The following is a 57671-nucleotide window of genomic DNA, read 5'->3' as shown; positions in this document are numbered from 1 at the left end:
AAGCACGGCGTCCAACTGATTGGGATCCAGCACCTGCTCTAACGCCAACAACGCGCCAGCGCCACAATCCATCAACAGCTGATAATCGCCACTGGTGATCAAGTAGCTGCTCGTCCCCACCCCATGGTCGGGATAACCGCCTAAATAACCCAGAATTGTTAATTTCAAGCTCTTCAGTCCTTTCAATCAAGTAAGCGCTATACTAAGAAGATGGAGGTGGCCATTTCATGACCCAAACAATGCAACTCGTTCTCGGTAGTCAAACTTACATGCAACAATTCGCCAAACAGGCAGCCACGCCAACTAGGCTGCTCAAAGATGTGGAAAAAGACCGCGATTTTGCCCTGCTGGACCTCAAAGGCGCAATTCCCTTTGTTTCGCCAGTGCGCGGCACCGTCCTCGCTCATTATGGCACAGTTCCGGCGTATGGGTATATTGCGCTGATGTACTTCAAACTTGGTAAAGATGAGGCCGGCGTGTTCGTGAGCCAAATGACTGCATTCACTGCCCAGGCCGATCGGCTCGAAGGTTGCGACGCCATGGTCCTGATGAAAACCGACAACCCGCATCTGGAATATCTGCTGTTGTCCGCATGGAATCGCAAACTTGACGTCTACACCGCGCAAAATACGCCGCTGTATGCGCCAGTGCGGACTTTCGCTCAGCGTGCGCAAGCAGGTTTTGGCTATCACCGGGCCATTTATACCATCGTTGATCCCGATCACCCGACCAAAGCGCTCACGGCCGAAGCGACCAGTGCTGACTAGCTGCGGCGCACTAAGCGGGCAGTGAGCGCCCCGAAGCCGGCGTACACCAAGGCGTAAATCAAGACAATGATGACCACCAAACTGTAACCGGGATTATCCAAGTACAAACTAAAGAAATGAATGATCAGCCAGGCATTGAACGTCCCCACCAACAGCGGTAAGCCAAAAATCAACGTGGTCTGCCAGTTGATAATCTGGTGCATCCCCCGCGTTGGCATCCCCAGCGCCCGAATAATCTGCCGGCTTTGCCGCTCTTGAAAGGCAATGATGAGCTGCTTCATCAACAAAATGCTGGCCGTGGCAATCATAAAAATGAGCCCCAGCAGTATGACGACGAACAAGCCTAATCCAAATAGCATATTCATTTGCGCCAAAAGCGGCCCTTTCAGCCGCAACGCACTACGCGAATAACTGCCTGCATGCTCAGTGCGACTGAGCTGCAGGCTTTTTTCGCCTGTCAGTGCTTTGGAACTACCACTGAGAAAATCATAGGTGCTGGTGTTAGACGCCTTTTTCACGAAGGCCGCGACCTTTGCCCCCGACTTGAGCTGATAGCCGGTCATTGGATCGCGCGGCGCCGCCAGCACCTGATAATCATCATCGGTGACAATCAACGCCCGGTCAAAGTAGCCATCGACCCCAAGTGGGAACTGATTGCTGACGGATTGCAGTTGAAACTTTTGGCCGGTTCGCGGCAGCGTGATCGACCACTGGCGCCTTTGATTCAGCCAAGTGTGTTGATAGAGCGAACGACCATATACCGCCATCACGGCCTGGCCCGGTTTTAACGTCAGCTTGGCCAGGCCTTTTTGCACCTTGGCGATGCGCTGATAGTCACTTAAGGCAATGACATTATAAAAAGTTTCGTCACCGTCTCCAGGCTGGCCATGTTGCGTGTGCAGCCGGCCCGCAGCGAGTTTTGTTGGCAGCACCACGGTTTGCTTGATCCAGTCAGGATTGAGGTCATGGTAGGTGGTTTTCAACCCATAGGGACTCGCCACCAGATCCATGCTGATGCTTTGATTGACCCCAGCCTGCCCAAACTGGTAAAAAATCGCCCCACTTCCCAGCACGGTGATGGTGCCAGTGGCGAGCAACGTGGTCAAAAACAGCGAATGCACATTGCGCTGCAGGCGCTCGTTCAAATTAGTTAACGTCAGCAAGCGCACGGCATGATGGCGGAAAAAAAGCAGCCGCACGAGCCGACTGGTTAATGTCGGCAGTGAATACCGGAACACCAAATACAGCCCGACCAGCCCCACCGCCAGCACCGCCCATAGCACCATGTAACCATGGCCGAAGCGGCTCTGCGACACGGCATACGCCAGATGGACGAGGTTGTATGCACCTAGGTAACTGCCAATCAAGAGCACCCAGCCCACCGTGGCCCACACCATGCGCCACCCAGTGACCCGCGTCGGCAGACCTTGGGCTGGCAATTGGTAACGTCGACCAATCGGAATATGGGCCACATAAATGCCGTTGATCACGCCAATCACCGCGTAGACCAAGGTGAACACCGCCACCAGCTCCAGCATCGCATGCGGCTGCCACAACAGCCCCACCGTCACGGGTAGCGCCATTAACCGCAGCAGCATCATCGCCAAGAACTTGGACAACAGCAATCCCAGCGCAAAACCGATCACCAGCGTTTGCGCGCCTAGCAGCATCGACTCGTAAAACAGCGTCAGCCCGATCCGACCCGCCGGCATGCCCAAAAGCCGGTAAACCGAAATTGAGCGCGCCCGCCGCTCAATGAGCAAAGTATTCATATAGAGTAAAAAGATAATGGTGAACAGCAGGGCCACCACTAACAACACCAGCAACACTGACGGCGCCGCCGCACTGACCTCGGTATACCGATCGGCCGCCGCGAATAAGGCGTCATCTTCAATCAACGCCAAAACGGCATACAAAAGTGCGACCATCACCGCCGCCATGGCGACGTAAAGCCGATTGATGGTGGCATACCGGTGAAAATCAGAGCGTATCAGACGGCCCACGGCGCTTGCCTCCCCCATTAATCGTCGCTTCCATGTCGATAATACTGTCGAAGAACTGTTGCCGTGGTCCGCGCCGGGTGACTTCCGCAAAGTAGCTCCCATCACGAATAAAAATGATGCGATTGCAGAAACTGGCGGTGAAGGCGTCATGGGTCACCATCATAATGGTGACATCCTCTTCGAGATTGAGCTTCGTCAGATACTGCAACAGCTCCGTGGCTGCCATCGAATCCAAACTCCCAGTGGGTTCATCCGCCAAAATCAACGCCGGATTGCTAATCATGGCGCGTGCTGCCGCCACCCGCTGGCGCTGGCCTAAACTCAACTGCTCCGGATAACGGGTCAGCATCGACTCGAGCCCGAGCAAGTGGGCAAAGCGGGCCAGCCGCGCGTCCAAATCATCTGGCACCGGCGGCACAAAGGTCAGCGGTAGCGTAATATTATCCGCCACGGTTAAATCTGGAATCAGATTGAATTCCTGAAAAATAAAGCCGAGTTGCTCGCGCCGATAGCGGGCCGATTCCGATTCGGAAAATTGACTCAGGCTTTGCCCGGCCACGATGACTTCCCCGCTGGTGGGCGTATCGATCGTGGCAATGGTATTGAGTAAGGTGGACTTGCCGGCACCGCTGGGACCCATAATGCCCACAAATTCGCCAGCGTCGATGTGAAAACTCAAGTCATTCAACGCTGTGACGCGATTTAACCGATGTCCGTAGATTTTTGTCAGGTGTGCCACGTCGACCACTCGCATGCTGAAAGCCTCCTGTTTCAAGTTGGTTTTATCATAACAGATTTTATTAGCAGTGGCTTTGACCTTGCGATACTGTAAGACCCGTTAAACTCGGTCCCAGGTCGCTTGTACCACCACGGCGAAACCGCTACTATACAACTATAAGGAACGGAGATGGAAACCTTGTTCAAGATTATGATTGTTGAAGACGACCGCACCATTGCCAACCTGATTGCCCAAGCCCTCAACAAGTGGCAATTTCAAGCCAGTGTGATTGAGGATTTTAGCCGCGTGGCTGACCAGTTTGCTGCAGATCAACCCGATCTTGTGCTGCTGGACATCAACTTACCCGTTCGCGATGGCTACTACTGGGTGCAAAAAATCCGCGACGTCAGCCAAGTGCCCGTGATCTTCATTTCCAGCCGCAACACCAATATGGACATGGTGATGGCGATGAACTTAGGTGCCGATGACTTCGTCGAAAAGCCTTTTGCCATGGAAGTGCTGATTGCCAAAATCAATGCCTTGCTGCGCCGGACTTACCATTACCAGGACAATGGCAGCGAAGCCTTAGAGCATGCCGGCCTGACCTTGGATCTCAAAACCGGCATGGCGCAAGTGGCTGGTCAAGAAATCAACCTGTCCAAAAACGAATACAAGCTACTGCAGATTCTCATGCGCGCGCATGGCGAAATTGTGAGTCGTTCGCATTTGCTGAAGGACTTGTGGCAAGACGAACGCTTCGTGGATGACAACACCCTAACCGTCAACATCAACCGTCTGCGCAAAAAAATCGCCGAAGCCGGCCTGCCGGATTACATCCAAACCAAGGTCGGTCAAGGCTACATTGTGCCTTAAAGGAGGGCCACATGACGTTTTGGGAGTACTTGCGCGATCGCCGCGCCGCCATTGTCTTTTTTTGCCTCGGCCTCGCCTTGTTTGATTTCGGGCTATGGCTGGATCCGCGGCACCTGGTGCATCCGGGAACCTTAGTCTACATCAGTCTGCTGGTGGCCTTGTTTGGCGCGGTGGTGTTAGGGTGGCAATATCGGCGCACCAAGGCCTGGGTCAATCAATTCAAGGCCCGCACTGAGGCTGGCGAAGACGCCTTAACTTGGCGCCTGCCAGAAGCCCACCATTATGAGCAACAAGCCATCGTGGCGGCGTATAACCACGTCTTGCGCGAACATCAAAAGACACAGTCGCAACTCATCGCCCAGCAGCAAGATCAAAAGGCGTTCATTGACTCCTGGGTCCATGAAATCAAGGTGCCGCTGGCGGCGACCACGCTGCTGCGGGATAGTCTCGATGGCAAAGCCCCTGAGCAGCCACTCGATGACATGGCGCTACAGCTGGACAAAATCAACTTTTACGTTGAGCAAGTGCTGTACTATTCTCGCCTGGACAGTTTTTCCAAGGATTACTTACTCCGGGAATACGACCTGACCAAAATTGTCGATGCCGTGGTCGTTGATCAGCGCAACAGCTTTATCGCCGGCCAACTCCGCTTTCAATTGCAAGGCGGACCGCTGACCGTGGTGACCGATGAAAAATGGCTGCGGTTCATTTTGACCCAGATTATCACCAATGCCATCAAATACACCAAACCTGGCGGCACCATCACAGCCGCGCTAGCCGACACGCCAACCGAAGCCACCCTCACGCTGACTGACACCGGCATTGGCATTCCTGCTGATGAGCAGCATCGCGTGTTTGAAAAAGGCTTCACCGGCACCAACGGCCGCAACGCCAACCAAAAATCCACCGGTCTCGGCCTGTATTTGGCGGCGCAGCTCAGTCAAAAGCTCGGCCATCACCTCACCTTAACCAGCACGGTTGACCAAGGCACCAGCGTGGTGGTGCACTTCCCGCATTTGTCTTACTACGGCGAGTCAGGCAACACACTGACCAAACCGATCGTTGAAGAATAAATCGCACAAAGGGGCGCTAGCTGTTCGCAGCTAGCGCCCCTTTGCTTCCTTTAGCGGACCAAGTTGGCCCAAATTTTCACTTCGCCGCTCGCCAAACTGGCTGGCACATCAATGATGCGCTGGTTGGCACTGCCGCGAAACTGCAGCGTCAAATCCTTTTCGGCTTCCAGGAACCGGCCATCCACCAAAATATCCAGCAGGTTGAGTAATTCTAGTTTATCCGGTGATTCCTGCATCAATTCGTCCCATTTGTAGCCGGTCCAGCTCCAGATATCCTTGGTATGGCCGAATTCGCGCCGCACGCGCCGGCACAGCTGGAGGCAAGTTTGCGTATTCAAAAACGGTTCCCCACCGAGCAGCGTGAGCCCTTGCACATAGGACTGGCTAAGATCTTCGATAATCCGGTCTTCCAGCTCCTGAGTGTAGGGCGTGCCATAGTGAAAGTTCTGGGCCACTTTGTTGTAGCAGCCGGGACAATTGAACTTACAACCAGACACATAAATACTGCAGCGCACACCTTCACCGTCAACAAAAGTGAACGGCTTGTAGTCAGCGACATAGCCTTGCGACAAATCAGAAGCCAGCCATTCCATGGGCTTAGGGTTATTGGGTAAGGTCTTTTTTGGCAACTTGCTCACTCCATTTCACGCTCCATCGTACCATATCTGGTAGTTCAAAGCATCAAAAAAGCGACCACCGCCTGTATCTTGTGGTCGCTGATGGTTATAACCCTTTCGCGCCAATGTCATCGCGCACCGCCAGTGGCCCTTGCAGTGGCGCCATGCGGGTATAAGCCGCGCGCTGCGCCGCTGCCAAATCACTGCCACTACCAATCACGGTGAAAATGCGGCCGCCATGGCTCACTAACGCCTCGCCTTGCTTCGCCACCCCAGCCGGAATCCAGTAGTCACACTGGGCAGCGGTTGGCACCACTAGCGGCAAAGCTGGTCCACTTTGCGGATAAGCGGGATTGACTGCCACCACCCCGCAATAAGTTTGGCCATTGAGGGTCAAAGCCGGCGCTTGCCCGGCGAGTAAGTCCTGGGTGAGCTGGTAGAAATCATTGGTCACCTGCGGCAAAAGCACCTGTGTTTCCGGATCCCCAAAGCGCAGGTTGTACTCCAGAATTTTCGGTCCGTGCTGCGTGAACATCAGCCCCACATACAACACCCCAGTGCCGGTCAGGCCGTCTGCGACCATCCCCGCCAGCGTTTGATCCACCAGCGCCGCCGCTTGGGCCTGCTGGACCTTCGAGAACTGCGGCGCGGGGCTAATGGCGCCCATCCCCCCAGTGTTCGGGCCAGTGTCGCCAGCAAAGCGGCGCTTGTGATCCTGGGCCAGCGGAAACAGCACGCGCTTGGTGCCATTGAACATCGCCAGCACTGACGCTTCCTGGCCGCTCAAATATTCTTCGAGCAGCACCGGCGCCTGGGTATCCGCTGCGTATAAAGCGGCCAGGGTAGCCGTGACGGTTTCGGGACTGGTGGCAATGGTCACGCCTTTGCCGGCAGCGAGCCCATCCACCTTGATCACCAGCGGCAAGCTCATGACCGCGGCGGCAGCGGTGGCTTCAGCCTGGCTATGGGCAACTTTAACCGCCGCCGTCGGTAAATGATGGGCCGCCATGAAGGCTTTGGCGAACTGCTTACTGCTCTCCAGCTGGGCCACTTTTTGCGTCGGCCCAAACACTGGCCGGCCCGCGGCCTGAAAGGCATCGACCAACCCAGCGGCAAGCGGCTGCTCAGGGCCGACAAACGTCAAGTCCACGTCGGCGGCAAACGCGACCAGCGCTGCGGTCTGATCTTCCGTAATCGCCACCGGTGTCAGCCCCAGCAGCGGCATCCCCGCGTTACCCGGCGCCACAAACACCGCACTGACTTGAGGCGAAGCCAAAAAGGCTTGTCCCAGCGCACTTTCCCGTGCACCACTGCCAATAATTAAGACTTTTGCCATGATGCGCCTCCTCTGTCCTAGTGCCGGAAGTGCCGCACGCCGGTGGTGACCATCGCAATGCCGTACTTATCAGCCATGGCAATTGAATCTTGATCGCGAATCGAGCCACCAGGCTGAATAATCGCTTTGATATCATGTTGCGCGGCATATTCCACACAGTCATCCATCGGGAAAAAGGCATCCGAAGCCATCACGGCGCCAGCGAAATTAGCGTTTTGCTGGGCCTGTTTCAGCGCGATTGCCACGGAACCGATGCGGTTCATTTGCCCCGCCCCAATGCCTAAGGTTTGGCCCTGCTTGGCAATCACAATGGCATTACTCTTCACATGTTTGACCACTTGCTGGGCAAACAGCATGGCATCGATTTGCTCAGTGGTGGGTTGGGTCTGGGTGACCACCGTCAAATCTGCCGCCGTTTCAATGGCGGTGTCGGTGGTTTGCCGCAGCACCCCGCCTAGTACCGCGACGGTTTCGACCCGTGGCTTGCTCTGGGCCGGCGCCAAGGTGACCGTCAACAGCCGCAGATTTTTCTTCTTGGCGAGCACCGCATAGGCATCGTCATCAAAACTCGGGGCCATAATGATCTCTAGGAACAGCTTGTGCATTTTTTCGGCGGTCGCCAGATCGACTGGGCGATTGAGCGCAATGATGCCGCCAAAAATTGACATCGGATCGGCCGCGTAGGCCTTATCCCACGCTTCCTCAATGGTGGCCCCTTGCCCGATACCGCAGGGGTTCATGTGCTTCACTGCCACGACTGTTGGCTGCTGATATTCATTCACCATCGCCAGCGTGGCATCGGCATCGCGAATGTTGTTGAAGGACAGGGCCTTACCGTGAAGCTGCCGGGCGTGGGCCAACGATTCCGCTGGGGCATCCGGGGCCACGTAAAAAGCGGCGTCTTGGTGGCTGTTTTCACCATAACGCAGACTTTGCTGCTTGGTGAAGGTTGGCGTGAAGGTCGCCGGGAATGGCTCTGGATCAAGATAGGCGGCGATTTGAGCATCGTAAGCCGCGGTTGTTTGGAACACTTTGGCCGCCAGGCGCGCACGCAGCGCCGCATCGTCTTCATCCAAGCCGGACAGCACCTGAGCATAATCGGCTGGGTCCACCACGGCCCACACCGCAGCCGCGTTTTTCGCCGCCGCGCGCAAGGCACTAGGCCCACCGATGTCGATTTGCTCAATGGCTTCGGCGCGAGTGGTCTCAGGTTTGGCAATGGTAGCCGCGAAAGGATATAAGTTCACCACCACCACTTCAATTGGGGTGATGTCATGAGCGGTCAAAGCCGCCATGTGCGACGCCACATCACGCTTAGCCAAGATGCCAGCATGAATTTTGGGATGCAGGGTCTTCACCCGCCCATCTAGCATTTCTGGAAAGCCGGTCACCGTTTCCACCCCAGTCACCGGCAGCCCAGCCGCCTCCAAGGCGCGCTTGGTGCCCCCTGTCGACACCAGTTCAAAATCGCGGGCCACTAGCCCTTGCGCTAATTCCACCAAGCCAGTTTTATCGAACACACTAAGCAATGCACGTTTCACGTTAAATCGCTCCTTCTTTGATGAGAGTATCAATGGTTTGCGGTAAGAGGCGGTGTTCCACGTCATGAATCGCGGTTGCCACTTGCGCGAGCGGCTCACCGGCAGCAATCCTCACCGGCTCCTGGGCAATAATCTGCCCCGAATCGATGCCCGCATCGACATAATGCACCGTGACGCCGGTGATTTTCACGCCGTAAGCATAGGCATCTTCAATGCCAGTGCGGCCAGGAAAGCTTGGCAACAAGGCCGGATGTAAGTTGATGATGCGATTGGGAAAAGCCGCCAGCAGCGTCTTGCCAATAATGCGCATGTACCCGGCGAGGACCAACAAATCAGCTGGCGGCAGTTGCTCAATCACCGCTTGTTCAACTGCTGCTTTCGGGGTCCCGCCGTATTCTGCCATGATGACGGGAATCTGCCAGCGCGCCGCCCGCGCCAGTACTGGGGCCTTAGGCTGATCGCACACCACGGCGACAATCTGGGCCAACTGAGAATGGGCAAAATGCGCAGCTAAGGCCTCAAAGTTGGTGCCACTGCCAGAGGCAAAAACAATCAAGCGTTTCATTGTTCCTCCCATTCCACGGCGGAGGTGGTGCGAGGCACCACTTGACCGATAACTTTGGCATGCGGCACCGCTTGTAGCACCGCCGCGCGGTGCTCAGGCGCCACTGCCAGGACCATGCCGATGCCAAGGTTGAAGGTTTGCCGCATGGCGGCATCCGATAAGGCCCCTGCTTGCTGAATGCGGATGAAGAGCTCCGGCCAAGGCCAAGGCGTCAGCCGCGCGGCCAAATCGTCAGGCAGCATCCGGGGCACATTATCCGTGAAGCCGCCGCCAGTGATGTGGGCGGCGCCATGGATCAAGTTCGCCTCAATCAGTGGCCACACGGTATCAACATAAATCCGGGTCGGCGTTAGTAACGCCGCGCGGATCTCCGTACCATCACTCAAGGGCATGGTGCCAAGGTTGGTTTCCGCCAAGAGCTTGCGCACCAGCGAAAAGCCGTTGCTGTGGACCCCGCTGCTCGGCAAGCCAATCAGCACATCCCCAGCCGCTACGTGCCTAGGCAAGAGCTGCTGGCGACTGGCCAGCCCCACTGCAAACCCGGCCAAGTCGTAATGATGCTGCGGATACATGCCAGGCATCTCAGCGGTTTCGCCGCCAATCAGGGCCATGTGAGCGAGGCTGCAGCCATAGGCAATGCCTTTGATCACCGTTTCGGCCCGCTCGACTTGCAACTCATCGGTGGCCATGTAATCTAGGAAAAAGAGTGGCTTGGCGCCATCGGCAATCAGATCATTAGCCACCATGGCGACTAAGTCGATCCCAATGGTGTCATGTTGATCACACTGCAGCGCTAGGAGCAACTTGGTGCCGACGCCATCCGTGGCGGCGACCAGCACAGGCTCCGGCACTTGCGGCAAGGCATAAGCCGCGGCAAAACTGCCAAGCCCGGTGAGCACATTAGCATCCTGGGTGGCCGCCACCACGGTTTTGATGTTGGTCACTAAGGCGTTGCCCGCCTCAATATCGACACCGGCGGCTTTATAATCCATAGCCATTACGCATTCACCTCACTTAGATCCATCGACAAGCAAGCCAGCTCCTCATGCAAATTGGCCGCATAATCATCCAGCGGGGTTGGGTACTGGCCGGTGAAGTACGCCACGCACAAACCGCGATGCGGCGCTGTGGTTTGCAGGCCCACACTGTCTTCCAAGCCCTGCACCGATAAAAAGCCTAAACTGTCCACCCCGAGAATGCGTTTCATCTCCGCCACACTGTGGTTAGCAGCGAATAATTCTTTGGTGGTCTGAATATCGATGCCGTAAAAGCATGGGAAGCGCAACGGCGGGCTGGCAATGCGCAGGTGCACGCTTTTCGCGCCAGCCTCCTTCAGCAGTTGCACGATTTGTTTCGCTGTGGTGCCGCGAACAATGGAATCGTCTACCAGCACTACGCGTTTTCCGGCCACCGTGGCTTTCAGCACGCTGAGTTTCATGCGGACACTGCGCTCACGCAGCGCCTGGGTGGGTTGAATGAACGTCCGCGCCACGTACTGACTTTTGACCAGTCCCAGCTCATAAGGAATACCGCTAGCTTGCGCGTAACCCAAGGCCGCCGAAAGCGACGAGTTCGGCACGCCAACGACAATATCGGCTTCGGCCGGTTGCTCCTTGGCCAGCTGCCGCCCCATGGCCACGCGGGCCTGGTGCACATTGACCCCGTGAATTTCGGAATCCGGCCGGGCGAAATAAACATATTCCATGGCACACACCGCCAGCTGGGTCTTGTCCGTGTAAGCCTGACTTTCGAGGCCTTGGTCGGTGATGCTGATGAGTTCCCCTGGCGCGATGTCTTTGATCAGCTCCGCCCCGACTGCGGTTAGCGCCGCCGTTTCACTGCACACCACATAACCGCCACTAGGCAACTGCCCCACCACCAGCGGCCGAAAGCCCTGGGGATCGCAGGCCGCGTACAAACCGTGTTCCGTGAGCAAGGCAAAGGCAAAGCCGCCATGGACCTGGGTCAAAGCGTCTTTCAACTGCTCCACAAAGGTCGGCTGAGGGCTGCGGCGGAGCAGGTGCATCAAGACTTCGGTGTCGCTAGTCGATTGAAATATCGCGCCACTAGCTTCAAGCTTGGCCCGCAAACTCATGGCGTTGGTCAGGTTGCCATTATGGGCCAAGGCGACCGCACCATCGGCAAACCGAAACAGCAGCGGTTGGATATTCTCCAAAATCCGCCCCCCGGCAGTGGAATAACGCACATGCCCCAGCGCGGCTGGGCCGCGCAAGGCTTGCAAGTCCTCGGGATGAGCAAAGACTTGAGACACCAAGCCAAAGCCATAATGCCGCCGTAGTCCCGCCGGCGTGCGGCCGACAATGCCGGCCCCTTCTTGCCCGCGATGTTGCAGGGTATGCAGCCCCAGATGGGTCAGCTCAACGGCATGAGGATCCCCCCAGACGCCAAACACGCCGCATTCTTCATTGAGACTCTTTATTTCAGCTGCCATGCCAGGGCCTCCTTGTTAAGTTGCTTTAGGGTCGCGACATTGGCGGCCATCGCTTGTCCGGCTGCCTGCACCGTCAGCTCACCTGGCTGGGTGCGACCCAGCCGCGTCGCCAAAGGCCCAGCTAATGCTTCAAAGGCGGCGATATTTGCCGCCGGTACGCTGACCACGAAACGGCCTTGGCTTTCACTGAACCACCATGCCGGTGCCCAGGCCGCCGCCACCGCAGCGCCAATATTGCGGCCAAAGCTCATTTCTGCTAAGGCCGTCAGCAAACCGCCGTCACTCACATCATGCGCCGCGGAGACGAGGTGCTGGCGAATAGCCTGCAGCACCAAGGCTTGGTTTTCTTGCTCCTGCGCCAAGTCCAGTGGCCGCAAACGCCCGCTGACCTCGCCTTGCGTCATTTGCTGAAGCAGGCTACCGTTGAAATCGGCCTGGGTCTGGCCAATCACATAAACGGACTCGCCGGCGGCTTTGAAGCTTGGACTCATGATGGCGGTTAAATCTTCAATCAAGCCCACCATGCCGATCATCGGTGACGGCGCAATCGCTTCGCCGTCGGTTTCGTTGTACAGCGACACATTCCCGGAAATCACCGGGGTGTTCAGCGCCTTGGTCGCCGCGACAATACCCTTGGCGGATTCTGCCAGGCTGTAGAACTGCTCAGGCTTGGTCGGGTCGCCGTAATTCAGACAGTCGGTAATGCCAAGCGGCTCAGCGCCAGTGGCCACCAGATTACGCGCTGCTTCAGCTACTGTGATGGCGCCGCCAATTTCGGGGTCCAAGGCCAGGTACCGACCATTCGAATCGGTGGTCAGCGCCAGCGCTCGGTGCGTGCCGCGCACGCGAATCACGGCAGCGCCCCCACCAGGCCCGACGATGGTGTTGGTTTGGACCTGGGCATCATAGCGGCGGAAAATCGCGGTTTTATCGGCGACGTTCGGATCTTGCAGCACCGCCTCAAGTGTCTTTTTCAGATCAATCGCGCCAGGCTCAAAATCAGCCGCAGGTTGCGCCAACCGGGCGGGCTTAACGCCGACTTGGTGATACACCGGCGCATCATCCGTCAGCAGGCTGACTGGCACATCGCAAACCACTTGGCCATGCTGCAACAGCTTGTATTGATGGTCGAAGCTGACGCGGCCAATCACCACCGCGTCGAGGTCATACTGTTTGAACACCTTAATGATTTCGGCTTCATGCCCGGTGCGCACACACAGCATCATTCGCTCTTGCGACTCCGAAAGCATAATTTCAAACGGGGTCATGTTTGGCTCGCGCTGGGGAATGAGATCCAAGTCCAGCGTCATGCCACTGTTGGCTTTGCCGGCCATTTCCACGGTGGAGGACACCAAGCCGGCGGCGCCCATGTCCTGCATCCCCACCAAAGCCGCTTGGTGGTCGCGGGTCACTTCAAGGCAGGCGTCGACCAACAGTTTTTCCATGAAGGGATCGCCGACTTGAACCGCCGAGCGATTTGCATCTTCTGCCGTCGAGAAATCACCAGAGGCAAAACTGGCGCCGTTGATGCCATCGCGGCCAGTTTTCGCGCCGACATAAATCAACGCATTGCCTGCCCCAGCGGCCTTGCCGCGCTGAATGGCGCTTTCGTCCATCACGCCGACACACATCGCATTGACCAGCGGATTATTTTGGTAAGTCGGCGCAAAGCGGGTTTCGCCACCTACCGTGGGAATGCCGATGGCGTTGCCATAGTCACCGATGCCGGCGACCACCTGATCGATCAGCTGCTTGGTGTGGGCATCTTTGGGATAGCCAAAGGCCAAGGCATCCAAAATCGCCACCGGCTTAGCGCCAATCGAGAAAATATCGCGAATGATGCCGCCAACTCCAGTCGCTGCGCCTTGATACGGTTCCACGGCGCTGGGATGGTTATGGCTTTCGGCTTTGAACACCACGGCCTTGCCTTCCCCGATGGCAATCACGCCGGCGCCTTCGCCTGGCCCCATCAGTACGCGATCATTTTTGGTCCAAAAGGTTTTCAGCACTGGCTTGCTGTATTTGTAAGCACAGTGCTCACTCCACATACCACTGGCGAGGCCGATTTCCGTGTAATTCGGCAGGCGCCCGAGTTTCTCAGCAAAGCGGTCATATTCAGATTCCGTCAAGCCCCATTCCAGATACGGCTTGGTCGTTTTGATAACCGTTGGGGTGGGTTCAGTTTGCATGGATGGCGGCTCCTTTCGTGGCTTGGATCAGGGATTGAAAAACGCCCAACCCGTCGACGCTACCCAGCAGTGCCTCAGCGGCCCGCTCCGGGTGCGGCATCATGCCGAGCACATTGCCTGCTTCATTGGTCAGCCCGGCAATGTCATTCAAACTGCCATTGGGATTGTGCAGATAGCGAAACACCACTTGGCCATTGACTTCCAGTTGCGCCAAGGTCGCCGGGTCGGCATAGTAGTTGCCTTCCCCATGCGCGATGGGCAGCGTGATGATTTGGTCCTGAGCATAGGCCTGAGAGAAGGCGGTTTGATGATTGGCCACCAACAGCGGCTCTGGTTCGCAAATGAATTGCAGACTCGTGTTCCATTGCAGAGTCCCCGGCAACAGTCCGGCTTCCGTCAAAATCTGAAACCCATTGCAGATACCGAGCACATACCCGCCCGCCGCGGCGAAAGCCTTGAGCGCTGTCATCACCGGCGCGAACTTGGCGATGGCCCCGGAGCGCAGGTAATCGCCGTAAGAAAAGCCGCCTGGCACCAGGACCACATCATAACCGGTTAGGTCGGTGGCTTGAGAGGACACTTTCACCGCAGTTTGCCCCAGTACCGTCCCGACGGCGTGCAGTAAATCGTCATCACAGTTCGAACCGGGAAAACTCAGCACTGCCGCCTTCATTGCGCCGCCTCCAGTGCCTTCACCGTGAAGTGGTAGGCTTCCGTGTTGACATTGGCCAGCATTGCATCGCAGATTCGATCCACTTGCGCCTCGGCAGCGGCTTGATCTGGTGCGGTCAAGGTGAGCTCGAAGTATTTGCCAACCGATACCGTGGCGACATTGTCATCCCCGATGCGGGCCAAGGTGTTTTTGATCACTTCCGCTTTGGGATCTAGGACGGAGGGTTTGTAACTAACATAAATTTCTGCTTTAAACATGAGCGGCTCCTTTCAGGCGATCCAAGACCGTTTGATACACCGGGGTCAGTGGCCCCTGCTCCTTGCGAAAAACATCTTTATCCAGCGACTCGCCAGTGGCTTCATCCACCAGCCGCATGTTATCCGGGGACAGTTCATCGGCTAGCACCAAGGTGCCGTCAGCCAGCCACCCAAACTCCAACTTGAAGTCCACCAGCTTGATGCCGATAGCGCTAAACTGCGCCTGCAGCACCAGGTTGACCTGATCGGAAAGCGCATGTATGGCCTTTAGGGTGGCGGGCTTGGCCCACCCTAGAGCGATAATCTGCTCGTCATTGGCAAAAGGGTCGTCTAGCGCATCAGATTTGTAGTAGAACTCGTGGACAGCAGGCTGCAAGGGCAACAAAGGTTCGGTTCGGAACTTACGCTGAAAACTACCCGAGGCAAAGTTGCGCACCACTGCTTCCAGCGGAACCATCTCGCACCGTTTGCACAGCATGGTTTGGTCATCTGGGGTGCTCAGGTAATGGGTCGGAATGCCGGCCGCTGCCACAGCCTTGAACAAAAGGGTTGAAATCTGTAAGTTCAGCGCCCCTTTACCGCTGATCTGCACTTTCTTTTTGCCATTTAATGCAGTGGCTTGATCCTTATACGTGACCCAGAGCACGGCTGGATCATCAGTGGCAAACACGTCTTTGGCTTTCCCGCTGTACAGCAATTCAGTTTTCTTCAAGATGTTCCTCCTCTAAAGCAACGGATGCTAAACGTTCTTCCAACGTGCCCCCTAACACAGTCAAATGGCCCATTTTGCGACCAGGGCGACTTTCGGCCTTACCGTAATCATGCAGATGCCACTCAGGATGTTGCGGCCACAGCCGGCGCGCCTGCGCCAAGTCATCACCCAGTAAATTCCGCATCACCGCCGGGGCAGTTAAGGTGATTGGTGGAATGGCCAAGCCGCAAATGCTCAGGATATGAGCCTGAAACTGAGAAAAATTCGTGGCCTCAATCGAGTAGTGGCCAGAATTATGCGGTCTGGGCGCCAGTTCATTGACAAGGATCTCGGTTTCACTTTCGAACATTTCGACCCCCAGCACCCCGCGCAAATCCAACGCAGTCGCAATTTTAGTGGCCATTTCCACCACGCGGTGCTCCTCTAACCGACTCAAATGCGGCGCCGGCGCCAAGGTCGTATGCAGGATATGGTCCTGATGATGATTTTCCACAATTGGGAAACAGCGCACGGCATCGTTGCCGTCCCGGGTCACCATCACGGCCAACTCACGCGAAAAGGCCACTCGCGCCTCGAGAATACAAGGCCCTTGCGCAACCAACGCGCGAGCGGCAGGTAAATCCTTTTCATTATTAATATCTTGCTGACCATGCCCGTCATAGCCGCCAGTGGTGGTTTTCAAAATCGCTGGCACCCCAATTTCGTGCACGGCCGGAATCAAGGCTTCCTCATCTGGCACTGCGGCAAAATTCGCCGTTGGCACGCCGGTGGTTTTGAGAAACGTCTTCTCCGTGATGCGGTCGCGGGTAATCGCCAGCAGCCGCGTCCCTTGCGGCAAGGCCGCATATTGCTCCGCGGCTTCAAGTGCGGTTAAATCCACATTCTCGAATTCATAAGTCAACACGTCGCTCCGCTGGGCCAATTCGTCCAGCGCGGCGATATCATCGTAGGCTGCCTGTAGCTGAAAATCCGCCACCTGGCCGGCTGGCGCATGCGGGGTGGGATCCAGCACGCCCACCGTGTAGCCCATGGCTTTGGCCGCCAGCGCCATCATGCGCCCGAGCTGGCCGCCACCGACAATACCAATCGTAGCCGGCGGTAAAATCACCTTAGTCATCGAGCCGAGCCTCGCTTTCTTGGGCCGCCAACGTTTGCGCCTGCCGAAAGGCGGTCAGACGTTTAGCCACACTTTGATCACGCACGCTTAAAATCGCTGCTGCAATCAGCGCCGCATTCTTCGCCCCGGCCTCACCAATCGCCATAGTGGCCACCGGTACGCCAGCTGGCATCTGCACGATGGACAGGAGTGAGTCGACGCCATTCAATGTTCGGGTTTTGATCGGAACCCCAATCACGGGCAAAGTGGTATTCGCCGCCAGCATGCCTGGCAAATGCGCTGCACCACCGGCACCAGCAATGATGACATCAATTCCTGCCCCGCGTGCGCTTTTGGCAAACGCGCCTAAGGTGTCTGGCATGCGATGTGCTGATATCACGTGCTTTTCAAAGGAGATACCCAACTGGGATAACAACGCCGTGGCCTGCTTCATGGTCGGCCAATCCGAAGTTGATCCCATCACGACTGCGACGGTCAAGATGGTCACCTGCTTTCTTTGATTGGTTTGAGTTTATCATGGTTAATTGAGAATCTCAACGAAAATACAAATTATTTTAATTGTAATTCGATTTATTGTTCGTGTTTTAGCCAAAGTAAAAGCACAAAAAATAGGCTTTCAGCGTCGGTTTAGCGCTAAAAGCCTGTCAAGACAGGGTTCTATTTACTTTTCCGGATGCCGTTGTTCAAAATTGGCCACCGCACCAATCAAGTTGGCCGCTTCCGCATAATGGCAAATCTTAATCACCGGATGCTGCGAAGCAATCTCGATGGCCTTGAACACATTGACCATGTGCCGCTCAATCCCTGGCAGGAGCTCTGGATTACGCGACACGCCGCCGCCCAACAGGAACAGCTCGGGATCATAGCTGTATTGCAGGTTGAAGATCACCTGCGCCAGCGCTTCATAGAAGCCTTCCACTTCCTCGTGGGCCACGCGGTCGCCATTGGCCGCCCGCTGGAACATTTCCTCGCCGGTGATTTTCTCCCCGGTGCGCTTAGCATACGCTTCAGCGCTGTGGACCACGGTGGCCTGCTCAGACACTGAGCGGCCATTTTGCAGCATGAAGCCGAATTCGCCGCCGAGCAAATGGGCGCCATGTTCGACTTTTCCGTCGGCAATCAACGCCCCGCCGACGCCAGTGCCTAGCACCAACATGGCCACGCGGTTTTTGCCCACTGCGGCCCCACTTTTCACTTCGGCTAAAGCCGCACAGTTGGCATCATTTTCAAAGGCCATCGGTAGGCCAAAACGCTGCTCCAATTCTGGCTGAATCGGGAAGTTGTGAATGTAAGGCAAAGCACTGGCGCCTTCAATCACGCCAGTGGCCTGATTAACCGCCCCTGGGGAGGAAATCGCCACCCCTTTGAGATTGTGACCGGCTTTCATCTTGGCCACTGCTGCTGTCAGGCAGTCATAAAAGCCGCCTAAGTCCTTAGGGGTCGGTTCAGCGAACCGATCTTGCAGTTGTTCACCGTCCCACCGGGCAAACTTGATTGAGGTCCCACCAATATCGATTACAGCTAGTTCCATCTGCTCCATCTCCCGTTACACATTTGTATATACAAATACAGTCTAGCCGTTGGTGACAGCGCTGTCAACGAAAGCTCGCCTTCACCCCAAAAAACGACTCAGCCTTGGCGTTATCACCAAGGATGAGTCATTTTCGTCGAATTAAGCTTTTTCCCCAACCCCAAACGCTAGCCGCAGCGTTTGCATTGGATTGATCCCGCTAATCGTGTAGTAAGCACTGAGCTCCCGCCATTTGACGGTATTGCCGCGGCCCGCGGCAGTGGTATCGATCACAATGGCGCCGCGTTGCGCCAGCGGCAGCGTATTGTTGTGAATAAAATTATCAATGTTTTGCGCGAGCACCTTGACGTAATCAACCCCATCAGCGGTTTTGACCGTGATGGCATAATGCCCTTGGTGCCAAGTCAACGTGCTCAGGTCTGCTTGCTGCTGCAGGTAGGCGGTGATGTCATTGGCCAATCGCACTGCAGTCCCCACCAGCGGCTGGTAAGCTAATGCGGCATCCGCCTGATCGGCTGCCGCGGTACTGGTCGGCGTATGCTTTTGCAGGATCAACGGCGCCAGCGCCGCTTTTTGCTGGGCGGTTGTGAAACTCAGCAAGTAGTCACTCACGTTACCGCTGGCCTTTACTTGGAGCGTCTCCTCATCAGAAAACGGCGTGAAATGAGGAAACTTCACGCCTGGTAGCTTTTTTTCGGTTTGCCGCGCCAGGGTCTTGAGCTGGGTCGGCGAAGTGCCAGGAATTGGTTTCGGTTTGGCCGTTTGACTGGAAGCGGCAGCTTGCGGCTTGGGCGTCGCGGCACTAGCCTGCTTGCCGCAGCCAGCGGCAAACAGGAGCAAGACACAAGCGGCTAGTAATGGTTTTCTCCTCATATTCACACCTCTTTCTAATTGTAGTATAGCGGATGTGATAGCGCTTGCCTACGCTTAGTGAGAAATATTTTCGTTTCAAACCGCCGCCTTTGGGCTTGGCACCAGTCGCCTACTCGGCATTAAAGGCTTGCTTTAATTGTCCATAATTCAGGTCTGCCGTGTTCGGCACAATGATATCGGCTGCGCGCAGCACCCAATCATCACCAATCCCCACCGCAAACTGGCCGGCCGCCTTGATCGCCGCCACCCCTGCCGGCGCATCCTCAAAGCCAATCACCTCATCCGCGTCCAAACCCAGTAGCGCCTGTGCCGCCTGATAAATGTCCGGCGCCGGTTTGCCCTGCTGCACCTTGGTCGGGTCCGCCACGCCGGCGAAGAAATCGGCAATGCCAAGTTGGTCTAAAATTAGTGGCGCATTTTGCGAGGAAGAAGCGACTGCCATCATGACCCCATCGGCTTGAGCTGCGGCGAGCAGGTCGGCAATCCCCGGGAGCAACGCTTGCGGCGTCAGGCGTTTCACCAACGCTTGGTAATGGCGATTCTTGTCTGCCATCAAACTCGCTTTTTCTGCCGCACTGAATTGTTCCAATTCATGACCATACTGTAGCAGTAGGTTCAGCGAATCTAGCCGCGACCGTCCGCGCAAATCCGCATCGGCGGCGGCTGGCAAGTCGATGTTCAGCCGCTCAGCCAGCTCGCGCCACGCCAGAAGATGATACTGCGCCGTATCCGCCAACACACCATCCAAATCGAACAGTAATCCTTTAAGCATCCGCTTCCTCCTTAACTAAATGCTGCATAACGCCACTCACCATCACATCTAGCGGCGCACCTGCCAGCAAACTGACCTGAACCGAGGCACCCACCGCCACGGCCAACAGCCGACCGCGGTAATTCAGCTGGAACCGATAAGCCTGCCAGCCCGGCGGCAAAAACGGGTCAAACCGCAGCTGATTGTGGTCATACCGCATCCCCGCGAAACCTTGGACAATTGTCAGCCAGGCCCCGGTCATGGCCGTGATATGCAGGCCATCGGCAGTGTCGGCATTGTAATTGTCCAGATCCAATCTAGCCGTGCGCTGGTAAAGTTCAATCGCTTTCGCTGGCTGCCCCAGCTCTGCCGCCAAAATCGCATGCACTGCCGGTGACAGGGAACTTTCATGGACTGTTAGGGGTTCATAAAAATCAAAATTGCGTTGTTTTTGGGCAAAAGTGAATTCATCATTCAAAAAATACAGCCCTTGCAGCACATCCGCCTGTTTGATAAACGGGCTGCGCAAAATCCGATCCCAGGACCAATGCTGATTAATGGGCCGCTCTGCCGTGGGGATTGTACTGGCCGGCCGCAAATCCTTATCTAAGAAGGTGTCGTGTTGCACGAAAATCCCGAGGGCCTCATCTGCCGGATAGTACATGTGCTCAATGATGGCTTGCCACTGGGCTTGCTCGGCCGTCGTCACCTCTAGGCTGGCAGTTACCGCGCGGTCCGCTTGCGGCAGCCGCGTCAAGGTGTACTCAAGCGTCCACGCCGCCATCCGGTTGGTGTACCAGTTGTTATTGACATTATTTTCGTATTCATTCGGCCCGGTGACCCCATGAATCATGTATTGCCCGTGGCGCTGAGAAAAATGTACCCGGTCCGCCCAGAAGCGGCTAATTCCCACCAATACCGCAATGCCCTTTTGATTCACATAACTTTCATCCCCGGTGTAGCGCGTATATTGCGCAATAGCAAAGGCGATGGCGGCGTTGCGGTGGATTTCCTCAAAAGTGATTTCCCATTCATTGTGACTTTCCAGACCGTTAAAGGTCACCATCGGATACAACGCGCCTTTTAACCCTTGCTGCTGGGCATTGTGGTAAGCCCCAGGCAATTGATCATACCGATATTGCAACAGCGCCCGCGCCGCAGCCGGAGGGGCAATGCCTAGGTACATTGGCAAGACGTAGGCTTCCGTATCCCAGTACGTCGCCCCACCATACTTTTCGCCGCTAAAGCCTTTCGGGCCAACATTCAGCCGCGGATCTGAGCCATCATAGGTCATCAAGAGCTGGGCCAGATTGAAGCGAATGCCTTGCTGGGCAGCGACATCGCCGGTGATGACGACATCACATTGCGCCCAGCGCTGGGCCCACAGCTGGGTCTGCGTAACCAACGCTTCGGCAAAGCTTTGCTGCTGCAGCTGGGCCATCAACGCTTGCGCCGCCGCTGGCTGATGGCTTGGGGCGATATCACGGCTGGTTAGCACGATGACGTCTTTTTCTAGCACTGCTTGCTGACCGGCCGCTAAGCGCAAATGGCCAGTGGCAACCACCTGGCCCGGACTAGCCGCCACCTTAGCCGCCAGTGGTTGGCCGTTAAGCCGCAGCGCCTGCTGCAAAAACACGGTGAACTGCGGCACTTCATAGGGATTGGGTTTCGTCACCATCTGAAGCGAGTTGGCCGCGGCGTCTGCCTGCACCGGGACCCAAAACCGCTCGTCATAGTTGCTGTCTTCATTGACCACATTGCCGTCCAGCTTAGCAGCGTACTCGATTTGAGCTTGGCCCTGCAACACCTGAATCGCCACTTCGATGAACGCCGCCTGCTTCATCTGGAGCGCTAGGAACCGGCGGAAGGTAAACTGCACCTGAGCCTGACCCACCTCATAGGTGAAGGAGCGCGTCAGCAAGCCTTGGTGCAAATCTAGGCTTAACGAAAAATCGCGATACCGTCCCTTCGCCAAATCCACCCGCTCCCCATTCACTGTGAACTGCAGGTCAATGAAACTCGGCGCATTGATGGCCTTACCAAAATACGGCGGGTACCCATTTTTCCACCACCCGACCCGCGTCTGATCGGGAAACCAGACGCCACCTAGATAAGTGCCGAGCAGCGTGTCGCCGGAATAGTCTTCCTCAAAGTTCCCACGCATTCCCATGTAGCCATTGCCCATCGCCGTCAAACTCTCTTGCAGCCGCTTGTGCGCCGGTGCCAAGGCATGGGTGCCAATCACCCATGGGTCAAGGTCAAACAGCCTGTTCATCGCTCCACCCTCGCTTTCACGTCTCTTACCAGTTGCCTCTACAATTGACCGATAACAAAGCCCTTTGGCGCCAAGATGCCATCCTGGTATCGTTGGCTGAGTCCAGCAGCCGCCACTACCGCGACCGGCCTGGGCGTGGTATTGAAATAACCCACGATTTGCTCCAGACCTGACCGAGTGACGCGGATCAAACCTGGCGCAGTCACCATCAGTTGAACCTCACCTGTATCCAAAGTCCCCGCGTGCTGCCGCCGATAACGCACCACGGCCTGTACCTTTTGCCACCAAACACTGCCGAGCTGCAGCCAAGCCATTGGCCGCCGATTATCGGGATCTGGCCCACCAGTCATCCCCATTTCCGTACCGTAATACAGCCCTGGCATCCCCGGCTGCAGGAACATAAACGCCAGTGTCTGCAAGGCCAAGGCTTGGTCGCCATCAGCCAGCGTGAGCAGCCGCGGGGTATCATGCGAATCTAGCAAATTCAGCATGGCTTGATTGATCGGGGTGCGATACCACATGCGCTGATCGGCCAGCTGCGCCACCAGCGCCGGCGCAGCTAGCTCGCCGGTCAGAAAATGGGCCAAAATGGTTTCGGTAGCAGGATAATTCATCACCCCATCAAACTGATCGCCATTCAGCCACGGCTGACTGGAATGCCAGACCTCCCCCAGAATCAAGCAATCGGGTTTGACGGCATGCACCGCTACCCGGAATCGCCGCCAAAAATGATGATCCACCTCATTGGCCACATCCAGCCGCCAGGCATCGATGTCAAACTGCTTGAGCCAATAGGTCGCGACTCCAAGCAGATACGCCTGCACCTCAGGATTGGCGGTGTTTAATTTGGGCATGCTGGCTTCAAAGGCAAAGGTGTCATATTGCGGCACCGGCGAGATGACATCACTGTGCAGATGAAACCACCCGGCAAACCGCGATTGGCGGCCGTGTTTGACCACATCCTGCCACTGCGGGCTTTGCGCCCCGAGGTGATTAAACACCCCATCCAGCATCACCTTCATCCCGCGTTGATGGGCTGCGTTCACCACCTGCGCGAACAAAGCCTTATCGCCAAAAGCGGGGTCAATCGCGTAGTGGTCAACCGTATCGTATTTATGATTGGACGGCGCAGTAAACAGCGGACAAAAGTAAAGACCATTGACGCCAAGCGCCTCCAGATCCGCCAAGTGATCGAGCACCCCTTGCAAATCGCCACCGAAAAAATCCGTCCGGCTCGGGTGCGCGTCAGGTGCCCAAGCGCGCGTACCAGCGGGATCATTGCTCACTTCTCCGTTGGCAAACCGCTCCGGAAAAACCTCATACCACACGGTGCTTGCCGCCCACGCTGGCGGGCAAGCAGCATCGATGACATGCAAATAAGGTAGCCGAAAGCCATCCCGCCGGCGATTGACCGGCGTATCAGGGCGCACACCGCGGTCGGTGGCCAGCAGCACCGTGCCATCCACCCCCACCACTTGAAATAGGTACTGCATGCGGCGATAGGGCACAGTGACAGCCAGGGTCCAGTGGTCATCAGTCGCCCCAGTGGCTACGCGCGTCATCGGCTGAGTGTGGTAAACCCACACTGGATCGTCCTCTGCCGCCGCGGTCAAGTACGGGTCGCCATATAGCAAATTCACTTGGGCGACATCGCCTTTGGCTGTGTGAAAGCGCACCTCCACCCGGTTTGGCCCCAGCAAATAACAATCCTCTGAATCTGGTCGATGTTTCAGCGCTGCTGTATTCATCACTTTGCCTCCTTGTATGCGCTTTCAGATTACGCAATATTACCCAAAGCGACAAGTAAAACCACTTGGAATCAAAAAAACCACCGCGATGACTCGCGGTGGTTCTGCAGAACAGGTTTACTTATCTTCCGCGGTGAATTCGGCAACGAGCTTTTCGTTGTCTTCATTCGTGGTGGATTCGGTAACGGCACGTTCTGCCAGCGTCTGCATGTATTCAGCAGACAGGTGCTTCATCTGGCTGCGCACGCGCAGAACAGACGTTGCTGACATGGAGAACTCGTCGAGCCCCATGCCCATCAAGATTGGCACCATGATTGGGTCGCCAGCGGCTTCCCCACACATGCCAGCCCACTTGCCTTCTTTGTGTGCCGAGTCGATGATGTGCTTGACTAAGCGTAAAATGGAAGGGTTGTATGGCTGATACAGGTAGGAAACCCGTTCGTTACCCCGGTCAGCAGCCATCGTGTACTGGATCAAGTCGTTAGTCCCGATTGAGAAGAAGTCGGCAACCTTGGCGAACTGATCGGCTAAAACCGCAGCGGCAGGAATTTCCATCATCATCCCGGTTTGGATGTTGTCGGAAACCTTGACCCCTTCTTGAACCAACTTGTCCTTTTCTTCCAAGAAAATCTTCTTGGCCGCTTTGAACTCGTTGATTGTCCCAATCATTGGGAACATGATCCGCAGATTACCAAAGGCAGACGCCCGGATGAGCGCACGCAACTGGGTGCGGAAGATATCCTGCCGGTCCAAGCTGATGCGAATCGCACGATAACCCAAGAATGGGTTGTCTTCAGCTGGCAGTGGCAGGTATGGCAGCTTCTTGTCGCCACCAATGTCCATGGTTCGCACAACGACTGGTTTTGGATTCATGGCTTCCAAGACTTGTTTGTAAGCCTGGAATTGGTCTTCTTCGCTTGGTAGCTCAGAAGAATCCATGTACAAGAACTCAGTCCGGTACAAACCGATGGCTTCAGCCCCATTGGCCAGTACGCCATCCAAATCCTTAGGCGTCCCAATATTGGCCCCAAGTTCAAAATGCTTACCATCGGCGGTGATGGTCTTAGCTGTCTTCAGCTGAGCCCATTCTGCCTTCTGGGCGGCATAATCTTTGGCGGCTTTTTCGGAAGCAGCGATTTGGTCGGCGCTCGGGTCGATGGTGACTTCACCAGTCAAGCCATTAACCGTCAAGGTTTGGCCGTTGGTGACATCCTTGGTCACTTCATCTGTCCCAACGACAGCTGGAATTTCCAAAGAACGAGCCATGATGGCGCTGTGCGCAGTCCGGCCACCAATATCGGTCACGAACGCCTTGACGAATTTCTTATTCAGCTGAGCGGTATCAGATGGGGTCAGATCGTGGGCAACCACGATGACTTCTGAATCAATCAACGCTGGGTTCGGCAACGAACGACCAAGCAAATGCGCCAACACACGCGTGGACACGTCGCGGATATCCGCTGCGCGTTCTTGCATGTATGGGTTGTCGGTCATAGCCTCGAAGGTCGTGATAAAACCGTCGGAAACTGACTTCAACGCTGATTCAGCGTTAACGCTGTCGTCTTTGATCTGAGTTTCAATGGCCCCGGTAAACTCTGGGTCAGCCAAAATCATCATGTGGGCATCGAAGACTTGCGCCTCTTCTTCCCCTAATGACTCAGCCGCTTTGGCCCGGATGGTCTCCAGTTCCGAATTACTTTGATCGAGGGCGGTGTGCAACCGGTCGATTTCCTTTTGTGCATCATCAATCGTGGACTTTGAAAATGACAAATCGGGTTGCACTAAGAGGTATGCCTTCGCCGTAGCGACGCCATCACTTGCCGCGATCCCTTTAAGTTCTTTTGTCATTAGTTGGACAGGCCTTCCTTTTTCATCGTTTCTTCGATTGCAGCGATGGCTTCTTTTTCATCAGCGCCTTCTGCGGAAATCGTAACGTCGGCACCCTGGCCAACACCCAGGCTCATAACGCCCATGATGGACTTCAAGTTAACGCTCTTACCCTTGTATTCAAGGTTGATATCTGAGTTGAACTTGCTTGCGGCCTGAACCAGCAAGGTGGCTGGACGGGCGTGGATCCCTGTTTCTGCTACAACATTAAATTCGCGTTTTTCCATGACTAATCTGCTCCTTCGTATTTAAACTTTTGCCGAATAGAATGAGGCATTCTATTTCTTGTAAACCTTACCATTATTCCGTTTTCACGGCAAGTGGTGGCTGTGGTTTTATTCATCCGTTGCGGATTGGTAGTGATAAATAATGATGCCCTCACGCTTAGCTGAGCCAACGATTTCTTTGCGCGCTGGGTAATTGGTCCAGGCGCTACGAAAAGCCAGGAACGTTTCTGGCGTGATCTCGATTTCATCAAGCTTGCCAGCCCGTAAATCGTCCATCATTTGCACGTAATCAGGTGCCATTCGCTTGCCCCCTCTCCGGAGACTATTTTAGACTAGAGGGGGCAGGATGACTAGTCATTCAACCCGGGTTTAACAGCAAAAAAGTGTGGTTGAGGCCACGGGCGAGGTCGAGGCAGCGCCGAGGCGCGGTGGTGCTGCTGCGGGGTCGGCTGGAGCCACAGGGCGGTCTCCAGCCTCAAATGCGAGCCAGCATCGCGGACGCTCAACGCTGTCTCCCATTTGCCCCCAGTCGACACAGGAGCAGCCTGCTGCGCAGTCTCCTCGTGTGTCGACTGTTTCGCTGCCGCACCACCGCGCCTCTCTGCCACCTCGACCACACCCGCTAGCTAACAGTAACGACTTCACTTTTCGTGTTGCCTTGAGTCAAATGACATCTCCTTTACGCTACACTTGGCAAATAAAGGATTGCAGATTATAGGATAAAGCAGGAAGGTCAGCAGGTAACCCCTACTGTAATCGAGCGGGTGACGTTGGTGGTGAGCGGAGCTTGGGGCGCGAGGCTAGCCGTGAAACGATGAGGACTAGTCAGACTGCGCATTTGGCAGGCTGACCAGTCCTCATCGCGGCAAAGTTGAAGACAGCAATGAGCGAAGCGAAGCTGGCTTCAACTTTAGGCCCGAGACCGCCTTTTGGCTCGGGCCGGCCGCACTGGCTGCCTCGCGCCCCAGGCGGAGCCCACCACCAACGTCACCCGCGTTCTCCAAACTAAAAGTAAGAAAAATTAGCACTCTAGGGTCGAGAGTGCTTGCATTTTGGTTTGAAGGGTGTAAACTTAAACCAAGGTCAAAGAAGGTCAAAATTCTTGACCACTCTGCAAAGCGGCAGAGGAAGCGAAGAAGAAAGGTTGTGAACAACGGTGCTCTGTGAAAACTGCCATCAAAACCCGGCCACCATTCACCTGTATACCAGTGTTAATGGTCAGCGCCAGGAAATCAACCTATGCCAAAACTGCTATCAGCAGCTTAAACAACAAGCAGGAGGCAATATGAACCCAACGAATGCAAGTAACGATCCGTTCGGCTTCAACAGCCTTGATGACATCTTCCGCGCCATGGCTAATGGCGCCCAAGGCCAGCCAGACCAAACCCCACCCACTCAAAGCGGGCGCGGCGGCAATGGTAACGGCAACGGCCGCGGGGGCAATGGTCGCGGCGGCCAAGGCGGCAACTCCGTCTTAGGTCAATTCGGCGTGAACCTCACGGCGAAAGCGAAGAATGGCGAAATCGATCCGGTCATCGGCCGGGATGGTGAAATCGCCCGAGTCATCGAGATTTTGAACCGCCGCACGAAGAATAACCCTGTCCTCATCGGGGAAGCTGGGGTGGGTAAAACCGCTGTGGTTGAAGGGCTTGCCCTGAAAATTGCTAACGGTGAGGTCCCAACCAAACTGCAAGACCGCCAAGTCGTACAACTCGACGTGGTTTCGCTGGTGCAAGGCACCGGGATCCGCGGCCAGTTCGAACAGCGGATGCAGCAGCTGATCGATGAACTGAAGAAGAACCCGAATATCATCTTATTTATCGACGAAATTCACGAAATCGTCGGCGCTGGTAACGCTGAAGGCGGCATGGATGCCGGCAACGTGCTCAAGCCCGCCCTCGCCCGCGGCGAATTGCAGCTGGTGGGTGCAACGACTTCCAATGAATATCGCCAAATCGAAAAAGACTCCGCCCTCGCCCGGCGCTTGCAACCCGTCACGGTGGAAGAACCGAGTCCCGAGGAAACCATGGCGATTCTCAAAGGCATCCAGCCGCGTTATGAGGCGTATCATCATGTGAAATACACCGATGACGCGATTGAAGCCGCAGTGAATTTGTCCAATCGCTACATTCAGGATCGTTATTTACCTGACAAAGCCATCGACTTGCTCGACGAAGCTGGCTCTCGCAAGAATTTGACCATCACGGTGGCTGATCCCAAAGCCATTCAGGCCAAAATCGACGAAGCCGAAAAGCAAAAGCAAGACGCCTTGAAGCAGGAAGACTACGAGAAGGCCGCCTTCTACCGCGATCAAGTGTCCAAGCTGGAGAAAATGCAGCAAACGGACACCAAGCAAGCTGACAGCGATACGCCTGCCGTCACCGAAAAGGACATGGAACAAATCGTTGAACAGATGACGAATATCCCAGTCGGCGAGCTCAAGGAGCAGGAACAGCAACAGTTGAAGAACCTCGTCCCTGATCTGGAAAGCCACGTCATTGGTCAAAACCAGGCCGTGGAAAAAGTGGCGCGGGCCATTCGCCGCAACCGGATTGGCTTCAACAAGACTGGTCGCCCAATTGGTTCTTTCCTGTTCGTCGGCCCGACCGGCGTGGGTAAAACCGAGCTGGCCAAACAGCTGGCTAAAGAACTATTTGGTTCCGAGAACGCGATGATCCGGTTTGACATGTCGGAGTACATGGAAAAGTTCAGCGTGTCTAAGCTCATCGGTTCGCCTCCTGGCTATGTCGGCTATGAAGAAGCTGGTCAGCTGACCGAGCAAGTACGGCGTAATCCGTACAGCTTGATTTTGCTGGACGAAATCGAAAAGGCCCACCCTGATGTAATGAATATGTTCTTGCAGATTCTGGATGATGGTCGTTTGACGGATAGTCAAGGCCGCACTGTTTCCTTCAAGGACACCATCATCATCATGACTTCTAACGCCGGCTCCACCGACGCTGAAGCCAACGTCGGGTTTGGCGCTTCGATTAACGGTACCTCCAAGTCCGTGCTCAATCAGCTGGGCAACTACTTCAAACCTGAATTCCTTAACCGCTTCGACGATATTGTCGAATTCAAGGCTTTGGATAAAGCAGATTTGATGAAGATTGTCAGCTTGATGATTGCCGACACCAATGCCAATATCAAAGACCAAGGCTTGACGATTAAAGTCACCGAACCGGTCAAAGAGAAGTTGGTTGAACTGGGCTTTGACCCAGCGATGGGGGCCCGCCCACTGCGCCGTGTCATTCAGGAACAAATCGAAGACCGCGTGGCAGACTACTATCTCGATCACCCACAAGCCAAAGCACTTGAAGCTAGGATTGAAAAAGGTGATATTGCCATCACTGATAGTGCTACCGCGTAACAAACGTGCCGCCAGTTTCAGCTTGAAACTGGCGGCATTTTTGTTATTTAAACGGGGGGTGGCCGATTAAAATGATGAGTTATAACAGAATAGTGAGAAAGTTTTGGTTTTTGGTCACCGTTCCCTTATAATGAAGTCAGATAATTCGAGACTGGGGGCATACATTATGCGGTTGATCGACAACACCAATAGCTACCCGCATCTGGTGGCACAGCAGCTCGCCCATACCGACACGAACTATATCAAGGTCTATTCCCTAGGGAGTACCACAGTGATTTTCACCAGGGCGCAGGGCCACGATGAGTTACTGTTCACCAATGAGCGGCGCAATATCAAAGATCCAGAAATTGCCTTTGCGTTGGATAAGCTCTCCAATGTCGCCTTTAAGGATGTCAACGTCATTCGCGGCGATAAGCTCGCCGAAGTGTCCTTGACCACGGAAGAAATCTGATTAAAGGCCAGGCGCCAGCACATGGCGCCTTTTTTGTCTGCTAGGAGGTCACCATGAGTTTTCTTTCAACGCTAAAAGCCCTCTTCACGCGCCCTGCCCGGCGGCAACCGCCAACCCGGCCACATGCCGAACCGGCGGCGGGGCAACCGCAGCCCGCCCCCAACCGGCCCACTAATGCCCCACGGGTGGCGAACAGCTTACCGCCAGCCACCGGCCCAACGAGCCGCAACGTGCGCGTTGCCGTCTATTACCGGCAGCGCGGCATGCAAAAGGCCCTCTATCCGGCTCAATATTTGCACGGCCCGACTGGCGCTAAGCTGACTTTCCCGTGGCCAGTGCTACCCGGGTATGAGCTTGTCGAAATCACCGGCTATATTGACCGCTTTCCGCCAACCAACCAGGTCATCTACCTTCTATACGAACCGCATCTGGCCGCCCCGGTTACCATTTATCACCGCGACGAGCAAGGCCATCTCTTAACGGCGCCCCAGCTACATATTGGCCCTCTCAATGCCAGCTTCACGGCGCACGCGCTGGCAGATTACCCGCTTGCCGCCGGCGAAACCGCGACTCAGCAAGGACACTTCACCAAAACTGCGCAGACAGTGCGCTTCCGTTATCAACTCAGCCCTGAGCTCACGCGCGAGGCCGCTCCGGCCACCTATGTGGAACTGCTGGGCGCCAAACCAGCCTACGCGACGCCCAACGCGCCCAGCGCCTACCGCCGCACCTTACCGCTGCATTCTTTTTGGCGCGTCTTCAGCATTGCGCAAAGTGCCACCGGTGACATTTGGCTCGATTTAGGCGGGAGTCTGTGGATTACCGCTGATCTCACCATGCCGCAGGACACCAATCCCTACCTGCCCGCGCCTGCCACCTTGCGGCTCCCTGACCCGGCCCGGGCCGTGACCTTCACGCCGATTCAACAGGTCGCCGTCGTCGATACCTTCAGTGGCGTTTCCTTATGGACCGCGCCTTACGAAATGGTTAAACCAGACCGCTTGGCCGCAGGTAGCACGGTGCAACTGATTCGACTGGCGGTGGTCAGTGATGGTAGCCAGTGGTATCAGCTCAGCACTGGCGCTTATGTCCAGGGCCTGTATCTTAAATTAGCAGAAGCATCAACCAGCTAGGCAAAAGGCCATTGGTGGCGAATTCTAGGAATTCCCGCCAATGGCCTTTTTGCGTGGCTCATTTTGTGCTGCCAGTGGCCCCTGCGCGACGCCAGCCTAATAAAGCAAAACCCCCACTGCCAAAGCAGTGAGGGCAACAAGCGATTAACGCGTGAATAGTGGATCCACGCCGGCAACGATAGGCGCGGTGTCGTCATCATAACCAACGGCGCTCATCCCCAGCTCCACATCGGCAAGATATTTCTCACCGGTTTGACCCAAGGCTTCGGTCAATGCCGTCATAGCAGCAGCATCTTCATCAGGGGCATCGACGATCAAAATCAGGTGCTCGGTGCCATCATAATGCATCAGCCGCAGCCAAGCCCGCTTGACGGATTCCGCCTTGGTCAGCTTAGCTTTCAGCGCCGGCCACAGGTCCTTCGGCAAATCAGTTGGGTCGCTGACCGCCACCTGCACCTCGTCCTTGTCGGCATGATGCGCGCGCGCCTGCTTGGCCAAATCAGCCACCATTGGCCGGTCGAGGAAGATGTTATCAGCGAAAGGATTGATAGCGATGCCGTTGACCGAATCGTTATTTTTAATCAATTCAGATAGGTCATAAAAATTGATGGGCAAAATTGAGGCGCGGTCAACATTCTCATCCAAGCCGGCATTGTGCCAGTTGTCGAACATCATGTTGACTTCCTGCCAGTCGGTGAACAGTGGTTGGATCTGGCGATTGTCCTGCGTGGTCATCAGCGGGAACTTCATGTCGACGTCGGCGTCCATTTGGGCCTTGCCGGCTTCATCAGTTTTGATTTCCTGATCCGCCAACACCACCATCAAAAGCGTTGCGTGTTCAATCAGTTCTTCAAGAAAGGCACTCATGTTTTCATCGTTGTCTTCCAGCCGGTAGCTGTTCCACTTAGCTAGCAAGCCATCATTCGTGACGCCTTGAACGGCCAAATTGTGCTCGTTTTCTGTCATTTCAAACTCCTCCTCCGCCTGCCGCGGTGCTTACAGTTTCGCAGTTAATTTCACGTCAGGATACTTATCGGCAAACCAGCGCTCTGCGTACTGGTTTTCAAACAGGAACAGCGGCTGGCCTTGCATATCCTTGACCAGTAAATTCCGCGTACTGCTCATCTTTTCATCTAACTGATCAGGGTCGATCCAGCGCGCCACGCGGCTACCGATCGGGCTCATCACGACTTCCGAATTGTATTCATTTTGCATCCGGAACTTGAAGACTTCAAACTGCAGCTGCCCCACCGCCCCGAGAATGTAATCGTTGGTGGTGTACGTGCGATAGAGCTGCACGGCGCCTTCTTGCACCAGTTGCTGCATGCCCTTGTGGAAACTCTTTTGCTTCATGACGTTTTTCGGCGTCACCCGCATAAACAACTCTGGCGTAAACTGTGGCAACTTCTCATATTCCACCGGCGTCTTCCCGGCATAGATCGTGTCGCCAATTTGAAAATTCCCGGTGTCATACAAGCCGACGATATCGCCGGCCACTGCAGTTTGGACCTGCTCCCGGCTATCGGCCATGAATTCGGTCGAATTGTTCAGCCGCAGCTTCTTATCGGTGCGGGTCAGGGTGACATCCATGCCACGCTCGAACTCGCCGGCGCCGATGCGGACAAAGGCAATCCGGTCGCGATGATTAGGATTCATGTTAGCCTGAATTTTGAACACAAAGCCAGAAAAATCTGGGGCCGTTGGGGACAATTCCGTGCCATCAAGCAGGCGATGCGGACCAGGTTCCGGCGCCATGTTGACGAAGTGGTCCAAGAAGGTCTGAACGCCGAAGTTCGTCAGCGCGGAGCCGAAGAATACTGGTGTCTGTTCGCCGCGCATGATTTTTTTCAAATCATATTGGTTGCCGGCGTCATTGAGCAGTTCAATATCGTCCAACGTGTCGCGATAAATCGATTCATTGGTCAGTGGTTCACTTGGGTCGAGCTCACCATCTGCGTTCAGCGGCAGATACTTCTCGCCGGCTTCATTGTCGCGATAGAGCTCAATCCGATTGGCGACGCGGTCGTACAAGCCAACCAGGCCCTTACCCATGCCAATCGGCCAGTTCATCGCGTAACCCTCGATGCCCAGTAAGTCTTCCAGCTCAGCAATCAAATCCAGCGGTTCACGACCATCGCGGTCCAGTTTGTTCATGAACGTGAAAATTGGAATACCGCGCTGTTTGACGACCTTGAACAACTTTTTGGTTTGGGCTTCAATCCCTTTGGCCGAGTCAATGACCATCACGGCGGCGTCCACCGCCATCAGGGTGCGGTAGGTATCTTCGGAGAAGTCTTCGTGCCCAGGGGTGTCCAAAATATTGATTTGCTTGCCTTGGTAGCCAAACTGGAGCACCGAACTAGTGACCGAAATCCCGCGCTGCTTTTCGATGGCCATCCAGTCAGACTTAGCAAAGTGGCCAGACTTGCGCCCCTTCACCGTCCCAGCTTCGCGAATCACGCCTCCGTACAACAGCAACTGCTCGGTAATCGTCGTTTTCCCGGCATCGGGGTGAGAAATGATCGCAAACGTCCGCCGTTTGGCCACCTCATCCTTTAATTCTTGTGGTTTCATAACTTAAATTCCTTTCAAAATCCCGCCAGCGATCGACAACCGCGCACTCACATTGGCCCAACCTCGCTTCATAAAATAAGTCCCGGCAACAGTCCACCGAGACTAGGTCTTTTTAATATTATAGTGAATACAAGGAACCACCGCAACTAAAGGCGCAAAGCAGGCTGCGGAGGCGGGCGCACTTAGCGGGATGATTAGCCTAGCTCAGGGCCTTGAAGCCTGCTTTTGGCTTCGAGGCCCTGGGCGTAGTTAATCACTCCAGCGTTGCCCGCCGGAGCGCAACTACTTGCTGTGGAGCGAGCCCGCACTTAGCCTGACGAGTAGCCTAGCTCAAGGCCTTACTCTTAGTCTTCCCCACCTTCACGTTTCGGTCCGGCCGCTTGCGGCTGCTTTGGCAAGTGCAAATGCACATTAATCAGGCGCGACTTTTCGATTTTGCCAGATGTCAACGTGCCGCCGGGAATCGGAATGGTTTCCTTTTTGTGATTAGTCGGAATGGCGCCAAGCTGATTAATCATATAACCAGCGATGGTATCCACATCAGGGGCGGTCAAATTCAGGCCAAATTCCGCATTGAGGTCATTCAGCGTCATCCGGCCGTTGACCAGAAAATCATCCTCATCGAGCTTGGTGTAGTTCACCGTCGCCGAATCCGATTCGTCATCGATGTCACCGACGATTTCCTCAATCAGGTCTTCAATCGTGACAATCCCAACCACGCCGCCATATTCATCAAGTAAGATGCCCATTTGCTGCTGGCGAATGCGCATTTCTGTCAGCAGATCGTCAATGCTGATGGTTTCTGGCACAAACAACGGTTCCGTCATAATGTCTTCCAGCCGCACCTGCTCAAAGCCGACTTTGCGGGCCGCGCGCAGCAAGTTGCGCACATGCACAATGCCGACCACCTGATCCTTATCGCCTTGATAAACCGGGATGCGCGAGTAGATATTGCCGAGGATTTCATCAATCGCTTCGGAATCAGGCTCATCAGCGTTCACCATGAAAGCATCAATCCGCGGCACCATCACTTCCCGGGCCAACTTATTGGACAAACTGATGATGCCTTCCAGCATTTCGTACTCGTCCTTGTCAATCGCCCCGGATTGCTTGCCACTTTCGATCATGGACACCATTTCTTCACGGGTGACCTGGTCGCCTTGCGCCGCAAACTTCAGCGGCGTTACCTTCATCAGTAAATTCGTGGACGCTGAAAGCAACCACACGAAGGGCCGTAGCGCCACGCTGAGCCAAGAAATTGGCGTCACCGCCGCTTTCGCCACTCGTTCAGTCATTTGGAGCGCCACTTGTTTGGGATAAAGCTCACCGAACACCAGCGAGAAGTAGGACAAAATCAGCGTGACGACAATCACCGCCAGCTCATGGCCAAAACTCAAGCCCCCAAACACCGGCTCCAGGCGGGACGCTAACGTGGTCGCTGCGGAAGCCGAAGCGAAGAAGCCAGCGAAGGTAATGCCGACTTGAATCGTGGCCAAGAAGTTGGTCGAGTTATTCATAATGGTGACCAACTTGGCCGCCTTTTTATCGCCGGCCTTAGCCTGGCCTTCCATTTTCGATCGGGACAACGACACCACTGCGATTTCTGCCGCTGCAAAGCAGGCATTGATCACAGTCAAAATCACAATCAGTAATAATTGGCTCCATAAAGGACCCGCAGAATCACCACTCATCAGAACTTTCCTTTCTTAACTCGCCGGGATGGCGTTAACGTGCTTTCGGTTTTTGCAGCAGCGTTTGCTCACTTTGCCGCTGCTGCTTGTGGAAGCGATAGAGCTCAGCAGCATAAGTGACGGTGGTTTTACCCACCGCGTAAGCTGGCACCGCCAAAATTGTGCCGAGAATGCCCCAGAGGTTGCCCGCCACCAGCAGTAACACAATGATGGTCAACGGATAAATATCCAAGCTGCGGCCGATAACATTCGGATAAATCAGATTGCCGTCGGTTTGCTGGACAATCAGCACGACCACAATTACCAGCACCACCTTGCCCCAACCTTGCGTCAGTGCCACCATCAGCGCCGGCGCGATGCCAATGTACGGGCCGAGATAGGGAATGATGGTCACCACGCCGGCAATGAAGCCCAGCAAGAACGCGTAGGGCATGCCGATAATGAGATAGCCGATAAAGGTGAAGCTCCCCACGAACAAACACTCAATCGCCTGCCCAGCGATGTAATGCGACAAGGTCGAACTCATCCGAGTGAACACCGTGCTGATTTCCGTTTGGTACTTATCGGGAAACACTCGCTGTACCGCCGGCACCAACCGTTCGCCATCTTTCAGCATGTAAAACAGCAAAACGGGAATGGTGATGACGCTGATGACGGTGCCAGCGACAGAGCCAATCAAGCTCGGCACCCCGCTGGTGAAGCCGCCCAGTATTTTCGGCAAAATCGTCGCCGGTTCGACTTTCAGTTTGGCAATCAATTTGGCCACGCCAAATTGTTGATACCAGCGATACCGGGACAACTCTGACAGCTCTGCGCGCAGGCTCTTCAACAGCGCCGGCAACCCGGTGACCAACTGCGTAACCTGGTCAATCAAGTTCGGAATGATGGTGGCAATCAACAGCCCGATCAGGCCGATCACCACGAGAAACACAAAGATGATGGCGCCTGCGCGAGGAATGTGCGCTTTGGTCATGAGATTAATTAAAGGATTGAACAGATAGAACAAAAATCCCGCCACCAGAAAAGGAATGAGCAAGGTGGAAAAGAACGTCGCGATGGGCGCAAACAAAAAGCTTAAGTTGGACAGGCAGATGATCAAGATCACAATGATCAGCGCCTCCAGCGACCAGTACATCAGCCGCGATTCGCGTAACCGTTCAAACAAAGCCATCCCTCCTCACAAGATTTTCACTAACTTTAGTATATCGGATTATACCACCTTTGTAATGTCAATGATGACCGGCCGCAGCAGCTATTTTCATTTTGACTGGTGATGCTATAATAAGTCATCCCAAAAACAGGAGCCACTGACCTATGGAATTTAAAATCACCACTGATCTTGCTACCCAAACTTATCAAGATGCCTTAATGATTCGCACCACCGTCTTTGTCGACGAACAACACGTCCCGGCCGACCGCGAAGTCGACGCAGACGAAGCCAAAGCCATCTATTTTGTCGCCTATGATAGCGGCCTGCCTGTCGCCACCGCTCGTCTGCTGCCGGAACACGGCGGCTACCACGTTCAGCGCGTGGCAGTGATGAAAGCTTACCGGCACCATGGCGTAGGCCAAGTGCTGCTGGAGCAGCTCACGGCCTACGCCAAAGGGCATGGCATCGACACGATGCGCCTCGACGCGCAAGTGCAGGCAGTGGGCTTCTATAAAGCCCTCGGTTACCAGCTCACGGACCGGCCAGAATTTCTAGATGCCGGCATCCGGCACCGCGAAATGCAATTAACCCTTTAGAATCAGAAAACGGTCGGCAAAAAATGCCGGCCGTTTTCGATTCTAACTATGGTGAACATGGTGCTCGATGCGTTTTTCCGGCTGAGCCCACAGCGCTAGCAGCGCCACGTCCACAATGATGGTCAAAGGCGGCCATAGAAACGCCAGCAAAATCGCCAGCACATTGCCGCTGATGGTCACCAGCGGTTTGTAATAGCCTTCGCCCAGCAATCCGACCAGCGCCGTGTTGTGGCGATCAGCGTGAATCAACAGCCGAATGAGCAGCCAGAAAGTCACGTCCATCAGCAGCATCACCACGCCGTAAGTCATCTCAGGCACATAGCTGTCTAAGTGTTGCGCGCCGACCCAAGACGTGGCAAACGGCATCAATGACGCCGCAAACAAAAAAGCCAAGTTGGCCCACAGGACGCGATCACTGATTTTCTTGATCAACAAAAACAAATGATGATGATTGTTCCAGTACACCGCCATGGTAAAAAAGGAAATCAGATAAATCAAAAAAACGCTCCGCATCCCCCACAGCGCCGCGAAGCTACCCGCTTCTGGGGCGTGCAGGTCCAGCACCATGATGGTAATGATAATGGCGATCACCCCATCGGTGAAGGCTTCAAGGCGACTTTTGGGCATGGTTAGTCCTCCTACTTGATGGCGGCGTCATATTCGGCTTTGGCCTGCACCCAGCGGTCGTGATCCGCAGCAGTCAGCGGCCGTAGCACATGAGCCGGATTACCCACTGCAATCACTGAATCAGGCAAATCCTTCGTCACCACACTCCCCGCGCCGACAATGGTGTTTTCGCCAATCGTCACGCCAGGTAGCACCGTCACCTCGCCGCCGAGCCAGACATTATTGCCAATCGTGATGGGCTGGGCGTATTCGACCCCAGAGTTGCGAATATCCGCGTCCAGCGGGTGGCCTGGCGTCAACAAGCTGACCCGCGGGCCAAAGAGCACATTATCGCCAATCGTGATGGGCGCCACATCCAGCATGATGGGATCGTAGTTGGCATAAAAATTCTGGCCAATGTGGATGTTGACGCCGTAATCAACCCGCAAATTCGGTTCAATATAGCCGCCTGTCCCAATCGCGCCAAACAGTTGCTGGAGCAAGGCCGCCCGCTTCGTTTCCTCAGTGGTGGCCAGGGCATTAAACTGCGCTGTCAGCTGCCGCGCCTGGCGCCTTTGCCGGGCGAGGTCGGCGGCATCGGCGCGATACAGCTGCCCTGCTACCATGCGGTCGTGATCAATCGAACTCATCATAGCCCTCCAGTTGATTTTCATTGATGTACAGCAGATAGTCAACGCTGGCCACTTCACCAGCCTTAACCGGATACGATTCGATGTAATACGGATTGTCAGTTTGGCCAATATGCGCCGGAATCGGGAAGCCGGCTTTTTCAAGCACTTCTAGGCCTTTGGCGAAAGTGGTTTGCACCGGCAGTTGATTCAAAATTCCGTTCGCCGGCTTACTGGCCTTGCCCACGGTGGCGGCTGGTAGCTTCACGCCTTCCAGTCCCGCTGGCACCGGCGTATCAGCTTCGGCCAAGCTGCCAATCCAGTACTGGAAGTTATCGTAAGGCGAGAAAATCACCAGGTACGCGCGATTTGGCGTCGGCACCACGGCATCTAAAGCCTGAAAGGAACCGGCCGCTTCGAATTCCTGCCAGCAGGTAAAAAACGTCCCCATTTGATCTGAATCGGCGGCAGTGTACACCTTACCGATAAACTGACTCGCAGGCTGATTCAGTAATGCTGTCATTTATTTTCCTCTTTTCCATAAATAAAAACGCGAGGTTCCCCTCGCGCCTAACCGCAACCGCGCGGCTTCGGGTCTACACCCGGTGAGACAACTGCAAGTACCGGTTGTACCACAGATCAACATAGGCCTGTGAAAACGGGCCTTTACCATGGTTAATCCAATCGACCAACACCCGCACGTTCGCCTTCAAAATGCGATCCGTGGTGGCCGGGTATTGCCATTTTCGACTGTGCGCTTCGTATTCATCCACATCGAGGAGCCGCTTTTCGCCATCAGGGAAAACCTTAACGTCCAGGTCGTAGTCAATATACTTCAGCGCTTCCTGATCCAACGTCACAGGACTGGCTAAGTTGCAGTAATACGACACGCCGCCTTCGCGGATCATCGCAATCACATTGAACCAGTAATGTTTATGAAAATACACGATTGCTGGCTCGCGGGTCAGCCACCGTCTGCCATCGGATTCGGTCACAAGGGTGTGATCGTTACAACCAATAATTGCATCTTCGCTGGTTTTCAGAACCATCGTGTCTCGCCATGTGCGGTGCAGGCTCCCATCGTGCTTGTAGCTCTGAATGGCGATCGAGTCGCCTTCCTTAGGGATCCGCATAGTATGTCCAGCTTTCAGCAATTATCTTTTGTCAAAGTCAGTATACCAGAAAGCCCGAAAGCAAGAAAGGCAGGCTGTGGAGGTTGGCCGCATTTAGCCGGATGGGTAGCCTAGCGACGAGTATTGAAGCTGCTTTTTTTCTTCGATGCTCGTCGCGTAGCTAGCCACTCCGGCGTTGGCCAACCGCAACGCAACTACAAGAAGCGATGAAATTAGGCCCGGGCAGGACCGCCTCCGCAGGCAGTGGCTGGAACGTGGTGGCCAGCGCTTTGAGCCTCTTCGAGTCTCAAAGTCGCGGCTTGTTCTAAGCCAACAAGTTGGCTAAGAACAATTTCACCACTGAGCCCCTGCCTGCTCCGGCGGTCCTGCCCTACGGTGGTGAGCCTACTGTTCAATCCAGCCGATGGGCCGTTTTCGCCAGTTGTAAGCTCCATATCATGCCGGCGTTTTTGGCGGTGACTTGAACAGCGACCATTGGGACTTCTCGCCAAATTCTGCTCTTCCCCGCCACCGTTCGCTGCTAGCCGGTCATCCTACTATTATCAAGCGGGTTGCGGCGGTGGGCGGAGCTGGCAGGTGGCTGGCAGTGAAACGATTGGCGACCGGAAGACCAGCGCGCTTAGCTGGGCTTCCCAGAGCCAATCGCGGCAAAGTTGAAGACGCCATTGAGCGCAGCGAAGGCGGCTTTAACTTTAGGTTCGAGACCGCTTTTCGGCTCGAACCGGCCGCACAGCCAGCCGCCCACCAGCGGAGCCCACCACCGTAACCCGCGCCAGCCCCCACATTCACTCCGAATGTTCCAGCAGAGTTACGTGCCAAAAGGCCGGAGCCGAGCAGCTAGCTACGCCATCCACCGAGTCCAAAGTTCGGACTTGGTAGATGGCTAGGCTACCTGTCGGCTCCAAAACCGCCTTTCGTCACAGCCCCCGCGAAAAGCTTAGATGGTTTCGTCGATATGCGCCGCGACGTCATCGTGGACATGGACACCGGCGGCTTCAAGCTCGGCAATTTTCTTGGCGAACTGTGGTAAGTGCTGCTTGTTGGCCACCAGCATTTCATCCAAGAGATCCTTGGCTTTCTGCCCAGAGCGGATCATCGGGTTCATAGTGAACGCCTGCAGAGCTAAGCCATAGTCGCCAGTGACCGCGGCTTCGTCAATGACCAGCTCCATGTTTTTCATCAGTTGCAACCAGCCGCGTTCTGCTGGTTGGAAACGGCCAAAAGTCAGCGGAATCGCGCCAGCTGCGCCCACTTGCGCCGATACTTCCACCACATGATCCGTTGGCAAGTCTGGCACGGCGCCACGGTTAAGGGTGGAAACCACCATATGCGTGCGTTTGTCGGCATAAATTGAGGCAATCGCCTCGCAGGCGGCATCAGAGTAATGCGCCCCACCGCGTTCGGCCAGTTGCTTCGGCTTGTAATCCAGATTCGGGTCTTTGTACAAGTCAAAGAGTTCCTTTTCAATTCGCATCACCTGCTGAGCGCGGGTGCCTTCGCCGTTGAATTCTTCTAGGCTGTGGTCCAGCATTTCTTGTTCCCGGTAGTAATAGCGGTGGTAGCCGCAAGGAATCATTTTCATCTCTTCCAGCTGTTCGCGGAAAAACTGGACGTTGAAGATGTTCTTCGGCAACCCGGCATCCCCTTCGTACATCTTCGCCACAATGTCCATGGTCACTTCCCGGCCAGTGTGATCAAACACGCGGTGCCAGTGGAAATGATCGATGCCGGCAAACTTGTAGGTCAAGTCCTTGAGCTGCTTGCCAATCAATTCGGGTTCGGTCATCATCGCCATCACCGGCACATTGCACAGCCCAATCACCTTGTCCCACTTGCCGTAGGTCTGAATGGCTTCGGTGATCATGCCGCTCGGGTTGGTGAAGTTGATCAGCCACGCGTCGGGACAGCATTCTTTCATATCTTTGACAATGTCCAAAATCACTGGCACCGTGCGAAAGGCTTTGAAAATGCCGCCCGCCCCATTGGTTTCCTGACCTAAAAAGCCGTATGAGCCGGGAATGCGTTCATCCTTGATGCGCGCCTGCATCAACCCCACGCGGAATTGCGTCGAGACGAAATCGGCATCCTGCAACGCTTCACGGCGGTTCAATGTCAGATGCACTTCCCAGTCGAGCCCGGCGGCTTTGACCATGCGTTTGGCCATATTGCCGACGATATTGAGTTTCTCTTCACCAGCCGGAATATCCACCAACCAAATTTCTTTGATCGGCAGTTGGTCTTTGCGTTTGATATAGCCTTCAATCAATTCAGGGGTGTAACTCGAACCCCCACCGATGGTTACCATTTTCAATGCGTCACGACTCATGAGCAGGACCTCCATTTGTGAATGATTTTACTTACGCTTTCACCCTACCGCGTGGGATTGATCCCACGTCAAGCCATAACCATCAAAAAAGCCGAATCTTTCGCGATTCGGCTTGGCCTTAACAGCTCTCCCGCCGCACAATGACTGGCGTGATGGGCGTGATGGAAAGTTGCTGTTCATGGAGCTGATTGTAGAGATAAGCAAACGCGTTTTGCGCTTGCTGGCCCAGCTTGGGGTCAATGGTGGTGAGACCCATCACGCGGCCAAACGCTGAATTATCAAACCCGAAGACTTGGCAGTCTCGTGGCACCGTTTTGCCGGCTTGGCGCAAGGTCGCGATAAAATCGGCGGCGACATAATCAGAATAGATAATCACCGCTGGCGGCCGGTGGGCATCAGCAAGCCACTGCTGCGCCGCTTTGCTACCGGCGCCGGCTTGGACCGGGCTGAACATCTGCCAGCTTTGATCAATGCTCGGGTGGGCCTTGGCAAAGGTCTGAATCGCCTGCAGCCGGGCCTTGGTGTTCGTGCTGCTGGGGGCGCTCAACACATGCCCCATGCGTGTGAAGTGCTTAGCCGCCAGATAGGCTAAAATTTCCAGATACACGGGGTAGTGATCAACATAAGACGAATAGATCACCGGCGAATCCAGGCGGCGCCAGGTCGCGATTGGCCCGAACTGGGCATATTGTTCAATCACCGACCAGTCATTGAACTGCGTCATCAAATACACCGCATCCAACAAGTGCGTTTCCAGATTAGCCAACACCGCGCGTTCTTCCTCGGCATTGCGGGTCACATAAATGTTCACGTGATAGCCGTACTGCTGGGCCGCCTGGGCAAATTCATTCAAAAAATCGCCCAACGTGGGAAAGTACCCGGCCGTCAGCAGGCCAATGGTATGAGATTTTTGCGCTCGCATTTGCCGGGCCAATGAGTTCGGCACATAGCCGAGCGCCTTAATCGCAGCCAGCACCTTGGCCCGCGCGGCTGGGCTGACATGCGGATTGCCACTGATGACCCGCGAAACGGTCGACCGCGATGTCCCGGCGAAGCGCGCCACTGCTTGAATGTTAGCCATCAATAGCCCCCTGCGCTAACCGCTGCAAGACTTGCTCAATTGCATCGTTCTGGAAGCCTTTGCGCAACAAGGCCAAACGCACCCGCTGCGTCCGCTCATACCCTTCGTACTTGCGTTTGAGGCGCCACTGCTTGGCCGCTGCCCGTTCCAGCAAATCCGCCTCAGCTTCGTCGTCACGATCAAGCGCTAAACTCGCCAGCGCAGCACTGGTTTGATCGGTGGTAAAGCCCTTTTGCATTAAGGCCAGGCGGATTTTATTTTGCTGGTCGTTGAACGCTCGGCGGGTGGTGCGCCGGGCGGTTTTTTGCGCCACCCGCAGCGCCACCTCGGCCCATTGTGCCGGGGTCACTTGAGCAACAGCCGCGGCGGCCAGCCGCTCGTGAATGCCTTTGGTGCGCAAGCGCTGCTCCACTTGGCGCGGGCCGCGTTCCCCCATGGCCAGATTATCGCGCACCAGCGTGTCCGCATATAACCCGTCATCCAGCACATGCAAGGCCTTCAGCTGATCGGTGGTTTGCGTGATGACCGTTTCTGGCACTTCGTCTTCGCGCAGCCGCTGACGCACTTCATGCACCGTGCGCATTTGGTGGCTAATATAATTCAGCGCCGTAGCTTTGGCCACCGCTGCCACTTCCTCGTTCTTGATGGCCGCCACTTGCACCGGCTCCAGCGCCAGTCCCTTGGCCAGCCGGAATTTGATCAGCGTACTCTCGCTCACAGGAAAAGCATAGTGGTCATCCAAGAAAATGTTGTAGCGGCCGCGGTGTTTTTGGGCGGTAATTTTTGTGATTGTTTGCATGCGTTCAACCTCGTCTTGTGCACAAAATAATTAATTCGCTATGGTATACTGAGTAAAAGACTTAAATCTAATCGTGAGGGGGCTGACAGGATGTTTGAAGCATATTTCTATGACAAACACACCCAGACGAATTACCATGTTTTTCGGCTGCTCAAGGCCCGCCAACACGACAGTTTCACCATTAACCGCTTGAGTCTGGAGGCCAAGTTAAGCTACTCACAAGCCTATAACGCCTTCCAAGACATCATGACAGCATTGCAAGCGAAAAACGCCCATGGCTCGGGTCCCTTGAACGAAACCGAATATGCCCGGCTCAGCGCCGACGTCACCGTGGATGACTATCGCTATTTTCTGCTCAGCGATTCGATGGCGTTTCGCTTCTTCGACTATGCCTTTCGCCAGAGCACCCCAGATGTCCATCAATTTTGCAGCGACTGGGGTCTCAGTATATCTACCTTACGCCGCCGGATTGCCCCTTTCAAGCGCTACTTAACCAGCAAAGGTTTGCGCCTCAATACCAGCACTTGGGCCCTCGAAGGCGATGAGCTCAAGGCCCGGATGCTGATTCTCACCTTCTACAACATGGCTTACCGCGGGGTGGGATGGCCGTTCAGCGAACGCGCTTTTCAGACGGCTAAGCAGCGCTACCTCTACCTAACCCAAGGCCAAGCGCGGCTGTTCGGGCCGTCCACCACCTCGATGAAGCAAGAATTACTGTTGCTGGCGGTGCAGGCCATGCGGATTGAGCAAGGTCACATTTTGGCGGTACCAGATCGTATCCCTGATTTATTCGCCGAGTTCCGGGCGCCAGGCACCGATTTCCCCGCTGAAGCGCTACCGCCACTGACCAAGGTTCAGCGCCAATGTGAACGCAACTTCTATGACTTCGCCTGCTGGCATTTCATTTCGCTCAGCCACACCGTCAGCGCACGCGATCAAGCCGTGATGCGCGTGTTGGGTCAACCTGCCACTTGCGCCCATCATTTTGCCCATGGCCTGCTCAGCTATCTGCAAGCCCAATGCCCGCCGGCTGACCGTCAAGAGGAAAGCCAGCTGGCGATGCTTAATGTCAATCTCCACCGCGTAGCGGATACTTACCTGACGCTACAAGGCGACTTTGCCAAGCGGCTGGACTTTATGGATCTCAATCGCGACCTCGCCGAAAGTGGGCGCTTACCGTCATTGATCAAAACGTATTTCGACCATCTGGATCGCTGTCAAGTCGGGGCGCTGGTCGATTACTACAATGCCATGTATCAGGTGCTGTATCTTCTGCTTGCCCCGGCCTTCCCTGGCCTCAACGCGGACCATCAGCTCAAAGTGGCGGTGATTGTCGATGCTGGGACCTTCATGAGCCGGGATTTGAACAGCTTCTTAAACGCTCTCACCTTCATCGACCTGGTGTCGCCGGCGCGCAACGTGTTGCCAGATGTGATTATTACCAGCTTGTCAGTCCCGCAAGTGCTGAAAGATTACTACAGTCCTGAACGGCTCAAGCAGGTCACCGTGATTCACTGGCAGCCGGAAGTCGCTGACGAGGACTTCTTCAACCTGCTCAGCACGCTATCGCAGGTCAAGCCGCGCATTATCCATGATTAATAAAACAGACGCCGCTTCAATTTCTGCGACGTCTGTTTTTAACGTGGTCTCGTCAGCACTTTGGCGATGATTAAAACGACGACCGCCACAAACAATAACAGTAGCACCACGACGTTTTTCATCAGATAGCCGGCGATGCCAAAGGCCAGCAGCACCACCAAAATAATCAAAAACGCATTGCCATTCAGCCACTTCATCGGCTAGCCTCGGTGCACAGGATGCGCTTGGTAACCATTAAAGTAATTGAAGCCCTCAAAGATCACCAAGCCGACAATCACCACAATGGTTAAAATAGTATTGGAAATATTCTTGAGGTACCACAGCCCCACCAGAATCACAACCAACGCCGCCAAATAAGCGTACAGCAGCACCCGGTTTTGCGTGATTTCGAATTCCGCATCGGTGGCTTGATAGTCAATCGTGTGCTCTGCGGATAAGCGCCCCACTTTGTAAGTCACTTGCTCACCGCGCTTCACCTTGAGTTCCAGCGTTTGGCCCGGTTCGAGTTCATGCAGCTCGCCGTTGTGGGTAATGAAGGCTTTGATTTTGCCTTGATTATTATTGTTAAAGTAGATTTTCACCGGTCATCCCTCCTGCAGGTGATTATACCCGACATGGAGAAAGCGTGCCAATTTCTGTATACTGAACGTAAAGGAAGTGCAGCATGGAAAATACGGTTCAAGTCGGTCAGCGGTTCCCGTTGACCATCAAACGCCTCGACATTAACGGCCGCGGCATTGGCTATTACAAGCGCAAGATCACCTTTGTCACCGGCGCCTTGCCGCAAGAAGTGGTGGTCGCCGAAGTAACCGCGGTGCATGACCGCTATCTGGAAGCCACCACGCATCGCATCAAACAAGCCTCACCAGACCGGGTCACTCCCAGCGAGCCCTTATTTGGCCAAATTGGCGGCGTCGAGCTCAATCACCTGGCCTACCCGGCGCAGCTGAATTTCAAACGCGATGTGGTGGCCCAAAGCTTGGCCAAATTCAAACCAACCGGCTGGCAGCATTACGACCTGCGCCCCACCATTGGCGCCGCGCACCCGCTGCATTATCGCAACAAAGCCCAATTTCCGGTGCGGCTCATTGACGGTCACGTCCGCGCGGGCCTGTATGCCCCGAATTCACACAAGCTAATTCCGCTCACCACGTTTGCCACCCAACGGCCGCTGACGATGCAAGTCACCACCGCTTTGTGCGGCATGCTCGAAGATTTGCAGGTGCCGATATACGACGAAGCGCATCACAGCGGTATTGTTAAAACCTTGGTGGTTCGCGAATCGGTGGCTACCGGCGAGGTGCAAGTCACCTTCGTCACCAACTCGGCCAAACTGCCACATCACCTCCAGCTGCTGGAGCGCATCGCGAAGGAACTGCCAATGGTGGTGTCTGTTTCGCAAAATCTCAATCCCGGTACCACGTCTTTGATCTGGGGGGCCAAAACTACCTTGTTGGCCGGCCAGCCTTACATCACTGAGCGCCTGCTAGGCCGCGATTTCGCGGTGTCACCGCAAGCCTTTTTACAGCTGAATCCAGAGCAAACCGAAATCCTTTACCAAGAAGCGCTGAAGGCCCTAGACTTAACGCCGCAGGCCACCTTGGTGGACGCATACGCTGGCATTGGCACCATTGGCCTGAGCCTCGCTGATCAGGCCAAAACCGTGCGCGGGATGGAAATCATCCCTGAAGCGGTAACAGCGGCCAATTACAACGCCCAGCAAAATGGCATCACGAACGCGCATTACGCAGTCGGCACGGCTGAGGCCCTGTTCCCGCAGTGGTTGGCGCAAGGCTTCAAGCCCGACGCCTTGATTGTCGACCCGCCCCGGGCTGGGTTGGAGCCGGCCTTCATTCAGGCCTTGCTCAAAGCCGCCCCCAAGCAGTTCGTTTACATCTCTTGTAACCCGTCGACCCTGGCGCGCGATTTGGTCGCCTTAACCAAGCGTTATCAGGTCGATTACATTCAATCGGTTGACATGTTCCCGCAAACCGCCCGCTGCGAAGCGGTGGTGAAGTTCACGCGCCGTTAGGAGGCTCTTTGATGAAAATCTATTTTGCCAACGCTTTATTCAGCCAAGCCGACTTTGCCTTCAACGCCCAGGTGGTCGCGCAACTGCGCCAAGCCGCGCCAAGTTTGGACATTTACCTACCGCAAGAAAACGCGGCCATCAATGACAAAAATGCCTATGCTGATGCCAAAATGATTGCCCAAGCCGACACCGAGCAGGTGCTCGCCGCCGATCTGATGATTGCCATTCTCGACGGCCCCACCATTGATGTTGGCGTGGCCTCGGAAATCGGCGTCGCCTATGCCCAGCACATTCCGATTTTGGGTCTGTACACCGACTCCCGGCGCCTTGGCGCAACCAATCAACAAAAGCTGGCCGCGCTGCAAACTGTGGCCGAAAACCAGTTCCACTACCTCAATCTGTACACGGTTGGCCTCATCAAACTCAACGGCGGGATTTACACCACCGTCGAGGAACTGGTGAAGGCGATCCTCGCGTATCAAGCGTAAATCGTGGTTCGGTGCTAAATTCGTGTTTCGTCTGGTCGCCTGATCAATCGAAGTCTTGTCATATCAGGTTCACCCGGCTGAGCATCCATGCTATAGTGAACTACTCGGCCATAAATGACCGAGCTTCTGGGAACACCGCCGACTTACACATTCAGCACTGAGCTTTCTGTGCAGAGGTTACGGCTATTGACCACGGCGCGTCCCGCGCCTTAACGTTGATTTCAGATTGGTAGTTTGGTTTTCGCTACCAAGACAATTGTACCTGCTGACGCAGATACGGGCAATTTATCACGTCCTTAAAAGAACGTGTTTCCTGGCCCTAATTCAACAAAAAAAGCACTGCCACCCGAAATGAGTGGCAGTGCTTTACGTTTCAACTTACTTTTCTTCGTCTGCCAGAATCTGGCGGAACGGAATGAGGCTTTCAGCATGATACTTCTTGACGAACGCGTCAACCGCCGCTGGATCCTGGGTCTTTTTGTCCAGTACCAGTTGTTCAACTGGCAGTGGCCGCAGGTCGGAGATCTTCACGTCAATCACCACTGGGCCCTTGGCGTCCTTGGCCTTGGCAAAGGCGTCCTTCAATTCGGTCAAAGTGTGCACCTCGAAGCCGGTCGCGCCGAGCGCAGCCGACGCGGTCGCATAGTCGGCGTCAATCAAATCAACCCCGGAGTGTGGCTGCTGGGTGTCGTCTTGCTCCGCTTCGATGAAGCCCAAAGACTCGTTGGTCAAAATGACATTGATAATTGGCATCTGGTACTTCACTTGGGTGAGCACGTCTTGCATCACCATCGCGAAACCACCATCACCAGAAATCGACCAGACTTGGCGATTTGGATACTCGGTTTGGGCACCAATGGCTGCTGGCAAAGCATAGCCCATCGTTGCGTACCAGCCGCTAGTGGTGAACTGCTGCCGCTGGTCGGCCTTCAGGTAGCGCATGCCGTTAATGGTGACGTTACCGACATCCACTTGGAAAATCGCGTCGTCAGTGGCCATATCGTTGATCTGCTTGAACACAGGCTCTACGCGCAGTGGCGTTTCGTCATCATCTTCAAATGAAGCCATCCAGTCAACCCAGTTTTGCTTGTTCTTAAGGGCTGCCCGGTACCAGCCGGTTTCGGGCTGCTGGTCGATGGCATTGATCAAAGCCTGAGCCGTCTTCTTGGCATCAGCCAAGATAGCGACATCCACATAGTGACGGCGACCGAATTTGGCGCCATCAATATCGACTTGGATGTACTTGGCATTAGGCTGAATGAAGTAAGCCTGGAATGGCATGTCGGAGCCGAGGAACAGCACCGCATCCGCTTGGCCGGCCACTTCAACGCCAGGCTTGCTGGCCACGCGGCCGGCAGAGCCCATGTTGGCCTTGTAAGAATCTGGCACCACGCCTTTGCCCAAAGCAGAGGTCATGATTGGGGCGTGCAGCTTTTCAGACAAAGCAATCACTTCGTCCCGCGCCCCGCGCGCACCAGTCCCGATGTAAATCAGGGGGTGCTTAGCGTCAGTTAACAACTTAGCTGCTTCGGCAATCTTGGCTGCCGGTGGTTCTGGCAAAATCGGCTTCTGGTAGTTGCCGGCGCGAGAAACATAGTTGTCCTCGATTTCCTGCCAGCCGAGGTCCTTAGGAATGGTGACCACCGCCACCCCGTTTTTGGCGTAGGCTTGCGCAATCGCATCATCGATTACGGCTGGCAACTGTTCTGCCGTCATGACCGTGCGGTTGTAGACCGACACGTCAGCGAACATTGGGTTTTCGTTCATTTCCTGGAAGTAGTTGGTGTTCATGGCACTGGTTGGTACCTGACCCACCAAGGCCAAAACTGGCACATGGTCCCACTGTGCATCATACAAACCGTTCAGCAGGTGCACCGCGCCAGGGCCGGCAGAACCAAAGGTAACCCCGATTTTACCGGTGACTTTGGCTTCACCAACCGCGGCTAAAGCGCCGACTTCTTCGTGGCGCACTTGAATGTACTTGATCGTATCTTTACGGTTGTGCAGTGCATTCATGGTCGAGTCGAACGAACCGCCCGGCAGACCATAAATATTATGCACCCCCCAACTCTCAATCACCTTTAATCCTGCGTCTGCTGCATTAATCTTTGTCATACGCTCGCCTCCAGCATTTTCACTTACTTTTTAAAAGCCTTAACAACATCAGTATACCCGACTACTTACAAAAAACAAGTGGCGATTTCATTTTCCTAACTAATTACAATGTAGCACAAGGCTTATGATGACGCCTAACAAAGCGCTCTCACGCGTGAAAGGTACGAACGGCCCAAAAACAGGGCAATTCATCACGTCCTTAAAAGAACGTGTTTCCTTGCCCTAATTAAAAAAGCCTCGCCGCAGCGAGACTTGATTATGCGTTCGGATTCACTTGATATTGTCGTTCCTGCCCCGTTACGCCAGTGAGCACGAATGGGCCTGCATAATAGGCAGGATTGCTTTGGTAATCGGCTTTTGCATAAGGCACGGCGTCATTAAACACCGCCTCATATTCGGCAATCGGCAACTGCCGGCGTTGGTCGAGCCGTTCAGCATGGGCGGCCGGCTTGAGAGCTTGTTCGTACCCTGGCACCAGCTCAGCAGAGAAGAATTCGCCCACTGCGCCAGAGCCGTACGAGAAGAGTCCCAGGCGACTGCCAGCTGGTAAATGATCTAGTTCGAGCAGCGACAACAGCCCCAGATACAAGGAGCCGGTATAGATATTGCCAATCCGCCGACTGTACTGAATGCTTTGGTCAAAATGCTTCAGCAGGGCCGCCTGCTTGGTGGCATCGACACTCGGCAGCACTTGCCGCAAGGCTTTGAGGCCCATTTTCGTGTAAGGCAAGTGAAAGGTCAGCGCAGTGAAATCGTTCAACGTTAGCCCGGTTTCGGCCTGATACTGCTGCCAAACCAGGTCAAAAAAGTGCAGATATTGCTCAGTGGAGTACTTTCCACGCGCCAAGGCCTGGTCGGTGTACACCGGCCGCCAGAAATCGCCGATATCTTCGGCATGCACGACGGAATCGTCATTGATCACCAGAATCCGAGGATCAGCTTTGACCAGCATTGCCATCGCCCCGGCGCCTTGCGTCACTTCACCGGCCGTGGCCAGCCCGTAGCGCGCCACGTCGGCCGCAATCACCAAGGCTTGCTTGTTCGGATGGGCGGCCACGTAATCGCGCGCCATCATTAGCCCAGCGGTACCACCGTAGCAGGCTTCCTTGATTTCAAGCGCCCGCACCTGCGCCGGCAGGCCCAGCAAGCGAATGATCTGCAACGCGCCAGCCTTGCTGGCATCCACGCCGCTTTCAGTGCCCAGCACCACTAGGCCTAACTGGTCGCGGTCGATTTCACCAAGCAAACTTTGCGCGGCGGCGGCGCCCATGGTCACTGCATCTTGACTGCTTGGGGCGACAGCTTGCTGGTCCTGCCCGATGCCAATAGTGAACTTGTCAGGTTCCACCCCGCGCACCGTCGCCAGTTCCTGTAAATCGATAAAAAAGTCCGGCGTGTCCATGCCGATTTGGTCGATGCCAATTTTCACTGATTTTTCCCCGCTTTCGTTCTTAGCTGTGTCAGGAGCTGCTTGGCCACCGCCAGTTCTTTGCGTTCGCCTTGGAGGGCTACAGCCACCTGCGTGATTTCCTCGCCTTGCGCGCCAGCAGCCATCGCCAAAGCGTTGGCTTGCAGCGCCATGTGGCCGGCCTGAATGCCAGGGCCAGCCAGTGCCCGCAGCGCCGCCAAGTTTTGCACTAGGCCCAACGCCGCCAGGGCCTCTTGCAGCGCGGCCACGGTCTGGAATCCGCCCAGCCGCAGTGCTGCCCCCGCCAGCGGCAAGGCGCTAATGGCACCGCCTACGACGCCCACTGGCAGCGGTAGGCTGATTTTGCCCTTGAGCTGCCCGTCAACCATTTGCCATGTGCTGAGCGGCCGGCCCTGACTGTATGCGCTCACTGCCGCGGCCACGGCGCGGGTGTCGTTGCCCGTTGCCAGCACCGCCGCTTCAATGCCGTTCATGATGCCTTTGTTGTGCGTCGCGGCTCGCTCGGCATCCACCTGCGCTAGGTCGCTTAACGCCGCAATACGCCGGGCAATCACACTGCCGGCCTCGTTTTTCGTCGCTAAGCTCGCTGGAGCCAAGGTAACAGTCGCTGTCGTCAGCTGAGCACTAGCATTAGTCAAAATGGCCACCAAGGCGGGCTGAGCGAGCCACGCCCCAGCCGCAGCGGCGATTGCTTCGGCAATGGTGTTGCTGATATTGGCGCCCATCGCCTGACTCGGATCGATCACCAAGCGTAGTTTCAAAAACCGGTCCACCACCGTGGTCGTGATCTGCTTCAGACCGCCGCCGCGCTTCACAATCGACGGGTGCGCCGCCTGGGCCACTTGAAAAAGCTCGGCTTCATGGGCTTGCAACACCGCCTGCCCGGCAGCCAAATCTGGCACCTCATCGAACACCACTTCCGCCACCACGCGATGCGGTGCGGCCGTGGCCTTGACGCCGCCATTCAAGCCAGCGAGGCGGGCGCCGTTACTGGCAGCGGCCACCACCGATGGTTCCTCAGTGGCCATAGCCACTTGGCGCATGGCCCCGTTCACCGGTAGATTGCGCACCAAACCGAGCGGCAAGGTAAATTGCCCAATTTGATTTTCACTCAGATGGCTGGCCACATCATCAGGCAGCGCCGTGGCTTGTTGTAGCAGGGCAGCGTCTTCAGCGCTCAAATTGCCGTCTGCCACCAGTTGCGCCAGCCGCTCTGCCGTCGTCAGTTCATAAAACTTGGTCATGGCCGGCTCACCTGCATGGCCACACCGATGCCGCCGCCAACACACAACGCTGCGATCCCGGTTTGGGCTTCACGCGAACGCAGAGCGTACAGCAAAGTCGTTAGCACCCGGGCCCCAGACGCCCCAAGCGGATGGCCTAACGCAATCGCCCCGCCGTTGACATTCAGTTTGCTTTGATCGAGTTCGAGCTCCTTAGCCACTGCAATACTTTGGGCGGCAAAGGCTTCGTTGATTTCAATCAGATCAATCCCGCTCATTGCGGTCGCCGTGCGCTTCAGCAGCTTTTCAATCACGCGTTTCGGCGCGTACCCCATGAAATTCGGATCAATGCCGCCTTCGTTGTAGCCATCAATCACGGCCAGATACGGCAAGCCTTGGGCATCCGCCAGATCCTTGCGCATCAAAATCAGCGCCGCAGCGCCATCATTGATGCCACTCGCATTACCAGCCGTCACAGTACCTTCAGGTTTAAAAGCCGGCCTCAGCTTACCAAGTTTGGTCAAGTCGGTATCTGGCCGCGGGCCTTCATCCGCCGCCACCACGAGGTCACCTTTACGCGTGGTCACCGTCACCGGCGTGATTTCAGCATCAAAAGCGCCGGCTTGCTGCGCTGCCACGGCTTTTTGATGTGAGGCCAAGGCAAAGCGGTCCTGCTGCTCGCGGGTGACGCTGAACTGCTCCGCTACGTTTTCGGCGGTGACACCCATCGGCAGGCCCGTGAAAGCATCAGAAAGGCCGTCTCGGGCCAGGCCGTCAACGAAGGTCACATCCCCGAACTTATGACCAAAGCGCTGCTGCGGCGCATAAAATGGCGCCTGGCTCATGTTTTCGGTGCCACCAACCAACACGGCATCGGCGTCCCCCAGCAAAATGGCACTTTGCCCTAGGCGCACCGCCTTAAGTCCTGAGCCACACACTTCGTTAATAGTCATCGCGGTGCTATCCGTGGTCAGGCCCGCCTTGAGGGCGATTTGCCGCGCCACGTTCTGCCCTGAATTGGCTTGCAACACATTACCAAAAATCGCCTGGTCGAGCCGCTCCGAGGCAATCCCGGCGCGCTGAATGGCCGCTTTGGCAGCGATGACACCCAGCTCCACTGCCGACACACCTGCCAGCGCCCCCCCGAATTTGCCGATGGGGGTGCGGGCGGCACTGAGAATGACAACTTCAGTCATAGGTTCCCTCCTGTTAAAGACCGCGCCATGCGCTGTCTAATCTTGGCAATTATTATACCGTGTTGGCGGCGCGCCGACCCTTGCCCTTAAGAAATCTTACAATTTACCGCCTATCATGTATGATAGAGCTAGAAAGAAGGTGGCCGCATGCGCGTGATTGATCTACTTGCCTTAATGCAAGACTACAACCGCAATACCAAAGTCCAGCTCCGCACCGCTGCCGGCAACGCCACCGTGGCCAAAATTCGACCGGCCGAGCAGCAAGAACAGCCGCAACTGATTCTGGTGCCAGGCCCAGGTAAAGCGCTCAAACTCTGGGAGTTTGCCGTGCTCTTGGACCAAAAAGACCGCCGGCTGCGTTATCTCTATATTCAAGATGACGCCGCCTTGCGGCCTGTGTTTGGCTTTCAAGAAGTCGCCGGGGTGCTCGTGGTTAACTGAGCCGCTGTGCGAGCTGCTGAAGGTAGGCGTGGCTCGTCAGCATTTCGTGGCAATCTGCTTGATTGCTCAGATTGATTTCGTAAATACTGCTGGCGCCTGGATTAAGCACCGGTAGCACCCGCGCCCAATCGATTCGGCCTTGGCCCAACGGCAGACTGTCGTGGGTCTGGCCCATGGAGTCCACGAGATGGTAATGCCTAATCAGCGGGGCCAGATGCTTTAGACTCGCCACCAAAGCCTCGTTGTCGCCGTGCAAGTAAATGAAGGCATGGCTGATATCATACGCCAGCGGCAGGCGCAGCGCCAGCAATTGGGCTTCCAGGGCAGCATCCCCGAAGGCCCAGATTGGGCTGATGCTATTTTCAAACACCACATGCCCCGCAGCTTCAGCAGTCAGCTCACACATCCGGCCCAGCACCACCGCCTGCGCCTGGGCTAAACTCGACCAATCCCCGATAAAATCATAGCCTTTTTGATTATACCCGCCATGCACCAGCGTCAGCCCATCGACCTGCTTACTCAAGGCGATGAGCCGCCGCGCCGTGCTCATCACAAAACCATACTGCGCTGGGTGCAGCGCCTGGTTCACGCACAGTTCATTGCGCTTATCCTGATACCGCATCGGGTGATGGAACACGATGCGCGCCCCACTGGCTTGCACCCGCGCCACTTGCGCTTCTAGATTGGCCCAGCCGGCCGGCGTGAAATCCTCAGGCGTCAGGTAAAATTCAAACACCTGGGGCTGATATTGTAGCCGGTCCGTGACCTGTTGCGCCATCGCGCCCGCTTTTAACCCTAACATCGGTGAGAACACACCCATACTTCCTTTCGCTTAGCTCGGCAGCCGCCGCATCAGCCGTTTCAAGCGCGGCCGGTCAATTAACGTCACGCCTAGCTGCTCCGCCAGCTCCTTAGCCGCATCGGTGAATTCCGAATTCGTTAGCACCATCGCCTCATCCAGCTTGTAGAACGCCTGGCCGCTCCAGGCCTCTTGCACTGCCTTGTTACCCACTTGGCCGGTATAGCGTTTGCATTGGAACCCGACTTGCTTTTGCTTTTTGACGCCAATAATGTCGATGCCTTGATCGCCTGAAGCCTTGGTGGTTTGCAAATGCTTGAAGCCATTGCGCTTAAGCAGGTAGACGCAAAATTGCTCGAAATCCTCGCCTGCCATGGCATCCACATTCTCCAGCTGCAGGTCTCGGAAGCGAAAATGCCGCCGATAAATCAAGCCGGCATTGATCACTACCCAGGCCACAATGGCGGCAAAAGCCACCAAGTCGAACTGCTGCTGCCAAGTGTGCAGATAGTGCCGCCCCAAAAAGGCGTACCCCAGTGCCAACGCAAACAGCGCGGTGAGCCACCAGTACAGCCGCTTCATGAACGCCTGCAGTTTTTCCTTCAGTGCTTTCAACCAATCACCTTTTCCTCTTATTCTTACTTATCCTACCAAACCCGCACCGCGCAAAACACCGCGCATGCCGGATTTTCATTGAATCTTAGGCTTCGGTTCGGTACGATTAAAGCGGATACGGAAGGAAGCGCTCACAGTGAAAATTACCTCAAAAATCTTTTACCGCATTAACGACGAAAAAATCATGCAGTATTCGCTGCAAAATGATCACGGCATGACCCTGAACTTCATTACCTTCGGCGCCCGAGTGCAGCAAGTGCGCCTGCCGAATCGGGCCGGGATGAATCCTAACTTGACCATTGGCTTCATCACCTTTCAAGATTACGCCGAAGACAGTGAACTGTTCGGCGCCACCATTGGCCCGATTGCTGGTGAAAATGGCGACCAGCCGCTGAATTCAGGCCGCACCGGCTGGCAAAACTGGAACTGGGATGCCGCCACTGAAGAAGCTGAGGACCATGTGAGCGTCAAATTCTCCCTCCAGCTCGCTGACGGCCAAGACGGGCTGCCCGGCAGCCGCACCGTGGCCTTGGTGCACACCTTGGACAACCGCAACCGCTGGACCATTGATTGGCACATCGAAACCGACACCAAAGTGCAGCTCCGGCCCAAACTTAACGTGGCCTATGCCTTAACAGGCGACCCGGCCCAAAGCGTGATGGATCAGCGCCTGCGCCTTGACGCCGAGCCAGTGCCGTTGCCGACCAAAACCCTCAGCACCGAAGCGACTATGGCGACTCTGACGGCGAATGACTGGGCCTTGAGTCTTAACACCGAAGGCCCGGGCTTGGTGGTAGACACCTTCGCCCATCTCAATGAGCAGAATTATTTCAATGGCATCACCGGCGCCCCCCACACCGCAGTTGCCATTCGGCCAGTCACGCCGCTGTTCACTTTGCTGCCAGGCGCCCCGTTTGAACGCCGCACCACCGTGACCTTGCACGCCTTGGCGTAGGAGGTTAGCGGATGAGTGTGATGATGCAAGCGGGACTGGCGCTGGTGGCTGTGGTGGCGTTGACCGCGATTGTGTGGCAGGTAGTGCCGAAAGGACGGCTAAGGACCGGGCTCGGGCTGGTTTCGGCAGTGATGGTGGCGCTGATGATGGCAGTGCTACTAAAAAGCCTGCTGAAATAGTGCGAAAATGCAAAAGCTGAGCTGATCAGATTTGACCAGCTCAGCTTTTGCATTTTCATGACGACTTAGTACAAAAGATAACGCGGATTGCTGTCACTGTTCCAGTTGAATCCATTTTGAGCATTTAGCGCATTTTCCTTGGTATTGTAATTGTCCAGCGTCGTGCTTGACAATCCAAGCTCACTACGCTCCAGATTGGAGACACGCTGCAGTTCAGCGGTTGACGGGACTTGGTACGAGGCAGCGTTGATGTAAGCCCCAATTTCACTGAGATGATCCTGAGTGACGTTTTCGAACGCCCCACGATATTGATTTGCTAGCGTAACTAGTTCGTCAAAGCTCAAGTTCGTGCGCAAGTTATCCGCTAACGATTTCATCAAATCTCCATAATTATTGAAAGTCTGAGCAGACAAAGCCTGGTTTACAATGGCAGAAATGACCTCTAGCTGACGCTTTTGCCGACCGTAATCACCAGCCGGATCCTGGTGGCGCATCCGTGCGTACGCCAGCGCCTGCTGACCATTCAGAAGCGCCGGTCCCTTGGTGAAGGTCCCTTGCGAATACGGATCCGACCAAGAGAAGGCCACGTTAACATCTACGCCGCCAACAGCATCGACAATTTTCTCCAAGCCACCCATGTTGACCAAGGCATAATAATTAATCGGCACATTGAACATCGTGGCCACAGAATCAACTGCCCCTTTGACATCATTGTAGGTATATTGGGCCCCCAGTTTACAATTCAAGTGCAACACCCTGACGACTAGACCAAAAAGGCCATGAAGACCTATTCTTGTTAGTACTAGCTAAACAAGAAAGCAGGAATCTTCATGACCCACTCTCAGACTAACACCCACAAGCATTACCAACAACTCA

At 55.3% G+C, this 57671-nt stretch carries 56 protein-coding genes (1 of these 56 running past the window's edge); 13 read left to right on the top strand and 43 right to left on the bottom strand.

The window, feature by feature from the left end; genetic code table 11:
• Positions 1-168, bottom strand: partial view of an MBL fold metallo-hydrolase gene (locus EKM90_RS09075; protein ID WP_125581882.1) — the start only. 585 nt of this gene lie to the left of the window's left edge; only the first 168 of its 753 coding nucleotides appear in the window; the start codon lies at positions 166-168; the stop codon falls past the left edge of the window.
• 59 nt (positions 169-227) lie between these two features.
• Here EKM90_RS09075 and EKM90_RS09070 point away from each other — a divergent pair, with 59 nt between their 5' ends.
• A complete protein-coding gene (locus tag EKM90_RS09070; protein ID WP_125581880.1) occupies positions 228-767 on the top strand; it encodes a hypothetical protein in 540 nt (179 codons plus the stop codon).
• On the opposite strand, the gene EKM90_RS09065 is transcribed toward EKM90_RS09070, so the two are convergent.
• Both EKM90_RS09065 and EKM90_RS09060 read right to left on the bottom strand, forming a co-directional pair.
• Positions 764-2770 carry an FtsX-like permease family protein gene (locus EKM90_RS09065; RefSeq protein ID WP_164507932.1) on the bottom strand — a complete coding sequence of 669 codons (2007 nt, stop codon included), beginning with the start codon at positions 2768-2770 and terminating at the stop codon, positions 764-766. The genes EKM90_RS09070 and EKM90_RS09065 overlap by 4 nt on opposite strands.
• Positions 2748-3524, bottom strand: coding sequence for an ABC transporter ATP-binding protein (locus EKM90_RS09060; protein ID WP_125581876.1), 777 nt, complete (start codon positions 3522-3524; stop codon positions 2748-2750). Before EKM90_RS09060 ends, EKM90_RS09065 begins: the two co-directional genes overlap by 23 nt.
• Positions 3525-3686: 162 nt before the next feature.
• Between EKM90_RS09060 and EKM90_RS09055 the strand changes: the two genes are divergently transcribed.
• Together EKM90_RS09055 and EKM90_RS09050 are read left to right on the top strand one after the other, a co-directional pair.
• The gene (locus tag EKM90_RS09055) at positions 3687-4361 is read left to right on the top strand and encodes a response regulator transcription factor (RefSeq protein ID WP_125581892.1); all 675 of its coding nucleotides are present in this window, start codon (positions 3687-3689) and stop codon (positions 4359-4361) included.
• A gap of 11 nt (positions 4362-4372) precedes the next feature.
• Positions 4373-5434, top strand: a complete 1062-nt coding sequence (locus EKM90_RS09050; protein ID WP_125581874.1) for a sensor histidine kinase — start codon at positions 4373-4375, stop codon at positions 5432-5434.
• Between the two features lie 50 nt (positions 5435-5484).
• Here the strand turns inward: EKM90_RS09050 and nrdG are convergent, their stop codons facing one another.
• From nrdG to EKM90_RS08950, 20 genes are all read right to left on the bottom strand, one after another.
• Entirely contained in the window at positions 5485-6027 is a 543-nt protein-coding gene (gene nrdG, locus EKM90_RS09045) for an anaerobic ribonucleoside-triphosphate reductase activating protein (protein WP_373305849.1), read from the bottom strand.
• A gap of 130 nt (positions 6028-6157) precedes the next feature.
• Positions 6158-7387, bottom strand: a complete 1230-nt coding sequence (gene purD / locus EKM90_RS09040; RefSeq protein WP_125581870.1) for a phosphoribosylamine--glycine ligase — start codon at positions 7385-7387, stop codon at positions 6158-6160.
• A gap of 17 nt (positions 7388-7404) precedes the next feature.
• Entirely contained in the window at positions 7405-8928 is a 1524-nt protein-coding gene (gene purH / locus EKM90_RS09035) for a bifunctional phosphoribosylaminoimidazolecarboxamide formyltransferase/IMP cyclohydrolase (RefSeq protein WP_125581862.1), read from the bottom strand.
• 1 nt (position 8929) lies between these two features.
• Positions 8930-9493, bottom strand: a complete 564-nt coding sequence (purN, locus tag EKM90_RS09030) for a phosphoribosylglycinamide formyltransferase (protein ID WP_125581860.1) — start codon at positions 9491-9493, stop codon at positions 8930-8932.
• Positions 9490-10491, bottom strand: a complete 1002-nt coding sequence (purM, locus tag EKM90_RS09025; RefSeq protein WP_125581858.1) for a phosphoribosylformylglycinamidine cyclo-ligase — start codon at positions 10489-10491, stop codon at positions 9490-9492. The genes purN and purM overlap by 4 nt, the downstream gene beginning before the upstream one ends.
• A complete protein-coding gene (gene purF / locus EKM90_RS09020) occupies positions 10491-11945 on the bottom strand; it encodes an amidophosphoribosyltransferase (RefSeq protein WP_125581856.1) in 1455 nt (484 codons plus the stop codon). The genes purM and purF overlap by 1 nt, the downstream gene beginning before the upstream one ends.
• Positions 11930-14134 (bottom strand): phosphoribosylformylglycinamidine synthase subunit PurL, encoded by a 2205-nt coding sequence (gene purL / locus EKM90_RS09015; RefSeq protein WP_125581854.1) that lies wholly within the window; start codon positions 14132-14134, stop codon positions 11930-11932. Before purL ends, purF begins: the two co-directional genes overlap by 16 nt.
• Positions 14124-14807 (bottom strand): phosphoribosylformylglycinamidine synthase subunit PurQ, encoded by a 684-nt coding sequence (purQ, locus tag EKM90_RS09010; RefSeq protein ID WP_125581852.1) that lies wholly within the window; start codon positions 14805-14807, stop codon positions 14124-14126. Before purQ ends, purL begins: the two co-directional genes overlap by 11 nt.
• Entirely contained in the window at positions 14804-15064 is a 261-nt protein-coding gene (gene purS / locus EKM90_RS09005; RefSeq protein WP_125581850.1) for a phosphoribosylformylglycinamidine synthase subunit PurS, read from the bottom strand. The genes purQ and purS overlap by 4 nt, the downstream gene beginning before the upstream one ends.
• A complete protein-coding gene (purC, locus tag EKM90_RS09000) occupies positions 15057-15779 on the bottom strand; it encodes a phosphoribosylaminoimidazolesuccinocarboxamide synthase (RefSeq protein WP_164507935.1) in 723 nt (240 codons plus the stop codon). The genes purS and purC overlap by 8 nt, the downstream gene beginning before the upstream one ends.
• A complete protein-coding gene (purK, locus tag EKM90_RS08995; protein WP_125581846.1) occupies positions 15763-16893 on the bottom strand; it encodes a 5-(carboxyamino)imidazole ribonucleotide synthase in 1131 nt (376 codons plus the stop codon). Before purK ends, purC begins: the two co-directional genes overlap by 17 nt.
• Positions 16886-17374 (bottom strand): 5-(carboxyamino)imidazole ribonucleotide mutase, encoded by a 489-nt coding sequence (gene purE / locus EKM90_RS08990; RefSeq protein ID WP_164507934.1) that lies wholly within the window; start codon positions 17372-17374, stop codon positions 16886-16888. The genes purK and purE overlap by 8 nt, the downstream gene beginning before the upstream one ends.
• Before the next feature lie 180 nt (positions 17375-17554).
• Positions 17555-18424, bottom strand: a complete 870-nt coding sequence (locus EKM90_RS08985) for an ROK family protein (RefSeq protein WP_125581844.1) — start codon at positions 18422-18424, stop codon at positions 17555-17557.
• Positions 18425-18565: 141 nt separating this feature from the next.
• Complete coding sequence (locus EKM90_RS08980; RefSeq protein ID WP_125581842.1) at positions 18566-19297, bottom strand: hypothetical protein; 732 nt, start codon at positions 19295-19297, stop codon at positions 18566-18568.
• A gap of 109 nt (positions 19298-19406) precedes the next feature.
• Complete coding sequence (gene pgmB / locus EKM90_RS08975) at positions 19407-20069, bottom strand: beta-phosphoglucomutase (protein WP_125581840.1); 663 nt, start codon at positions 20067-20069, stop codon at positions 19407-19409.
• The gene (locus EKM90_RS08970) at positions 20062-22323 is read right to left on the bottom strand and encodes a family 65 glycosyl hydrolase domain-containing protein (protein ID WP_125581838.1); all 2262 of its coding nucleotides are present in this window, start codon (positions 22321-22323) and stop codon (positions 20062-20064) included. The genes pgmB and EKM90_RS08970 overlap by 8 nt, the downstream gene beginning before the upstream one ends.
• A 38-nt stretch (positions 22324-22361) precedes the next feature.
• Complete coding sequence (locus tag EKM90_RS08965) at positions 22362-24071, bottom strand: glycoside hydrolase family 13 protein (protein WP_125581836.1); 1710 nt, start codon at positions 24069-24071, stop codon at positions 22362-22364.
• A 117-nt stretch (positions 24072-24188) separates the two neighbouring features.
• Positions 24189-25919 carry a phosphoenolpyruvate--protein phosphotransferase gene (ptsP, locus tag EKM90_RS08960; protein WP_125581834.1) on the bottom strand — a complete coding sequence of 577 codons (1731 nt, stop codon included), beginning with the start codon at positions 25917-25919 and terminating at the stop codon, positions 24189-24191.
• Positions 25919-26185, bottom strand: coding sequence for a phosphocarrier protein HPr (locus EKM90_RS08955; protein ID WP_054665507.1), 267 nt, complete (start codon positions 26183-26185; stop codon positions 25919-25921). Before EKM90_RS08955 ends, ptsP begins: the two co-directional genes overlap by 1 nt.
• Before the next feature lie 108 nt (positions 26186-26293).
• On the bottom strand, positions 26294-26485 hold the full coding sequence (locus EKM90_RS08950) for a hypothetical protein (protein WP_125581832.1): 192 nt from the start codon (positions 26483-26485) through the stop codon (positions 26294-26296).
• A gap of 856 nt (positions 26486-27341) precedes the next feature.
• Here EKM90_RS08950 and EKM90_RS08945 point away from each other — a divergent pair.
• The 3 genes from EKM90_RS08945 (at position 27342) to EKM90_RS08935 (ending at position 31139) form a co-directional block, all read left to right on the top strand.
• The gene (locus tag EKM90_RS08945; RefSeq protein WP_225422803.1) at positions 27342-29555 is read left to right on the top strand and encodes an ATP-dependent Clp protease ATP-binding subunit; all 2214 of its coding nucleotides are present in this window, start codon (positions 27342-27344) and stop codon (positions 29553-29555) included.
• A gap of 166 nt (positions 29556-29721) precedes the next feature.
• Entirely contained in the window at positions 29722-30006 is a 285-nt protein-coding gene (locus tag EKM90_RS08940) for a DUF1827 family protein (RefSeq protein ID WP_125581828.1), read from the top strand.
• Between the two features lie 53 nt (positions 30007-30059).
• The gene (locus EKM90_RS08935) at positions 30060-31139 is read left to right on the top strand and encodes a MucBP domain-containing protein (protein ID WP_125581826.1); all 1080 of its coding nucleotides are present in this window, start codon (positions 30060-30062) and stop codon (positions 31137-31139) included.
• A gap of 144 nt (positions 31140-31283) precedes the next feature.
• Here EKM90_RS08935 and EKM90_RS08930 read toward each other — a convergent pair whose 3' ends face one another.
• From EKM90_RS08930 to EKM90_RS08915, 4 genes are all read right to left on the bottom strand, one after another.
• On the bottom strand, positions 31284-32105 hold the full coding sequence (locus EKM90_RS08930; RefSeq protein ID WP_125581824.1) for an enhanced serine sensitivity protein SseB C-terminal domain-containing protein: 822 nt from the start codon (positions 32103-32105) through the stop codon (positions 31284-31286).
• Positions 32106-32135: 30 nt separating this feature from the next.
• Positions 32136-33713 carry a peptide chain release factor 3 gene (locus EKM90_RS08925; protein ID WP_125581822.1) on the bottom strand — a complete coding sequence of 526 codons (1578 nt, stop codon included), beginning with the start codon at positions 33711-33713 and terminating at the stop codon, positions 32136-32138.
• 344 nt (positions 33714-34057) lie between these two features.
• Positions 34058-35404: a hemolysin family protein gene (locus EKM90_RS08920; protein ID WP_125581820.1), complete on the bottom strand. Its 1347-nt coding sequence runs from the start codon at positions 35402-35404 to the stop codon at positions 34058-34060.
• Between the two features lie 34 nt (positions 35405-35438).
• Positions 35439-36569 (bottom strand): AI-2E family transporter, encoded by a 1131-nt coding sequence (locus EKM90_RS08915; protein WP_125581818.1) that lies wholly within the window; start codon positions 36567-36569, stop codon positions 35439-35441.
• 149 nt (positions 36570-36718) lie between these two features.
• Here EKM90_RS08915 and EKM90_RS08910 point away from each other — a divergent pair, with 149 nt between their 5' ends.
• Positions 36719-37150: a GNAT family N-acetyltransferase gene (locus EKM90_RS08910; protein ID WP_125581816.1), complete on the top strand. Its 432-nt coding sequence runs from the start codon at positions 36719-36721 to the stop codon at positions 37148-37150.
• A 42-nt stretch (positions 37151-37192) separates the two neighbouring features.
• Here the strand turns inward: EKM90_RS08910 and EKM90_RS08905 are convergent, their stop codons facing one another.
• The 7 genes from EKM90_RS08905 to recX all read right to left on the bottom strand — a co-directional run bounded on the left by EKM90_RS08905 (position 37193) and on the right by recX (position 43724).
• On the bottom strand, positions 37193-37777 hold the full coding sequence (locus tag EKM90_RS08905) for a TMEM175 family protein (protein ID WP_125581814.1): 585 nt from the start codon (positions 37775-37777) through the stop codon (positions 37193-37195).
• A gap of 11 nt (positions 37778-37788) precedes the next feature.
• Complete coding sequence (locus EKM90_RS08900; protein ID WP_225422801.1) at positions 37789-38406, bottom strand: sugar O-acetyltransferase; 618 nt, start codon at positions 38404-38406, stop codon at positions 37789-37791.
• Complete coding sequence (locus EKM90_RS08895) at positions 38393-38908, bottom strand: hypothetical protein (protein WP_125581810.1); 516 nt, start codon at positions 38906-38908, stop codon at positions 38393-38395. Before EKM90_RS08895 ends, EKM90_RS08900 begins: the two co-directional genes overlap by 14 nt.
• A gap of 73 nt (positions 38909-38981) precedes the next feature.
• Positions 38982-39518, bottom strand: a complete 537-nt coding sequence (gene ntdP, locus EKM90_RS08890) for a nucleoside tri-diphosphate phosphatase (RefSeq protein WP_125581808.1) — start codon at positions 39516-39518, stop codon at positions 38982-38984.
• 937 nt (positions 39519-40455) lie between these two features.
• A complete protein-coding gene (locus EKM90_RS08885; protein ID WP_125581806.1) occupies positions 40456-41844 on the bottom strand; it encodes a 6-phospho-beta-glucosidase in 1389 nt (462 codons plus the stop codon).
• A gap of 118 nt (positions 41845-41962) precedes the next feature.
• Complete coding sequence (locus tag EKM90_RS08880) at positions 41963-42925, bottom strand: LacI family DNA-binding transcriptional regulator (RefSeq protein ID WP_125581804.1); 963 nt, start codon at positions 42923-42925, stop codon at positions 41963-41965.
• Positions 42918-43724 (bottom strand): recombination regulator RecX, encoded by an 807-nt coding sequence (gene recX, locus EKM90_RS08875; protein WP_125581802.1) that lies wholly within the window; start codon positions 43722-43724, stop codon positions 42918-42920. Before recX ends, EKM90_RS08880 begins: the two co-directional genes overlap by 8 nt.
• 90 nt (positions 43725-43814) lie before the next feature.
• Here recX and EKM90_RS08870 point away from each other — a divergent pair, with 90 nt between their 5' ends.
• A complete protein-coding gene (locus tag EKM90_RS08870; protein ID WP_125581800.1) occupies positions 43815-45323 on the top strand; it encodes a helix-turn-helix domain-containing protein in 1509 nt (502 codons plus the stop codon).
• A 38-nt stretch (positions 45324-45361) separates the two neighbouring features.
• Here EKM90_RS08870 and EKM90_RS12860 read toward each other — a convergent pair whose 3' ends face one another.
• A complete protein-coding gene (locus EKM90_RS12860; protein ID WP_164507930.1) occupies positions 45362-45520 on the bottom strand; it encodes a hypothetical protein in 159 nt (52 codons plus the stop codon).
• A 3-nt stretch (positions 45521-45523) separates the two neighbouring features.
• The gene (locus EKM90_RS08865) at positions 45524-45904 is read right to left on the bottom strand and encodes a hypothetical protein (RefSeq protein WP_225422800.1); all 381 of its coding nucleotides are present in this window, start codon (positions 45902-45904) and stop codon (positions 45524-45526) included.
• 83 nt (positions 45905-45987) lie between these two features.
• Here EKM90_RS08865 and rlmD point away from each other — a divergent pair, with 83 nt between their 5' ends.
• Positions 45988-47355 carry a 23S rRNA (uracil(1939)-C(5))-methyltransferase RlmD gene (rlmD, locus tag EKM90_RS08860; RefSeq protein ID WP_125581798.1) on the top strand — a complete coding sequence of 456 codons (1368 nt, stop codon included), beginning with the start codon at positions 45988-45990 and terminating at the stop codon, positions 47353-47355.
• An 11-nt stretch (positions 47356-47366) separates the two neighbouring features.
• Entirely contained in the window at positions 47367-47843 is a 477-nt protein-coding gene (locus EKM90_RS08855; protein ID WP_125581796.1) for a nucleoside 2-deoxyribosyltransferase, read from the top strand.
• Between the two features lie 378 nt (positions 47844-48221).
• Here EKM90_RS08855 and spxB read toward each other — a convergent pair whose 3' ends face one another.
• The 4 genes from spxB to EKM90_RS08835 all read right to left on the bottom strand — a co-directional run bounded on the left by spxB (position 48222) and on the right by EKM90_RS08835 (position 53806).
• Complete coding sequence (gene spxB, locus EKM90_RS08850; RefSeq protein ID WP_125581794.1) at positions 48222-49958, bottom strand: pyruvate oxidase; 1737 nt, start codon at positions 49956-49958, stop codon at positions 48222-48224.
• Between the two features lie 256 nt (positions 49959-50214).
• Positions 50215-51387, bottom strand: a complete 1173-nt coding sequence (locus EKM90_RS08845) for a hydroxymethylglutaryl-CoA synthase (RefSeq protein ID WP_125581792.1) — start codon at positions 51385-51387, stop codon at positions 50215-50217.
• Positions 51384-52631: a hydroxymethylglutaryl-CoA reductase, degradative gene (locus EKM90_RS08840; RefSeq protein WP_125581790.1), complete on the bottom strand. Its 1248-nt coding sequence runs from the start codon at positions 52629-52631 to the stop codon at positions 51384-51386. The genes EKM90_RS08845 and EKM90_RS08840 overlap by 4 nt, the downstream gene beginning before the upstream one ends.
• A complete protein-coding gene (locus EKM90_RS08835) occupies positions 52628-53806 on the bottom strand; it encodes an acetyl-CoA C-acetyltransferase (protein WP_125581788.1) in 1179 nt (392 codons plus the stop codon). The genes EKM90_RS08840 and EKM90_RS08835 overlap by 4 nt, the downstream gene beginning before the upstream one ends.
• Before the next feature lie 147 nt (positions 53807-53953).
• Here EKM90_RS08835 and EKM90_RS08830 point away from each other — a divergent pair, with 147 nt between their 5' ends.
• Entirely contained in the window at positions 53954-54247 is a 294-nt protein-coding gene (locus EKM90_RS08830; protein ID WP_125581786.1) for a hypothetical protein, read from the top strand.
• Here the strand turns inward: EKM90_RS08830 and EKM90_RS08825 are convergent.
• A complete protein-coding gene (locus tag EKM90_RS08825; protein WP_125581886.1) occupies positions 54240-55049 on the bottom strand; it encodes a TIM barrel protein in 810 nt (269 codons plus the stop codon). The genes EKM90_RS08830 and EKM90_RS08825 overlap by 8 nt on opposite strands.
• A gap of 30 nt (positions 55050-55079) precedes the next feature.
• A complete protein-coding gene (locus tag EKM90_RS08820; protein ID WP_125581884.1) occupies positions 55080-55640 on the bottom strand; it encodes a restriction endonuclease in 561 nt (186 codons plus the stop codon).
• Positions 55641-55797: 157 nt separating this feature from the next.
• On the opposite strand from EKM90_RS08820, the gene EKM90_RS08815 reads away from it, so the two are divergent.
• Positions 55798-56616: an aldose epimerase family protein gene (locus tag EKM90_RS08815; protein ID WP_125581784.1), complete on the top strand. Its 819-nt coding sequence runs from the start codon at positions 55798-55800 to the stop codon at positions 56614-56616.
• Positions 56617-56627: 11 nt separating this feature from the next.
• Positions 56628-56795, top strand: a complete 168-nt coding sequence (locus tag EKM90_RS12855) for a hypothetical protein (RefSeq protein ID WP_164507929.1) — start codon at positions 56628-56630, stop codon at positions 56793-56795.
• A 65-nt stretch (positions 56796-56860) separates the two neighbouring features.
• Here EKM90_RS12855 and EKM90_RS08810 read toward each other — a convergent pair whose 3' ends face one another.
• Positions 56861-57541 carry an LCP family protein gene (locus EKM90_RS08810; RefSeq protein ID WP_164507928.1) on the bottom strand — a complete coding sequence of 227 codons (681 nt, stop codon included), beginning with the start codon at positions 57539-57541 and terminating at the stop codon, positions 56861-56863.
• Positions 57542-57671 lie beyond the last annotated feature (130 nt).

It is taken from the genome of Lacticaseibacillus suibinensis (assembly GCF_003946175.1).
Taxonomy (GTDB): Bacteria; Bacillota; Bacilli; order Lactobacillales; family Lactobacillaceae; genus Lacticaseibacillus; species Lacticaseibacillus suibinensis.
The sequence above is the reverse complement of the archived record's forward strand: the minus strand, read 5'-3'. Positions and strand labels throughout refer to the sequence as shown.

Excerpts from the sequence above, each read along its gene's own strand:
- EKM90_RS08885 (WP_125581806.1), bottom strand. The coding sequence starts at position 41,844 with ATGAGTCGTGACGCATTGAAAATGGTAACCATCGGTGGGGGTTCGAGT.
- EKM90_RS08870 (WP_125581800.1), top strand. The coding sequence starts at position 43,815 with ATGTTTGAAGCATATTTCTATGACAAACACACCCAGACGAATTACCAT.
- EKM90_RS08830 (WP_125581786.1), top strand. The coding sequence starts at position 53,954 with ATGCGCGTGATTGATCTACTTGCCTTAATGCAAGACTACAACCGCAAT.
- EKM90_RS08920 (WP_125581820.1), bottom strand. The coding sequence starts at position 35,404 with ATGAGTGGTGATTCTGCGGGTCCTTTATGGAGCCAATTATTACTGATT.
- EKM90_RS08880 (WP_125581804.1), bottom strand. The coding sequence starts at position 42,925 with ATGGCTAACATTCAAGCAGTGGCGCGCTTCGCCGGGACATCGCGGTCG.
- EKM90_RS08970 (WP_125581838.1), bottom strand. The coding sequence starts at position 22,323 with ATGAACAGGCTGTTTGACCTTGACCCATGGGTGATTGGCACCCATGCC.
- purM (WP_125581858.1), bottom strand. The coding sequence starts at position 10,491 with ATGGCTATGGATTATAAAGCCGCCGGTGTCGATATTGAGGCGGGCAAC.
- purS (WP_125581850.1), bottom strand. The coding sequence starts at position 15,064 with ATGTTTAAAGCAGAAATTTATGTTAGTTACAAACCCTCCGTCCTAGAT.
- EKM90_RS09050 (WP_125581874.1), top strand. The coding sequence starts at position 4,373 with ATGACGTTTTGGGAGTACTTGCGCGATCGCCGCGCCGCCATTGTCTTT.
- EKM90_RS12860 (WP_164507930.1), bottom strand. The coding sequence starts at position 45,520 with ATGAAGTGGCTGAATGGCAATGCGTTTTTGATTATTTTGGTGGTGCTG.
- EKM90_RS09060 (WP_125581876.1), bottom strand. The coding sequence starts at position 3,524 with ATGCGAGTGGTCGACGTGGCACACCTGACAAAAATCTACGGACATCGG.
- EKM90_RS08825 (WP_125581886.1), bottom strand. The coding sequence starts at position 55,049 with ATGTTAGGGTTAAAAGCGGGCGCGATGGCGCAACAGGTCACGGACCGG.
- ntdP (WP_125581808.1), bottom strand. The coding sequence starts at position 39,518 with ATGCGGATCCCTAAGGAAGGCGACTCGATCGCCATTCAGAGCTACAAG.
- EKM90_RS08985 (WP_125581844.1), bottom strand. The coding sequence starts at position 18,424 with ATGGAACTAGCTGTAATCGATATTGGTGGGACCTCAATCAAGTTTGCC.
- EKM90_RS08940 (WP_125581828.1), top strand. The coding sequence starts at position 29,722 with ATGCGGTTGATCGACAACACCAATAGCTACCCGCATCTGGTGGCACAG.
- purK (WP_125581846.1), bottom strand. The coding sequence starts at position 16,893 with ATGACTAAGGTGATTTTACCGCCGGCTACGATTGGTATTGTCGGTGGC.
- EKM90_RS12855 (WP_164507929.1), top strand. The coding sequence starts at position 56,628 with ATGAGTGTGATGATGCAAGCGGGACTGGCGCTGGTGGCTGTGGTGGCG.
- purD (WP_125581870.1), bottom strand. The coding sequence starts at position 7,387 with ATGGCAAAAGTCTTAATTATTGGCAGTGGTGCACGGGAAAGTGCGCTG.
- EKM90_RS08950 (WP_125581832.1), bottom strand. The coding sequence starts at position 26,485 with ATGGCACCTGATTACGTGCAAATGATGGACGATTTACGGGCTGGCAAG.
- EKM90_RS08855 (WP_125581796.1), top strand. The coding sequence starts at position 47,367 with ATGAAAATCTATTTTGCCAACGCTTTATTCAGCCAAGCCGACTTTGCC.
- purN (WP_125581860.1), bottom strand. The coding sequence starts at position 9,493 with ATGAAACGCTTGATTGTTTTTGCCTCTGGCAGTGGCACCAACTTTGAG.
- EKM90_RS08955 (WP_054665507.1), bottom strand. The coding sequence starts at position 26,185 with ATGGAAAAACGCGAATTTAATGTTGTAGCAGAAACAGGGATCCACGCC.
- purL (WP_125581854.1), bottom strand. The coding sequence starts at position 14,134 with ATGCAAACTGAACCCACCCCAACGGTTATCAAAACGACCAAGCCGTAT.
- EKM90_RS08910 (WP_125581816.1), top strand. The coding sequence starts at position 36,719 with ATGGAATTTAAAATCACCACTGATCTTGCTACCCAAACTTATCAAGAT.
- EKM90_RS08895 (WP_125581810.1), bottom strand. The coding sequence starts at position 38,908 with ATGACAGCATTACTGAATCAGCCTGCGAGTCAGTTTATCGGTAAGGTG.
- rlmD (WP_125581798.1), top strand. The coding sequence starts at position 45,988 with ATGGAAAATACGGTTCAAGTCGGTCAGCGGTTCCCGTTGACCATCAAA.
- EKM90_RS08840 (WP_125581790.1), bottom strand. The coding sequence starts at position 52,631 with ATGACCAAGTTTTATGAACTGACGACGGCAGAGCGGCTGGCGCAACTG.
- nrdG (WP_373305849.1), bottom strand. The coding sequence starts at position 6,027 with ATGGAATGGCTGGCTTCTGATTTGTCGCAAGGCTATGTCGCTGACTAC.
- ptsP (WP_125581834.1), bottom strand. The coding sequence starts at position 25,919 with ATGACAAAAGAACTTAAAGGGATCGCGGCAAGTGATGGCGTCGCTACG.
- EKM90_RS08835 (WP_125581788.1), bottom strand. The coding sequence starts at position 53,806 with ATGACTGAAGTTGTCATTCTCAGTGCCGCCCGCACCCCCATCGGCAAA.
- pgmB (WP_125581840.1), bottom strand. The coding sequence starts at position 20,069 with ATGCTTAAAGGATTACTGTTCGATTTGGATGGTGTGTTGGCGGATACG.
- EKM90_RS09070 (WP_125581880.1), top strand. The coding sequence starts at position 228 with ATGACCCAAACAATGCAACTCGTTCTCGGTAGTCAAACTTACATGCAA.
- EKM90_RS08935 (WP_125581826.1), top strand. The coding sequence starts at position 30,060 with ATGAGTTTTCTTTCAACGCTAAAAGCCCTCTTCACGCGCCCTGCCCGG.
- EKM90_RS08930 (WP_125581824.1), bottom strand. The coding sequence starts at position 32,105 with ATGACAGAAAACGAGCACAATTTGGCCGTTCAAGGCGTCACGAATGAT.
- purF (WP_125581856.1), bottom strand. The coding sequence starts at position 11,945 with ATGGCAGCTGAAATAAAGAGTCTCAATGAAGAATGCGGCGTGTTTGGC.
- purQ (WP_125581852.1), bottom strand. The coding sequence starts at position 14,807 with ATGAAGGCGGCAGTGCTGAGTTTTCCCGGTTCGAACTGTGATGACGAT.
- EKM90_RS08905 (WP_125581814.1), bottom strand. The coding sequence starts at position 37,777 with ATGCCCAAAAGTCGCCTTGAAGCCTTCACCGATGGGGTGATCGCCATT.
- EKM90_RS08900 (WP_225422801.1), bottom strand. The coding sequence starts at position 38,406 with ATGAGTTCGATTGATCACGACCGCATGGTAGCAGGGCAGCTGTATCGC.
- EKM90_RS08965 (WP_125581836.1), bottom strand. The coding sequence starts at position 24,071 with ATGAATACAGCAGCGCTGAAACATCGACCAGATTCAGAGGATTGTTAT.
- spxB (WP_125581794.1), bottom strand. The coding sequence starts at position 49,958 with ATGACAAAGATTAATGCAGCAGACGCAGGATTAAAGGTGATTGAGAGT.
- EKM90_RS08980 (WP_125581842.1), bottom strand. The coding sequence starts at position 19,297 with ATGAGGAGAAAACCATTACTAGCCGCTTGTGTCTTGCTCCTGTTTGCC.
- EKM90_RS08925 (WP_125581822.1), bottom strand. The coding sequence starts at position 33,713 with ATGAAACCACAAGAATTAAAGGATGAGGTGGCCAAACGGCGGACGTTT.
- recX (WP_125581802.1), bottom strand. The coding sequence starts at position 43,724 with ATGCAAACAATCACAAAAATTACCGCCCAAAAACACCGCGGCCGCTAC.